The sequence below is a fragment of the Enterobacter cloacae genome (genome assembly GCF_011078175.1).
Lineage (GTDB): Bacteria > Pseudomonadota > Gammaproteobacteria > Enterobacterales > Enterobacteriaceae > Enterobacter > Enterobacter cloacae_Q.
Window position 1 is genome coordinate 1 of the sequence record NZ_JAALCJ010000013.1, and the last position, 55,363, is coordinate 55,363.

The 55,363-nt window shown below is 56.7% G+C and carries 52 protein-coding genes; 18 read left to right on the forward strand and 34 right to left on the reverse strand.

All coding sequences use genetic code 11. The annotated features are described in order from the left end of the window. The first annotated feature begins 464 nt into the window (after positions 1-464). The 3 genes from aphA (at position 465) to G6Q29_RS20190 (ending at position 2,063) form a co-directional block, all read left to right on the forward strand. Positions 465-1,178, forward strand: a complete 714-nt coding sequence (gene aphA / locus G6Q29_RS20180) for an acid phosphatase AphA (protein WP_003860292.1) — start codon at positions 465-467, stop codon at positions 1,176-1,178. A 112-nt stretch (positions 1,179-1,290) separates the two neighbouring features. Continuing rightward, on the forward strand, positions 1,291-1,707 hold the full coding sequence (locus tag G6Q29_RS20185) for a secondary thiamine-phosphate synthase enzyme YjbQ (RefSeq protein WP_022650227.1): 417 nt from the start codon (positions 1,291-1,293) through the stop codon (positions 1,705-1,707). A gap of 2 nt (positions 1,708-1,709) precedes the next feature. Further along, positions 1,710-2,063, forward strand: a complete 354-nt coding sequence (locus tag G6Q29_RS20190) for an MmcQ/YjbR family DNA-binding protein (RefSeq protein ID WP_165466892.1) — start codon at positions 1,710-1,712, stop codon at positions 2,061-2,063. Between the two features lie 3 nt (positions 2,064-2,066). On the opposite strand, the gene uvrA is transcribed toward G6Q29_RS20190, so the two are convergent. Continuing rightward, positions 2,067-4,889 carry an excinuclease ABC subunit UvrA gene (uvrA, locus tag G6Q29_RS20195; protein WP_003860287.1) on the reverse strand — a complete coding sequence of 941 codons (2,823 nt, stop codon included), beginning with the start codon at positions 4,887-4,889 and terminating at the stop codon, positions 2,067-2,069. Positions 4,890-5,140: 251 nt separating this feature from the next. Here uvrA and ssb1 point away from each other — a divergent pair, with 251 nt between their 5' ends. Then, positions 5,141-5,665: a single-stranded DNA-binding protein SSB1 gene (gene ssb1 / locus G6Q29_RS20200; RefSeq protein ID WP_003860284.1), complete on the forward strand. Its 525-nt coding sequence runs from the start codon at positions 5,141-5,143 to the stop codon at positions 5,663-5,665. A 62-nt stretch (positions 5,666-5,727) separates the two neighbouring features. Here the strand turns inward: ssb1 and G6Q29_RS20205 are convergent, their stop codons facing one another. Further along, entirely contained in the window at positions 5,728-6,009 is a 282-nt protein-coding gene (locus tag G6Q29_RS20205; RefSeq protein WP_165466893.1) for a YjcB family protein, read from the reverse strand. A gap of 658 nt (positions 6,010-6,667) precedes the next feature. On the opposite strand from G6Q29_RS20205, the gene G6Q29_RS20210 reads away from it, so the two are divergent. Further along, a complete protein-coding gene (locus G6Q29_RS20210) occupies positions 6,668-8,233 on the forward strand; it encodes an EAL domain-containing protein (protein ID WP_165466894.1) in 1,566 nt (521 codons plus the stop codon). A 6-nt stretch (positions 8,234-8,239) separates the two neighbouring features. Here the strand turns inward: G6Q29_RS20210 and soxS are convergent, their stop codons facing one another. Beyond that, a complete protein-coding gene (soxS, locus tag G6Q29_RS20215; RefSeq protein ID WP_165466895.1) occupies positions 8,240-8,566 on the reverse strand; it encodes a superoxide response transcriptional regulator SoxS in 327 nt (108 codons plus the stop codon). A 98-nt stretch (positions 8,567-8,664) separates the two neighbouring features. On the opposite strand from soxS, the gene soxR reads away from it, so the two are divergent. The 4 genes from soxR (at position 8,665) to G6Q29_RS20235 (ending at position 13,551) form a co-directional block, all read left to right on the forward strand. Further along, positions 8,665-9,123 (forward strand): redox-sensitive transcriptional activator SoxR, encoded by a 459-nt coding sequence (soxR, locus tag G6Q29_RS20220; protein ID WP_003860275.1) that lies wholly within the window; start codon positions 8,665-8,667, stop codon positions 9,121-9,123. A gap of 310 nt (positions 9,124-9,433) precedes the next feature. Further along, positions 9,434-10,105, forward strand: coding sequence for a glutathione S-transferase family protein (locus G6Q29_RS20225; protein ID WP_165466896.1), 672 nt, complete (start codon positions 9,434-9,436; stop codon positions 10,103-10,105). Between the two features lie 297 nt (positions 10,106-10,402). Further along, positions 10,403-11,752 carry a guanine/hypoxanthine transporter GhxP gene (gene ghxP / locus G6Q29_RS20230; RefSeq protein ID WP_006810466.1) on the forward strand — a complete coding sequence of 450 codons (1,350 nt, stop codon included), beginning with the start codon at positions 10,403-10,405 and terminating at the stop codon, positions 11,750-11,752. Between the two features lie 152 nt (positions 11,753-11,904). Then, positions 11,905-13,551, forward strand: a complete 1,647-nt coding sequence (locus tag G6Q29_RS20235) for a Na+/H+ antiporter (RefSeq protein WP_165466897.1) — start codon at positions 11,905-11,907, stop codon at positions 13,549-13,551. 77 nt (positions 13,552-13,628) lie between these two features. On the opposite strand, the gene G6Q29_RS20240 is transcribed toward G6Q29_RS20235, so the two are convergent. Beyond that, on the reverse strand, positions 13,629-14,516 hold the full coding sequence (locus tag G6Q29_RS20240) for a LysR family transcriptional regulator (RefSeq protein WP_165466898.1): 888 nt from the start codon (positions 14,514-14,516) through the stop codon (positions 13,629-13,631). A 102-nt stretch (positions 14,517-14,618) separates the two neighbouring features. On the opposite strand from G6Q29_RS20240, the gene G6Q29_RS20245 reads away from it, so the two are divergent. Together G6Q29_RS20245 and G6Q29_RS20250 are read left to right on the forward strand one after the other, a co-directional pair. Next, positions 14,619-15,029 carry a CidA/LrgA family protein gene (locus tag G6Q29_RS20245; protein ID WP_165466899.1) on the forward strand — a complete coding sequence of 137 codons (411 nt, stop codon included), beginning with the start codon at positions 14,619-14,621 and terminating at the stop codon, positions 15,027-15,029. Further along, the gene (locus tag G6Q29_RS20250) at positions 15,022-15,711 is read left to right on the forward strand and encodes an LrgB family protein (protein WP_165466900.1); all 690 of its coding nucleotides are present in this window, start codon (positions 15,022-15,024) and stop codon (positions 15,709-15,711) included. Before G6Q29_RS20245 ends, G6Q29_RS20250 begins: the two co-directional genes overlap by 8 nt. 32 nt (positions 15,712-15,743) lie before the next feature. Here the strand turns inward: G6Q29_RS20250 and actP are convergent, their stop codons facing one another. The 3 genes from actP to acs form a co-directional block, all read right to left on the reverse strand. Then, positions 15,744-17,393, reverse strand: a complete 1,650-nt coding sequence (gene actP / locus G6Q29_RS20255) for a cation/acetate symporter ActP (RefSeq protein ID WP_165466901.1) — start codon at positions 17,391-17,393, stop codon at positions 15,744-15,746. Beyond that, a complete protein-coding gene (locus G6Q29_RS20260) occupies positions 17,390-17,704 on the reverse strand; it encodes a DUF485 domain-containing protein (RefSeq protein ID WP_165466902.1) in 315 nt (104 codons plus the stop codon). Before G6Q29_RS20260 ends, actP begins: the two co-directional genes overlap by 4 nt. Positions 17,705-17,842: 138 nt before the next feature. Then, entirely contained in the window at positions 17,843-19,801 is a 1,959-nt protein-coding gene (gene acs / locus G6Q29_RS20265) for an acetate--CoA ligase (RefSeq protein ID WP_165466903.1), read from the reverse strand. Positions 19,802-20,224: 423 nt separating this feature from the next. On the opposite strand from acs, the gene gltP reads away from it, so the two are divergent. Beyond that, positions 20,225-21,538, forward strand: coding sequence for a glutamate/aspartate:proton symporter GltP (gltP, locus tag G6Q29_RS20270; protein WP_165466904.1), 1,314 nt, complete (start codon positions 20,225-20,227; stop codon positions 21,536-21,538). A gap of 80 nt (positions 21,539-21,618) precedes the next feature. On the opposite strand, the gene G6Q29_RS20275 is transcribed toward gltP, so the two are convergent. The 3 genes from G6Q29_RS20275 to fdhF form a co-directional block, all read right to left on the reverse strand. Further along, positions 21,619-22,293 (reverse strand): tetratricopeptide repeat protein, encoded by a 675-nt coding sequence (locus tag G6Q29_RS20275; protein ID WP_165466905.1) that lies wholly within the window; start codon positions 22,291-22,293, stop codon positions 21,619-21,621. A gap of 121 nt (positions 22,294-22,414) precedes the next feature. Then, on the reverse strand, positions 22,415-22,567 hold the full coding sequence (locus G6Q29_RS20280; protein ID WP_047726086.1) for a Hok/Gef family protein: 153 nt from the start codon (positions 22,565-22,567) through the stop codon (positions 22,415-22,417). 321 nt (positions 22,568-22,888) lie between these two features. Further along, positions 22,889-25,036, reverse strand: a complete 2,148-nt coding sequence (gene fdhF, locus G6Q29_RS20285; protein WP_165466906.1) for a formate dehydrogenase subunit alpha — start codon at positions 25,034-25,036, stop codon at positions 22,889-22,891. Positions 25,037-25,293: 257 nt separating this feature from the next. On the opposite strand from fdhF, the gene G6Q29_RS20290 reads away from it, so the two are divergent. Continuing rightward, on the forward strand, positions 25,294-26,025 hold the full coding sequence (locus G6Q29_RS20290; RefSeq protein WP_165466907.1) for a response regulator: 732 nt from the start codon (positions 25,294-25,296) through the stop codon (positions 26,023-26,025). Here the strand turns inward: G6Q29_RS20290 and G6Q29_RS20295 are convergent. From G6Q29_RS20295 to G6Q29_RS20320, 6 genes are all read right to left on the reverse strand, one after another. Next, a complete protein-coding gene (locus G6Q29_RS20295) occupies positions 26,007-27,026 on the reverse strand; it encodes a carbohydrate kinase family protein (RefSeq protein WP_165466908.1) in 1,020 nt (339 codons plus the stop codon). The two genes, G6Q29_RS20290 and G6Q29_RS20295, sit on opposite strands and share 19 nt — an antisense overlap. Further along, positions 27,026-27,886, reverse strand: coding sequence for a ketose 1,6-bisphosphate aldolase (locus tag G6Q29_RS20300; RefSeq protein WP_165466909.1), 861 nt, complete (start codon positions 27,884-27,886; stop codon positions 27,026-27,028). The genes G6Q29_RS20295 and G6Q29_RS20300 overlap by 1 nt, the downstream gene beginning before the upstream one ends. Before the next feature lie 10 nt (positions 27,887-27,896). Beyond that, the gene (locus G6Q29_RS20305) at positions 27,897-28,583 is read right to left on the reverse strand and encodes a D-lyxose/D-mannose family sugar isomerase (protein WP_165466910.1); all 687 of its coding nucleotides are present in this window, start codon (positions 28,581-28,583) and stop codon (positions 27,897-27,899) included. Between the two features lie 89 nt (positions 28,584-28,672). Beyond that, positions 28,673-29,614 (reverse strand): ABC transporter substrate-binding protein, encoded by a 942-nt coding sequence (locus G6Q29_RS20310; protein ID WP_165466911.1) that lies wholly within the window; start codon positions 29,612-29,614, stop codon positions 28,673-28,675. Positions 29,615-29,642: 28 nt separating this feature from the next. Further along, on the reverse strand, positions 29,643-30,638 hold the full coding sequence (locus tag G6Q29_RS20315) for an ABC transporter permease subunit (protein ID WP_165466912.1): 996 nt from the start codon (positions 30,636-30,638) through the stop codon (positions 29,643-29,645). A 2-nt stretch (positions 30,639-30,640) separates the two neighbouring features. Continuing rightward, positions 30,641-32,155, reverse strand: a complete 1,515-nt coding sequence (locus G6Q29_RS20320; protein ID WP_165466913.1) for a sugar ABC transporter ATP-binding protein — start codon at positions 32,153-32,155, stop codon at positions 30,641-30,643. Positions 32,156-32,336: 181 nt separating this feature from the next. Here G6Q29_RS20320 and G6Q29_RS20325 point away from each other — a divergent pair, with 181 nt between their 5' ends. Together G6Q29_RS20325 and yjdP are read left to right on the forward strand one after the other, a co-directional pair. Further along, the gene (locus tag G6Q29_RS20325; RefSeq protein WP_165466914.1) at positions 32,337-34,616 is read left to right on the forward strand and encodes an ATP-binding protein; all 2,280 of its coding nucleotides are present in this window, start codon (positions 32,337-32,339) and stop codon (positions 34,614-34,616) included. Positions 34,617-34,685: 69 nt separating this feature from the next. Further along, positions 34,686-35,003, forward strand: coding sequence for a DDRRRQL repeat protein YjdP (gene yjdP, locus G6Q29_RS20330; protein WP_165466915.1), 318 nt, complete (start codon positions 34,686-34,688; stop codon positions 35,001-35,003). A 57-nt stretch (positions 35,004-35,060) separates the two neighbouring features. On the opposite strand, the gene phnP is transcribed toward yjdP, so the two are convergent. From phnP to G6Q29_RS20410, 16 genes are all read right to left on the reverse strand, one after another. Continuing rightward, entirely contained in the window at positions 35,061-35,819 is a 759-nt protein-coding gene (gene phnP / locus G6Q29_RS20335) for a phosphonate metabolism protein PhnP (RefSeq protein WP_165466916.1), read from the reverse strand. A gap of 9 nt (positions 35,820-35,828) precedes the next feature. Next, complete coding sequence (gene phnO / locus G6Q29_RS20340) at positions 35,829-36,263, reverse strand: aminoalkylphosphonate N-acetyltransferase (RefSeq protein WP_165466917.1); 435 nt, start codon at positions 36,261-36,263, stop codon at positions 35,829-35,831. After that, positions 36,256-36,807: a ribose 1,5-bisphosphokinase gene (gene phnN / locus G6Q29_RS20345; protein ID WP_086531977.1), complete on the reverse strand. Its 552-nt coding sequence runs from the start codon at positions 36,805-36,807 to the stop codon at positions 36,256-36,258. Before phnN ends, phnO begins: the two co-directional genes overlap by 8 nt. Further along, positions 36,804-37,940 carry an alpha-D-ribose 1-methylphosphonate 5-triphosphate diphosphatase gene (gene phnM / locus G6Q29_RS20350; protein ID WP_165466918.1) on the reverse strand — a complete coding sequence of 379 codons (1,137 nt, stop codon included), beginning with the start codon at positions 37,938-37,940 and terminating at the stop codon, positions 36,804-36,806. The genes phnN and phnM overlap by 4 nt, the downstream gene beginning before the upstream one ends. Continuing rightward, entirely contained in the window at positions 37,937-38,617 is a 681-nt protein-coding gene (phnL, locus tag G6Q29_RS20355) for a phosphonate C-P lyase system protein PhnL (protein WP_165466919.1), read from the reverse strand. Before phnL ends, phnM begins: the two co-directional genes overlap by 4 nt. 107 nt (positions 38,618-38,724) lie before the next feature. Beyond that, entirely contained in the window at positions 38,725-39,480 is a 756-nt protein-coding gene (phnK, locus tag G6Q29_RS20360; protein WP_165466920.1) for a phosphonate C-P lyase system protein PhnK, read from the reverse strand. After that, the gene (gene phnJ / locus G6Q29_RS20365) at positions 39,477-40,322 is read right to left on the reverse strand and encodes an alpha-D-ribose 1-methylphosphonate 5-phosphate C-P-lyase PhnJ (RefSeq protein ID WP_165466921.1); all 846 of its coding nucleotides are present in this window, start codon (positions 40,320-40,322) and stop codon (positions 39,477-39,479) included. Before phnJ ends, phnK begins: the two co-directional genes overlap by 4 nt. Beyond that, positions 40,315-41,379: a carbon-phosphorus lyase complex subunit PhnI gene (locus G6Q29_RS20370; protein WP_165466922.1), complete on the reverse strand. Its 1,065-nt coding sequence runs from the start codon at positions 41,377-41,379 to the stop codon at positions 40,315-40,317. Before G6Q29_RS20370 ends, phnJ begins: the two co-directional genes overlap by 8 nt. After that, positions 41,379-41,963: a phosphonate C-P lyase system protein PhnH gene (phnH, locus tag G6Q29_RS20375; protein WP_165466923.1), complete on the reverse strand. Its 585-nt coding sequence runs from the start codon at positions 41,961-41,963 to the stop codon at positions 41,379-41,381. The genes G6Q29_RS20370 and phnH overlap by 1 nt, the downstream gene beginning before the upstream one ends. Further along, positions 41,960-42,412 carry a phosphonate C-P lyase system protein PhnG gene (phnG, locus tag G6Q29_RS20380; RefSeq protein WP_165466924.1) on the reverse strand — a complete coding sequence of 151 codons (453 nt, stop codon included), beginning with the start codon at positions 42,410-42,412 and terminating at the stop codon, positions 41,960-41,962. Before phnG ends, phnH begins: the two co-directional genes overlap by 4 nt. Then, positions 42,413-43,138: a phosphonate metabolism transcriptional regulator PhnF gene (gene phnF / locus G6Q29_RS20385; protein WP_165466925.1), complete on the reverse strand. Its 726-nt coding sequence runs from the start codon at positions 43,136-43,138 to the stop codon at positions 42,413-42,415. A gap of 20 nt (positions 43,139-43,158) precedes the next feature. After that, positions 43,159-43,938: a phosphonate ABC transporter, permease protein PhnE gene (gene phnE, locus G6Q29_RS20390; protein WP_045135405.1), complete on the reverse strand. Its 780-nt coding sequence runs from the start codon at positions 43,936-43,938 to the stop codon at positions 43,159-43,161. A gap of 112 nt (positions 43,939-44,050) precedes the next feature. After that, positions 44,051-45,067: a phosphonate ABC transporter substrate-binding protein gene (gene phnD, locus G6Q29_RS20395; protein ID WP_165466926.1), complete on the reverse strand. Its 1,017-nt coding sequence runs from the start codon at positions 45,065-45,067 to the stop codon at positions 44,051-44,053. A gap of 22 nt (positions 45,068-45,089) precedes the next feature. Next, complete coding sequence (gene phnC / locus G6Q29_RS20400; protein ID WP_165466927.1) at positions 45,090-45,878, reverse strand: phosphonate ABC transporter ATP-binding protein; 789 nt, start codon at positions 45,876-45,878, stop codon at positions 45,090-45,092. Positions 45,879-46,014: 136 nt separating this feature from the next. Next, positions 46,015-46,452, reverse strand: a complete 438-nt coding sequence (gene yjdN / locus G6Q29_RS20405; RefSeq protein ID WP_165466928.1) for a VOC family metalloprotein YjdN — start codon at positions 46,450-46,452, stop codon at positions 46,015-46,017. Positions 46,453-46,532: 80 nt separating this feature from the next. Next, positions 46,533-46,868, reverse strand: coding sequence for a zinc ribbon domain-containing protein YjdM (locus G6Q29_RS20410; RefSeq protein WP_165466929.1), 336 nt, complete (start codon positions 46,866-46,868; stop codon positions 46,533-46,535). A 592-nt stretch (positions 46,869-47,460) separates the two neighbouring features. On the opposite strand from G6Q29_RS20410, the gene crfC reads away from it, so the two are divergent. Together crfC and G6Q29_RS20420 are read left to right on the forward strand one after the other, a co-directional pair. After that, complete coding sequence (crfC, locus tag G6Q29_RS20415; protein ID WP_165466930.1) at positions 47,461-49,815, forward strand: clamp-binding protein CrfC; 2,355 nt, start codon at positions 47,461-47,463, stop codon at positions 49,813-49,815. Continuing rightward, entirely contained in the window at positions 49,812-50,690 is an 879-nt protein-coding gene (locus tag G6Q29_RS20420; protein WP_165466931.1) for a diguanylate cyclase regulator RdcB family protein, read from the forward strand. Before crfC ends, G6Q29_RS20420 begins: the two co-directional genes overlap by 4 nt. A gap of 33 nt (positions 50,691-50,723) precedes the next feature. Here G6Q29_RS20420 and kdgT read toward each other — a convergent pair whose 3' ends face one another. Continuing rightward, positions 50,724-51,716 carry a 2-keto-3-deoxygluconate transporter gene (kdgT, locus tag G6Q29_RS20425; protein ID WP_165466932.1) on the reverse strand — a complete coding sequence of 331 codons (993 nt, stop codon included), beginning with the start codon at positions 51,714-51,716 and terminating at the stop codon, positions 50,724-50,726. A 647-nt stretch (positions 51,717-52,363) separates the two neighbouring features. Between kdgT and proP the strand changes: the two genes are divergently transcribed. Beyond that, positions 52,364-53,866, forward strand: coding sequence for a glycine betaine/L-proline transporter ProP (proP, locus tag G6Q29_RS20430; RefSeq protein ID WP_165466933.1), 1,503 nt, complete (start codon positions 52,364-52,366; stop codon positions 53,864-53,866). Positions 53,867-53,899: 33 nt separating this feature from the next. Here proP and G6Q29_RS20435 read toward each other — a convergent pair whose 3' ends face one another. Further along, entirely contained in the window at positions 53,900-54,853 is a 954-nt protein-coding gene (locus tag G6Q29_RS20435) for a nickel/cobalt transporter (protein WP_165466934.1), read from the reverse strand. Between the last annotated feature and the right edge of the window lie 510 nt (positions 54,854-55,363).

Genomic DNA, 55,363 nt, shown 5'->3' on the forward strand with positions numbered 1-55,363 from the left:
ACGCTTACCGAGCCTACGGGCTGGTTGTTCTCCCTCTCCCTGTGGGAGAGGGCTGGGGTGAGGGCATCAGACCGCAGTAAATTTCGCCCGGTGGCGCTACGCTTACCGAGCCTACGGGCTGGTTGTTCTCCCTCTCCCTGTGGGAGAGGGCTGGGGTGAGGGCATCAGACCGCAGTAAATTTCGCCCGGTGGCGCTATGCTTACCGGACCTACGGGCTGGTTATTCTCCCTCTCCCTGTGGGAGAGGGCTGGGGTGAGGGCATCAGACCGCAGTAAATTTCGCCCGGTGGCGCTACGCTTACCGGACCTACATGTCCCATCCACGCTTTGTGATCGTCTTCTTTTTATTCAGCTCCATAAGTAAAAACTCCTTTCCTTCCCCTCCCGCTGGGGTTATGGTCGGATAGTTTTTTGACCATCCGCTCAAAATAAAAAGATAACAAACTGAATATTCAGGGGAAAATATGCGCAAGATCACACTGGCGCTCAGCGCCGCCTGCTTATTGTTCTCGCTTAATAGTACCGTTGTTGCGCGGGCTTCTGCACCCACGCCGCTTTACACCGGCACCACCGCCGCCATACTTGCCGAACAGGCCCCCATTCACTGGGTTTCAGTAGCACAAATCGAAAACAGCCTGACGGGTCGCCCGCCGATGGCCGTGGGCTTCGATATTGATGATACCGTTCTCTTCTCCAGCCCCGGTTTCTGGCGCGGCAAAAAAACGTACTCCCCGGACAGCGAAGCCTATCTGAAAAACCCAGAATTCTGGGAAAAGATGAACAACGGCTGGGATGAGTTCAGTATCCCGAAAGAGGTTGCCCGCGCGCTGATCGCCATGCACGTAAAGCGCGGCGACAGCATTTACTTCGTGACCGGACGTAGCCAGACCAAAACCGAAACCGTCTCGAAAACGCTACAGGATGATTTCCTGATCCCGGCGGCCAGCATGAATCCGGTCATTTTTGCCGGGGACCAGGAAGGGCAAAACACTAAAACTCAGTGGCTGGAAAAGAAAAATATCAAAGTGTTCTACGGTGATTCAGATAACGACATCACCGCGGCGCACGACGTGGGAGCCAGAGGCATCAGGGTGTTACGCGCCTCGAACTCCACCTACCGACCGCTGCCGATGGCCGGAAAATTTGGTGAAGAGGTGATTGTTAACTCCGAATACTGATGCATTTACGGCGGGGTGGATGCTTTTTTAATCAAATCTCGCCGCGCGGGTTTTACCTTTCGCTTTCTTGCTGCACACTTAGAAAGATTCACCTTTCATAATGGAGCAGCACATGTGGTATCAACAGACCCTGACCTTAAGCGCAAAGCCACGCGGATTTCACCTTGTGACGGACGAAGTCATCGGGCAAATCCGCGACCTCTCGCGCGTCAAAACGGGTTTGCTGCATCTGCTGCTTCAGCACACGTCTGCTTCTCTCACGCTCAATGAAAATTGCGATCCCACCGTCCGGTCTGACATGGAGCGGCATTTTCTGAAAACCGTCCCGGATAACGCCCCGTATGAGCATGATTACGAGGGGGCGGATGATATGCCCTCGCACATCAAATCCTCTTTGCTGGGCGTCTCGCTGATGCTGCCGGTCCACAACGGACGGCTACTGCTGGGTACGTGGCAGGGGATCTGGCTGGGAGAACATCGCATTCACGGTGGTTCGCGTAAAATTATCGCAACGCTACAAGGGGAATAAAGATGACAATTTCGGAGATACTTCAGTACTGCATGAGTAAGCCGGGTGCGGAACAAAGCGTTCACAGCGACTGGAAAGCCACGCAGATCAAAGTGGGGGATGTGCTGTTCGCGATGGTGAAAGAGGTGGATGCGCGACCTGCGGCATCACTGAAAACCAGTCCGGAACTGGCCGACTTACTGCGCCAGCAGCACCATGATGTCAGGCCAAGTAAGCATCTGAATAAAGCGCACTGGAGTACGGTGTTTCTCGACGGCTCGCTGCCAGATTCGCAAATCTACTACCTGGTGGACGCGTCGTATCAACAGGCGGTAGAACTGCTGCCGGAAACGATCCGACAGCAGCTCTCCGTGTGACGATTACAGCAACGGTTTGAGGAAGCGCGCGGTGTGCGAGGCTTCGCACTCTGCAACGGTCTCTGGGGTACCGGAGACGAGAATTTCACCGCCGCCGCTGCCGCCTTCCGGGCCGAGATCGACAATCCAGTCTGCGGTTTTAATCACGTCCAGGTTGTGCTCAATTACCACGATGGTGTTGCCCTGATCGCGCAGCTGGTGCAGCACGTCCAGCAGCTGCTGGATATCCGCAAAGTGCAGGCCGGTGGTCGGCTCATCCAGAATGTACAGCGTCTGACCGGTACCGCGTTTGGACAGCTCGCGAGCCAGCTTCACGCGCTGCGCTTCACCGCCGGACAACGTTGTCGCTGACTGCCCCAGACGAATATAGGTCAGACCCACGTCCATCAGGGTTTGCAGCTTACGCGCCAGCGCAGGGACGGCGTCAAAGAACTCGCGCGCCTCTTCGATGGTCATATCCAGCACTTCGTGGATGGTCTTGCCTTTGTACTTAATTTCCAGCGTTTCGCGGTTATAGCGCTTACCTTTGCACTGGTCGCACGGCACGTAGATATCCGGCAGGAAGTGCATCTCAACCTTGATCACGCCGTCGCCCTGGCACGCTTCACAGCGGCCTCCGCGCACGTTAAAGCTAAAACGTCCTGGCGTATACCCGCGCGAACGCGCTTCCGGCACGCCGGCAAAGAGTTCACGTACGGGCGTGAAGACGCCGGTATAGGTTGCCGGGTTGGAGCGCGGCGTACGGCCAATGGGACTCTGATCGATATCAATAACCTTATCGAAATGCTCCAGCCCCTGAATGTCGCGGTACGGTGCAGGTTCGGCCAGCGTTGCGCCGTTCAGCGCCGTCTGTGCAATCGGGAACAGCGTATCGTTGATCAGCGTCGATTTACCGGAACCGGACACGCCGGTGATGCAGGTAAACAGCCCGACAGGCAGCGTCAGGGTCACGTCTTTCAGGTTGTTGCCGCGCGCGCCGGTCAGCTTCAGCACTTTTTCCGGGTTCGCCGCCACGCGCTGTTTTGGCACTTCGATTTTGCGCTTGCCGCTCATGTACTGACCGGTCAGCGACTCGGGCACCGCCATAATGTCTTTCAGCGTGCCTTCTGCCACCACCTGTCCGCCGTGCACGCCAGCGCCCGGGCCGATGTCGATGACGTGGTCCGCGGCGCGGATTGCATCTTCGTCGTGCTCGACCACGATAACCGTGTTGCCGAGGTTACGCAGGTGAACCAGCGTGCCGAGCAGGCGTTCGTTGTCGCGCTGGTGCAGGCCGATAGACGGCTCATCCAGCACGTACATCACGCCGACCAGACCGGCACCAATCTGGCTCGCCAGACGAATACGCTGGGCTTCTCCGCCGGACAGCGTTTCAGCCGAGCGGGAAAGCGTCAGGTAGTTCAGGCCGACGTTCACGAGGAACTTGAGGCGATCGCCGATCTCTTTCAGCACTTTTTCAGCGATTTTCGCGCGCTGGCCGGAGAGCTTCAGGTTATTGAAGAAGTCCATCGCGTGACCAATGCTCATGTCTGAGATGGTCGGTAGCGCCGTGTTTTCCACAAACACGTGACGCGCTTCGCGACGCAAACGTGTCCCCTCACAGGTGGCGCAGGAGCGGTTGCTAATAAACTTAGCCAGCTCCTCGCGCACCGCGCTGGATTCGGTCTCTTTGTAGCGGCGCTCCATGTTGTGCAGCACCCCTTCGAACGGGTGTCGACGTACGGAGGTGTCACCGCGATCGTTCATGTACTTGAACTCAATGTTCTCTTTGCCGGAACCGAACAGGATCACTTTATGTACGTTCGCGCTCAGGCTGGCCCACGGGGCTTCAACGTCGAACTTATAGTGTTCTGCCAGCGATTTCAGCATCTGAAAGTAGTAAAAATTACGCTTATCCCAGCCGCGAATGGCGCCACCCGCCAGCGACAGCTCCGGGTTCTGGATGACGCGATCGGGGTCGAAATACTGCTGAACGCCAAGGCCGTCACAGGTCGGGCACGCGCCCGCCGGGTTGTTGAACGAGAACAGGCGCGGTTCCAGCTCGCGCATGCTGTAGCCGCAAATCGGGCAGGCGAAGTTAGCGGAGAAGAGCAACTCTTCCGCTTTCGCATCGTCCATGTCTGACACTACCGCCGTACCGCCCGACAGTTCCAGCGCCGTTTCAAAGGATTCCGCCAGACGCGTGGCCAGATCTTCACGTACCTTGAAGCGGTCAATCACCACTTCGATGGTGTGTTTCTTTTGCAGCTCCAGCTTTGGCGGATCGGAGAGGTCACACACTTCGCCGTCGATACGGGCGCGGATATAGCCCTGGCTTGCCAGGTTTTCCAGCGTTTTGGTGTGTTCGCCTTTACGCTCTTTAATAATGGGCGCCAGCAGCATCAGGCGTTTGCCTTCCGGCTGCGACAGCACGTTATCCACCATCTGGCTCACGGTCTGGGCCGCCAGTGGGACGTCGTGATCCGGGCAGCGCGGCTCGCCCACGCGCGCATACAGCAGGCGCAGGTAGTCATGAATTTCGGTAATGGTACCGACCGTTGAACGCGGGTTATGCGAGGTAGATTTTTGCTCAATAGAAATAGCCGGGGACAACCCTTCAATATGGTCGACATCCGGTTTTTCCATCAGCGACAGGAACTGACGTGCGTACGCTGAAAGTGATTCAACGTAACGACGCTGTCCTTCGGCATACAAGGTGTCGAAAGCCAGTGAGGATTTGCCAGACCCCGAAAGCCCGGTCACGACGATGAGTTTGTCGCGAGGGATTATGAGGTTGATATTCTTGAGATTGTGGGTGCGGGCGCCCCGAACTTCGATCTTATCCATTCACCTTTCCCGGTTGGAACACGGATTGCCTGATTTGTTTGAAGGACAAACGGCTGTCAGAAACGGCTAATTATGACACAAAATGACCTGTTTGAATATACAGTATTGGAATGCATTTTCTGATTCACTGTGTAACAATGTCGAGTTCGCGAGAGAAGTCTGGAACATGCTACGCAACTATCAAAGTGTCGTATGGAAATGGTACACTCGCGCGTTTACACTATTAAGAAACGTATTCAGGAGACACGAACATGGCCAGCAGAGGCGTAAACAAGGTGATTCTCGTCGGTAATCTGGGCCAGGACCCGGAAGTACGCTACATGCCGAGTGGTGGTGCAGTTGCCAACATTACGCTGGCTACTTCCGAATCCTGGCGTGATAAAGCGACCGGTGAAATGAAAGAGCAGACCGAATGGCACCGCGTTGTGCTGTTTGGCAAACTGGCTGAAGTGGCCGGTGAGTATCTGCGCAAAGGTTCTCAGGTCTATATCGAAGGCCAGCTGCGTACCCGCAAATGGACCGATCAATCCGGTCAGGAAAAATACACCACGGAAGTGGTGGTAAATGTTGGCGGCACCATGCAGATGCTGGGTGGTCGTCAGGGCGGTGGCGCACCAGCAGGTGGCGGCCAGCAGCAGGGCGGTTGGGGCCAGCCACAGCAGCCGCAGGGCGGCAACCAGTTCAGCGGCGGCGCGCAGTCTCGTCCGCAGCAGCAGTCTGCCCCGGCACCGTCTAACGAACCACCAATGGACTTCGACGACGATATTCCGTTCTGATATCCAGACGCGTAAATCAAAAAAAACCCAGACACCTGTCTGGGTTTTTTAATAACAGGCGATCAGGTAATCACCATCGGCCAGTCTGGCGGAGTGTGGCTCATGGCTTCAACCATCACCACTTTAATGTTTTCCCAGACGGCAGACATATCCATCAACGTAATGCCGAGCAACCCTGTCGCGAACCAGCATGCGGCTCCCAACCCTAACAGGGTACTAATCACCGCCAGACCCGCGTAGTCGGACTTTCGGAACTGAATGTTTAACGTGCTGGCCAAAAACATCAAAACCGCGCTCAACAACGGCCAGCGCAGGAGCACCATGCTGGTGGTAATGGTTGCCATAAAACCCATCCTCGACAAAACAGACGAACTGGAATGAAACAATGTTTCTCGTTACATAAGATGTGTGAACTATATCACATTTGATGTTTTATTAGCCAGTGTCACATTGAGGAAAAATGGGCGATTTATCACCCTGGAGAATATATCTTTGTCAGCGGGGCTGGGGCCTCAGCCCCGCGTCGGTGTGGGCATGTGCGCATACAGCAGATGAAAACGCGGCCCATGCAGGGAACGCGGCGCGTGAGTCGTTTTACGGGAAAATGGAAACGCTATTTGTCGGGCGTCGCAAAAAATAATGTGGTCGCATCTGATGATGAATAAATCAAATACCGAAACATCCACGAACAATTATCACGACGTTGCGGGTTCATCATGCATCTTTTTCAAGCGCTCAGACGTTTGGTTAAATCAACGATTCTCTATTGTGCTAACTTAAACCACCCGGATGTGCTGGATAATTATTTCCTTAATAGAAACTGAACGAATACTTTCAGTTTAGCTTACGGGAAAATATTATCGGCATCATGAATTTTAGGATTTTTAATACCAAAAGTCAGTTGCTAACTTCGCATGATTCATGCAACGTAATCACCTGTTTATCAAAGCAGCCGGCCTTCATTGCTACAGGCGTACAACATTCAGGGATACAGAGCGGGAAATGAATCGTAGCGCGCGGCGCAAGATGCTCAACGTGGTCGGGATTATCATGGTCGTTATGCTGCCGGTGATGCTTGCGCTATGGTTTGCCAAGCTTCGAGCCGTGTCAGAAATCAGCGCCGAGCTGCGCACCTTTGCTGAACTTGCTTTAAACAAAACTGAACGGGTAATTCAACAGGTTGATCTGGCTCGGGAAGAGGCGGAAAAATATCAGGGTAACATTTGTACGCCGGCGCATCGTCAATATATGTTGAACGTTGCCCGCGGTCGTCTTTTTGTTGCCGATTTAATTTATGCTGAAGGGCAGCGTTTTCGTTGCTCGACCCTTTTCACTCCGGACCATCCTTACATTATTCCCGCAGCCAATTACACACGTAAACCCGACGTTGCCATCTATTATTTTCGCGACACGCCATTTTTTTATGGTTATAAAATGATATATATGCAGCGCGGAAATTACGTCGTCGTGGTTAATCCGCTTTCGTACAGTGAGGTGATGTCAGACGATCGTTCCCTGTCGTGGGGAGTGTATGACACCGTCAGCAATGCATTCTTTTCTGTCAGCCAGAAAGCCAATATTCCTTTAATGCATTCGATGATTGGGCATCAGGAAACGACTTTTCAGAAAGGGGACCGTTTTTATACGATTGTAGAATCGGCGCAGCGACCCATTGCGGCGATAGTTTCAACGTCCAGTGCTCGTTTTTATAAAACGCTTTATCATCAGGCTACCCTGACGCTACCGCTGGGGATGATTTGCAGCATTATTATTCTGCTGGTGTGGTCGCGTACACACCGTGAATTGAATTCGCCTGGCCGTCGTCTGCACCGGGCGCTGAATACACGCCAGCTGTGCGTCCATTATCAGCCCATTATTGATATTAAAAATAACCAGTGCGTAGGGGCAGAGGCGTTGTTGCGCTGGCCGGGATTCAACGGGCAGGTTATGAGCCCCGCGGAATTTATTCCTCTGGCAGAAAAAGAGGGGATGATTGCGCGCATCACGGACTACGTCGTGGAGGCGGTGTTCAGCGATCTGGGGCATTTCCTTGCCGCTCATCCTCATCTGTATGTCTCAATAAACCTGTCGGCCTCGGATTTCCACTCCTCGCGTCTTATCGCCCTCATCTCCGACAAAGCCCGCTTTTACTCGGTCCGCGCGCAGCAAATCAAAATTGAGGTTACGGAACGTGGTTTTATTGATGTGCCTAAAACCACGCCGGTCATCCAGGCGTTTCGCCAGGCGGGCTATGAGGTGGCGATTGATGATTTTGGAACCGGCTACTCTAATTTGCATAACCTCTATTCGCTGAACGTCGATATCCTGAAAATCGACAAGTCCTTCATTGATACCTTAACCACCAACAGCACCAGTCACCTGATTGCCGAACACATCATTGAGATGGCGCAAAGCCTGCGGCTGAAAACCATTGCGGAAGGGGTCGAGACGGGGGAGCAGGTGAGCTGGCTGCTGAAACGTGGCGTGCAGTATTGTCAGGGATGGCATTTCGCGAAAGCGATGCCGCCGCAGGCATTTATGGCCTGGCAGCAGCAACCTTCGCGTTAATACGCATTAATTAAGCCGATGGCGATAGTCGCTCGGCGTACGGTCAAACTCGCGGCGGAAGACGCGGGAAAAGGTCTGCTGCGACACATAGCCCAGATCCATTGCGATATCAAAAATGGGCCGCTGCGTTGAGCGTAACGCCTGCGCTGCCAGCAGGAGCCTGCGCTGGCGAATATAGTCACCCAGCGTTTGATGCATTACGGTGCGGAACATTCGCTGTAAATACCATTTCGAATAGCCCGACTTTTTAGCGACCACATCAATGTTCAACGGCTGGTCGATATGTTCATCAATCCATTCAATAAGCGTCTGAATAATTTGCTGATGCGACATTAGGTTACCCCTCTGTGGAGACATCTGTCCTGGTTGATTCGTCGTTTTCTCTGCGGGGGAGTATAATTCCTCAAGTTAACTTGAGGTAAAGAGGTTTTATGGAAAAGAGATTACCGCGCATTAAAGCGCTGTTAACCCCTGGCGAAGTCGCGAAGCGAAGCGGCGTAGCGGTGTCGGCGCTTCATTTTTATGAAAGCAAAGGGTTAATAAAAAGTATCCGTAACGCCGGGAACCAGCGTCGCTACACCCGTGACGTGCTCCGCTACGTGGCGATTATCAAAATTGCGCAACGTATTGGCATCCCCCTGGCCACCATCGGTGACGCGTTCGGCGTTTTGCCGGAAGGGCACTCGTTGAGCGCGAAAGAGTGGAAGCAATTGTCATCCCAGTGGCGAGAGGAGCTGGACAGGCGCATCCACACGCTTGTTGCACTGCGCGATGAGCTGGACGGCTGTATTGGTTGCGGGTGTTTATCACGTAGTGATTGTCCGTTGCGAAACCCCGGCGACAGGCTGGGCGAGCAGGGGACGGGGGCGAGACTGCTGGAGGAGGATTGAGGTCTGTTTGCCAGTTAAGCGAAGCGCTGCACCGCAAAACAAGCATAAAGAACTAAAGCGCCACTAAGGGCGCTTTAGTTTTTTCCGGTCTTTGTCTTTCTCTCTATCCCGCTGGTTCTCGGGAGGGTTTCCCCCGACATCAGTACCCCTCGTGTCGAGCTTGTGGAGGAGGTTCCGGTTTGTACTGATACCTTAATTCTATGCCCGGCCGCCGTTTTTGCCACCGGAAAGGATGAGTTTTTAGCCGAATTTTTTTCGTGAAGTTGTTCAGTTTTCTATAGTTAAAAAGTATGAATCACCGGAGAACATCATGCTAACGGTCCACCACCTTAACCAGTCTCGTTCACATCGCGTCCTCTGGGCGCTGGAAGAGCTGGGTCTGACGTATGAGATTGTGCGCTACCAGCGCGAAAAAACCATGCTCGCGCCAGACGCGCTCAAAAAAGTCCATCCGCTGGGAAAATCCCCTGTCCTGGAAGATAACGGACTGGTTCTGGCCGAATCAGGCGCAATTCTTGAATATCTTCAGGAAACATACGATCCGGCCTCACAATTCAAACCGTTAGATCCTGCCCATAAAGTGCAGTATCGCTTCTGGCTGCATTACGCCGAAGGCTCTCTGATGCCGTTACTGTTAATGAAGCTGGTGTTCAACAGCCTCGGTAAACCACCCGTGCCGTTTGGCCTGCGCACGCTGGGTAAGGCGCTGGGGCAGGGAGTGCAAAAAGCGTATCTCAACCGCCAGCTGGAAACGCATGCACGCTTTATTAACGATCATCTCGCCGAAAATAGCTGGTTTGCCGGCGACACGCTGACCATGGCTGATATCCAGATGAGTTTTCCTGTCTTTGCCCTGCTGGCGAGAGGCGGCATCGACAATCTCGACCACATAGAGGCGTGGAAACAGAGGGTGGAGGCACGTCCGGGCTGGCAGACAACGCTTGCGAAAGGCGGCCCGCTGACGATCCCCGGCGAGGGCTGAAATGTAACGAAATTGCGCATGGACGATAACGTTTGCGCATCCTCTGCTTAATTCTTCATCGCCGTGAGGCTATTTTAGCGAAAAACGAGAAAGTTCAGTTGAAAAGGGCGGGTATTAGGCTAGATAATCGTTTGCCTACATTTGACCACCCGTTTTGTAAGCGCGGAGCTAAACGTTTGCTTTTTTTGTGACGCCCCTTTCGTCGCAAACGCAGCACAAGGATTTGACGTTTCGCTGGCAGTGGAGTCTCCACCACGCTTACGGACTTTCAATAAAAATTTTCAGGGGATGTTTTCTATGTCTACGCCATCTGCGCGTACCGGCGGTTCACTTGACGCCATGTTTAAAATTTCTGCTCGCGGCAGCACCGTGCGCCAGGAAGTGGTTGCCGGTCTGACCACGTTTCTGGCGATGGTGTACTCCGTCATTGTGGTGCCAGGCATGCTCGGCAAAGCCGGCTTCCCGCCAGCGGCGGTCTTCGTTGCCACCTGCCTGGTTGCGGGTGTGGGTTCGATTGTGATGGGCTTGTGGGCGAACCTGCCTCTGGCAATTGGTTGCGCCATCTCCCTGACCGCGTTTACCGCCTTCAGCCTGGTGCTGGGTCAGCATATCAGTGTCCCGGTAGCGCTCGGCGCGGTATTCCTGATGGGGGTACTGTTCACCGTGATCTCTGCTACCGGCATCCGTAGCTGGATTTTGCGCAACCTGCCGCAGGGCGTGGCGCACGGCACCGGTATCGGCATCGGCCTGTTCCTGCTGCTGATTGCCGCCAATGGCGTGGGTCTGGTCATCAAGAATCCGCTGGACGGCCTGCCGGTTGCGCTGGGTAACTTCGCGAGCTTCCCGGTGATCATGTCGCTGGTGGGGCTGGCGGTGATCATTGGCCTGGAAAAACTGAAAGTGCCGGGCGGCATTCTGCTGACCATTATCGGCGTGTCCATTGTCGGCCTGATCTTCGATCCGACCGTTCACTTCTCCGGTATTTTCGCCATGCCTTCGCTGAGCGATGACAAAGGCAACTCCCTGATTGGTAGCCTGGATATTGTCGGCGCGCTGAACCCGGTGATCCTGCCAAGTGTGCTGGCGCTGGTAATGACCGCGGTATTTGACGCCACCGGCACCATCCGCGCGGTGGCCGGTCAGGCGAACCTGCTGGATAAAGACGGCCAGATTATTGACGGCGGCAAAGCGCTGACCACCGACTCCCTGAGCAGCGTTTTCTCTGGTCTGGTGGGTGCGGCGCCTGCGGCTGTGTACATCGAATCCGCAGCGGGTACGGCGGCAGGCGGTAAAACCGGCCTGACGGCCATCACCGTTGGCGTGCTGTTCCTGCTGATCCTGTTCCTCTCTCCGCTCTCTTATCTGGTGCCAGCTTACGCGACCGCACCTGCGCTGATGTACGTCGGCCTGCTGATGCTGAGCAACGTGGCGAAAATCGACTTTGCTGACTTTGTTGATGCCATGTCTGGCCTGATCACTGCGGTATTCATCGTGCTGACCTGTAACATCGTGACCGGCATTATGATCGGGTTCGCCTCGCTGGTGATTGGCCGTCTGGTCTCCGGTGAGTGGCGCAAGCTGAACATCGGCACCGTGGTCATCGCCGTTGCGCTGGTGGCGTTCTACGCGGGCGGCTGGGCCATCTGAATTGACTTTTTATGCGAAAACGGGTGGCTCAGGCCGCCCGTTTTTATTTTCAGGACTCATCCCGTTGTCTTTTACGTTACTCTGGAGAGGATAGAATAAGAGGCACGACGCCTCAGGTTTGGCTTATAAGATACACAGCAAACAGGGAACGCATGGAAATTTTCTTCACAATACTCATCATGACCCTTGTGGTCTCATTATCCGGGGTGGTTACACGCGTACTGCCCTTCCAGGTCCCCCTGCCTTTAATGCAAATAGCTATCGGCGCGCTGCTGGCGTGGCCGACGTTCGGTCTGCACGTGGAGTTCGATCCGGAACTGTTCCTCGTGCTGTTTATCCCGCCGCTGCTGTTTGCCGATGGCTGGAAAACGCCGACGCGCGAATTTCTTGAGCACGGGCGAGAAATCTTCGGTCTGGCGCTGGCGCTGGTGGTGGTTACCGTCGTCGGGATTGGCTTCCTGATCTACTGGGCCGTACCGGGGATCCCGCTTATACCCGCCTTTGCGCTGGCCGCCGTGCTGTCGCCTACCGACGCCGTGGCGCTGTCCGGCATTGTGGGCGAAGGGCGCATTCCAAAGAAAATCATGGGCATTTTGCAGGGCGAGGCGCTGATGAACGACGCCTCTGGCCTGGTCGCCCTGAAGTTTGCCGTGGCGGTTGCCATGGGGACCATGGTCTTTACCGTCGGCGGCGCGACCCTGGAATTCTTCAAGGTGGCGATTGGCGGTATCCTCGCGGGCTTCGTAGTGAGCTGGCTGTACGGACGCTCGCTGCGCTTCCTCAGCCGCTGGGGCGGCGATGAGCCTGCCACCCAAATCGTGCTGCTGTTCCTGCTGCCGTTTGCCTCTTACCTGATTGCCGAACACATTGGCGTGTCGGGTATTCTGGCGGCGGTAGCCGCGGGGATGACCATCACCCGCTCCGGCGTTATGCGCCGCGCGCCGCTGGCGATGCGCCTGCGCGCGAACAGTACCTGGGCTATGCTCGAGTTTGTGTTTAACGGCATGGTGTTCCTGCTGTTGGGCCTGCAACTGCCGGGCATTATGGAATCCTCGCTGATTGCGGCGGAGGCGGATCCAAACGTTGAAGTCTGGATGCTGTTTACCGATATCGTGTTGATCTACATGGCGCTGATGCTGGTGCGTTTCGGCTGGCTGTGGACGATGAAAAAGTTCAGCGTTCGTTTCCTGACCAAAAAGCCGATGGAGTTTGGCTCCTGGACCACGCGCGAGCTGCTGATTGCCTCTTTCGCGGGCGTACGCGGGGCGATTACTCTCGCCGGTGTGCTCTCCATTCCGCTGCTGCTGCCGACGGGTGACGTCTTCCCGGCGCGCTACGAGCTGGTGTTCCTGGCGGCGGGCGTAATCCTCTTCTCGCTGTTTGTCGGCGTGATTATGCTGCCGATTCTGCTGCAACATATTGATGCGGGTGATTCCTCGCAACAGCATAAAGAGGAGCGGATTGCCCGCGCGGCAACGGCGGAAGTGGCGATTGTCGCCATCGAGAAGATGGAAGAGCGTCTGGCCGCCGATGCAGAAGAGAATATTGATAATCAGCTGCTGAAGGAAGTCAGTTCACGCGTGATCGGTAATTTGCGCCGCCGTGCTGACGGACGTAACGATGTGGAAAGTTCGTTGCAGGAAGAGAACCTCGAACGCCGTTTCCGCCTGGCGGCGCTGCGCTCCGAGCGTGCCGAGCTGTATCACCTGCGCGCGACGCGCCAGATCAGCAACGAGACGCTGCAAAAGCTACTACACGATCTGGATCTGCTGGAAGCGCTGTTGATAGAGAATCAGTAGCGCTGTAATTGCCCGGTGGCGCTGCGCTTACCGGGCCTCCGTGCTCGATCGGTTCCCTCTCCCCTATGGGGAGAGGGTTAGGGTGAGGGGGCCCAAAACCCCTCACAGCATTGCAGCCACGCCTGCGCGCTGTGCGACAGATAGACCCCTTCACGCCAAATCATCCCCAACTGCCAGTGCAGCTCGCTCTCCAGCGGGATCCAGCGCAGCGTGTTTTTATCCAGCCGCTCGCAAATCGGCTGCGGCAGAATGGCAATCCCCACGCCAGCCTGCACCATCGCGGCCAGAAAATCCCACTGACCGCTGCGCACCGCAATGCGTGGCTTCACATTATGTTGGTTAAACAGCGTCATCAGCTGGCGGCTTAAGGCGAAGTCTTCGTTGTAGATCAGCAACGGATGTTCGCCGAGCAGTTCGGGTTTCACCGAGTCAATTTTCAGCCAGTCACCGGAGCGCGGTACGAGTACGCACAGCGGATGGCTGAACAACGGCAGTGTTGCCAGACCGCTCTCTTCCTCTACGGGGAGGGCCGTCATCGCCACATCCAGCTCGCCGTTCATCACTGCCTGCTGGACGGTCAGGCCGCCAAATTCAGAAATTTTCAGCTCAACGCCGGGGTAGCGCTGACGAAACAGGCTAATCGGCCCGGCCATCATCATGCCGACCATCGGCGGAATACCGAGCCGCAGCAGCCCTTTAGTAAGGTGGTTGATATCCGCAAGTTCGGCCTCAAGCTGGCGGAACTCCGCCAGGATCGCCAGCCCGCGTTCGAACACCACGCGTCCGGTGTCGGTCAGCAACAGCTTGCGCCCGTCGCGGATCAGCAGGGTACAGTTCAGTTCATCTTCGAGGTTTTTCAGCATCTTGCTGATAGTCGGCTGGGTAACAAACAACTTCTCCGCTGCGCGGGTAAAACTTTGCTGGCGAACCACCTCGACAAAATAGCGCAGCGTTCTTATGTCCATGATTATTCCTCGAAACTATACCTTCGATGATTTTAATTCATTTCTGTCCCTGACGTGCGCTCACTATACTGACGCTTCGTCTCAATGTTGAGGAAAACCCCCATGGCCGTGGCGTTAAGTCGTGTTACGCCTGCCGTTGTGCAACGACTCCAGGTACCGGTTCAGGTACTGCTCTATGCCGGACTGTTCGTTTTTGCGGAATATCTTGTCGACTGGCTGCATCTGCCTCTGCCTGCCAACCTGGTAGGAATGGTGCTGATGTTGACGCTCATTCTGTGCCGCATTATCCCCCTCCGCTGGGTTCGCGCCGGCGCGCGCTGGCTGCTGGCGGAGATGCTGCTGTTTTTCGTGCCTGCCGTGGTGGCGGTGGTGAACTATGCTCAGCTGTTGACGATCGACGGCTGGCGCATCTTCGCGGTTATCGCCCTGAGCACGCTGATGGTATTGGGCGCCACTGCCTGGGTGGTGGATAACGTCTATCGCTTTGAAATCAGCAGGCAGAAGCATGACTAACGTCCAGATAAGCGTGCTGTGTCTGATTGCGACCATCGTAATCTACTTTGCCAACAAGCGCCTGTATCGCCGCTTTCGCGCGCTACCGCTCATGCCGCTGGTGTTCACCCCCATTTTGCTGGTGCTTATGCTGGTCTTCGGCCATATCTCCTGGCAGAACTACATTGGTGAATCCCACTGGCTGCTGTGGCTGCTCGGCCCGGCGACCATTGCCTTTGCCGTTCCCGTGTACGACAACCTGAATATTATTAAACGCCACTGGATGTCGCTCAGCGCAGGCGTTCTGACTGCCACGGTGGTAGCGGTGTGTAGCTCGGTCTGGCTGGCGCGGCTGTTTACCCTGTCGGATGAAATCCAGCGCAGCCTGGCGGTGCGTTCGGTGACGACGCCGTTCGCGCTGGCGGCCGCAAAACCGCTCGGCGGGCAGCCGGATCTGGTGGCGCTGTTTGTGGTGGTGACCGGCGTCTTCGGCATGGCAGTGGGGGACGTGCTGTTCCTGCGGCTCTCTATCCGCGAAGGGATGGCGAAAGGGGCGGGATTTGGCGCGGCGTCGCACGGCGCGGGTACGGCGCGATCGTATGAACTGGGGCAGCAGGAAGGCGTGGTGGCAAGCCTGGTGATGATGCTCTCGGGCGTGACGATGGTGCTAATTGCGCCGCTGGTGGCGTGGGCGATGTTTTAAGCTCCCCGGCCAGCGCGGCCGGGGAGAAAGGCTTAGTGTGCGCGGCCCTGCTCAACGCCAAGGCCGGTTTGTGAGCGAATAAACTGGGCGCGGAATTTCTCGCGCTCCAGGTTACCTTCCGGCGAGTTGTCGGTGGCCGAGAAGACCCAGATACCGATAAACGCCACGGCAATGGAGAACAGCGCCGGGTACTCATACGGGAAGATGGCGCTTTCGTGACCAAGGATCTGCACCCAAATGGTCGGGCCCAGAACCATCAGGATCACCGCCGTCAGCAGCCCCAGCCAGCCGCCAATCATCGCCCCACGGGTGGTCAGTTTTGACCAGTACATGGAGAGCAGGATGATCGGGAAGTTACAGCTTGCCGCGATCGAGAAGGCCAGCCCCACCATAAAGGCGATGTTCTGCTTCTCGAACAGAATACCGAGCAAAATGGCGACCACGCCCAGTACCAGCACGGTGATCTTAGAGACTTTCAGCTCATCGCGCTCGCTCGCGCCTTTACGGAAGACGTTGGCGTAGAGGTCGTGCGAGACCGCAGAGGCACCGGCCAGCGTCAGCCCAGCGACCACCGCGAGAATGGTGGCAAAGGCCACGGCAGAGATAAAGCCGAGGAACAGGTTGCCGCCCACCGCGTCGGCCAGATGCACCGCCGCCATGTTGTTACCACCAATCAGCGCACCCGCCGCGTCTTTAAACGCCGGGTTCGCACCCACCAGCATGATCGCGCCGAAGCCGATGATGAAGGTCAGTATGTAGAAGTACCCCATAAACCCGGTGGCGTAGAACACGCTTTTACGCGCTTCACGCGCATCGCTCACGGTGAAGAAACGCATCAGGATATGCGGCAGGCCAGCGGTACCGAACATCAGGCCGAGACCGAGCGAGAGCGCGGATATCGGATCTTTCACCAGTCCGCCCGGGCTCATGATGGCTTCCCCTTTCGGATGGACCGCCATCGCTTCGGTAAACAGGTTATTGAAGCTGAACCCGACGTGCTTCATCACCATAAAGGCCATAAAGCTGGCGCCGAACAGCAGCAGGACCGCTTTGATAATCTGTACCCAGGTGGTCGCCAGCATGCCGCCGAACAGGACGTACATCACCATCAGCACGCCGACCAGCACCACGGCGATGTGGTAGTTCAGGCCGAACAGCAGTTCGATCAGTTTTCCCGCGCCGACCATCTGGGCAATCAGATAGAGCGCCACCACCACCAGCGAACCGCAGGCGGAGAGGGTACGAATCGGCCCCTGCTTCAGGCGATAGGAGGCGACGTCAGCAAAGGTATAGCGCCCCAGGTTACGCAGGCGCTCGGCAATCAGGAACAGAATGATCGGCCAGCCGACGAGGAATCCGAGGGAGTAGATCAGGCCGTCATACCCTGAGGTATAGACCAGCGCGGAGATCCCGAGGAAGGAGGCGGCGGACATAAAGTCCCCCGCGATCGCCAGACCGTTCTGAAAGCCGGTAATGTTGCCGCCCGCGGTGTAATAATCGTTACGGGAACGCACGCGTTTCGACGCCCAGTAAGTGATGTACAGCGTCAACACCACGAAAATCAGGAACATGATAATCGCCTGCCAGTTCGTTGGCTGGCGCTGGACTTCGCCGGTAATGGCATCTGCCGCGTGGGCGGCAAAAGGAAGTGTGGCGGCTAGCGCCGTCAGGATCCGCTTCATGATGCTTTTACCTCACGCAGAACTTCTTTATTAAGACGATCGAATTCACCGTTGGCGCGCCAGACGTACACACCGGTGAGCACAAACGAAATGATGATAACGCCAATCCCAATCGGAATACCGCGCGTGACGCTGGTACCCTCGTGCAGCGGGGTGCCCAGCCAGTGCGGCGCAAAGGCGATCAGCAGAATAAAGCCGACGTAGATAATCAGCATGATGATGGAAAGAATGAAGGCAAACCGTTGCCGTTTTTCGACGAGCTCCCTGTAGTGCGCACTATTCTCTATCTGCTGACAAATATGGTCATTCATCACAGAGTCTCCAGAGGTTTATAGGGTAGGTGTTTGTAGTTATTCCCTCTCCCTGTGGGAGAGGGTTAGGGTGAGGGGAGAAGGTGCGATCGGATGCCCTCACCCCGGCCCTCTCCCACAGGGAGAGGAAGAAAACATTTACGAAGGCATTGCGATGGCCTGCTTCTCTTCGAGCAGTTTGTCCACCACGCCAGGATCCGCGAGCGTTGAGGTATCGCCGAGGTTGCTGGTGTCACCCGCCGCGATTTTGCGCAGAATACGACGCATAATCTTGCCGGAACGGGTTTTCGGCAGCGAGTCGGTCCAGTGCAACACGTCCGGCGTGGCAAGCGGGCCGATCTCTTTACGTACCCAGTTGCGCACCTCGGTATACAGCTCTGGCGACGGCTCTTCGCCGTGGTTCAGGGTGACGTAGGCGTAGATCGCCTGGCCCTTTATGTTGTGCGGAATGCCGACAACCGCCGCTTCGGCAATCTTCGGATGCGACACCAGCGCGGACTCAATCTCCGCCGTGCCCAGACGGTGGCCGGAGACGTTCAGTACGTCATCCACGCGCCCGGTGATCCAGTAATACCCGTCTTCGTCCCGGCGCGCGCCGTCGCCGCTGAAGTACATGTTTTTAAAGGTCGAGAAGTAGGTCTGCTCGAAGCGTTCATGGTCGCCGAACAGGGTGCGCGCCTGGCCCGGCCAGGAATCCACAATCACCAGGTTACCCTCGGTGGCTCCTTCCTGCGGGTTGCCTTCGTTATCCACCAGCGCAGGCTGCACGCCGAAGAACGGACGGGTGGCCGAACCGGCCTTCAGCTGCGTGGCGCCAGGCATTGGGGTGATCATAAAGCCGCCGGTTTCGGTCTGCCACCAGGTATCCATCACCGGGCACTTCTCGTTGCCGATTTTCTTCCAGTACCACTCCCAGGCTTCCGGGTTGATGGGCTCGCCCACGGAACCGAGGATGCGCAATGAAGAGCGGTCAGTGCCTTCGATAGCTTTATCGCCTTCCGCCATCAGCGCACGGATTGCCGTTGGCGCGGTGTAGAGAATGTTGACCTGATGCTTATCGACCACCTGACACATACGCGCCGGCGTGGGCCAGTTCGGTACGCCTTCAAACATCAGCGTCGTTGCGCCGCAGGCCAGCGGACCGTACAGCAGGTAGCTGTGACCTGTGACCCAGCCCACGTCGGCGGTACACCAGTAAATGTCGCCCGGATGGTAGTCGAAAACGTATTTAAAGGTCGTGGCCGCGTAAACCAGATAGCCGCCGGTGGTGTGCAGTACCCCCTTCGGCTTACCGGTGGAGCCGGAGGTATAAAGGATAAACAGCGGATCTTCCGCGTTCATCTCTTCCGGCTGGTGTTGGTCTCTTGCGTTCTCAATCAGATCGCTCCACCACAGATCACGTCCCTCGTTCCAGTCGATTTTGCCGCCCGTGCGTTTGAAGACAATGACGTTGTTGATGGATTTCACGTTCGGATTCTTCAGTGCTTCATCGACGTTTTTCTTCAGCGGAATGCCACGCCCGGCGCGTACGCCCTCGTCAGCGGTGATCACCAGCTTCGAGTTCGAGTCAACGATGCGCCCGGCAACCGCTTCAGGGGAGAAGCCGCCAAAGATAACGGAGTGGATCGCGCCGATGCGCGCGCAGGCCAGCATAGCCACCGCGGCTTCCGGCACCATCGGCATATAGATCGCCACCACATCGCCTTTTTTGATGCCCTGGGCCAGCAGCACGTTGGCGAAGCGACAGACGTCGCGATGCAGCTCTTTATAGGAGATGTGTTTGCTCTGGGAGGCGTCGTCGCCTTCCCAGATAATGGCCGTTTCGTTGCCGCGTCCCGCAAGATGACGGTCCAGGCAGTTCGCCGCCAGGTTCAGCGTGCCATCTTCATACCATTTAATGGAGACGTTGCCTGGCGCGAAAGAAGTGTTCTTGACCTTCTGATAAGGTTTGATCCAGTCGAGGATGTGGCCCTGTTCACCCCAGAATGCGTCAGGGCTGGAAATGGATTGCTGATACTTCTCCTGGTACTGCTCCGGGCTTATCAGGCAACGGTCCGCAATGTTTGCGGGAATGTCGTGTTTGTGTATTTGGCTCATGGCTTTTTTTCTCCTTGTAAGATGTTAATAATATGTCGCAAAAACGTTAATAGTAGGGGCTTTACAAGCTTTGTTTAGTATTTGGGCGACAGATCACGCATTGTCTGAAGAGTATGAAAATTGAGCGAATGAAACTTTGAAGGTGAATAATTAACCAGAAGGATTATTCACTTTTTTGAGGTGAAAATATTTTGTATAACAAATGGTTATTTATGCGAATTGCTATAAATTACCGACATTGACCTTTTTTGCAGTGAAATGCCTCGTTCTTTAACGCTTGCGCAGCATGCGGTGCAAATGATACTCATACGCCGCGTTAAAAAATTCCATAAACCAACGCAACACAATTCATACCCTTTCAGTATGTCTCCATATTCATGCAGTCTGGATGGTGCGGAGATTTCATTGAGGAAGTCAGTTTTTATGAAAAATTTGAAAGTCAGCCTGGCCTGGCAGATCCTGCTGGCCCTTGTGCTGGGCATTTTGCTGGGCAGTTACCTCCATTATCATAGCGACAGCCGCGAGTGGCTGATTGCGAATCTGCTCTCTCCTGCGGGAGATATCTTTATTCATCTGATCAAGATGATTGTGGTGCCAATTGTGATCTCGACGCTGGTGGTCGGTATTGCGGGCGTCGGCGATGCGAAGCAGTTAGGCCGCATCGGTGCGAAAACCATTATCTATTTCGAAGTGATCACTACGGTTGCCATCATTCTTGGCATCACCCTGGCAAACGTGTTCCAGCCAGGTTCCGGGATCGATATGTCGCAGCTGGCAACGGTGGACATTTCGAAATATCAAAGCACTACCGCTGACGTGCAGAGCCATTCGCACGGTCTGATGGGGACTATCCTGTCACTGGTGCCGACCAACATTATCGCGTCCATGGCGAAGGGCGAGATGCTGCCGATCATCTTCTTCTCGGTACTCTTTGGTCTGGGACTTTCTTCCCTGCCCGCGACGCACCGTGAACCACTGGTGACCGTGTTCCGCTCTATTTCCGAAACCATGTTCAAAGTCACCCACATGGTGATGCGCTATGCGCCGGTCGGGGTATTCGCGCTGATTGCGGTGACCGTAGCGAACTTCGGCTTTGCCTCTCTGTGGCCGCTGGCGAAGCTGGTGATTCTGGTGCACTTCGCGATTCTGTTCTTCGCGCTGGTGGTGCTGGGCATTGTGGCGCGCCTGTGCGGACTGAGTATCTGGATCCTGATCCGCATCCTGAAAGATGAGCTGATTCTGGCGTACTCCACGGCAAGCTCCGAGAGCGTGCTGCCGCGTATCATTGAGAAGATGGAGGCCTACGGTGCGCCGGCGTCCATTACCAGCTTCGTGGTGCCAACGGGTTACTCCTTTAACCTGGATGGTTCGACGCTGTATCAGAGCATTGCGGCGATCTTTATCGCGCAGCTGTATGGTATTGACCTGTCGCTGTGGCAGGAGATCGTGCTGGTTCTGACGCTGATGGTGACTTCCAAAGGCATCGCAGGCGTGCCGGGCGTCTCCTTTGTGGTGCTGCTGGCGACGCTGGGCAGCGTCGGTATTCCGCTGGAAGGACTGGCGTTTATTGCCGGTGTGGACCGAATCCTCGACATGGCGCGTACCGCGCTGAACGTGGTGGGTAATGCGCTGGCGGTGCTGGTAATCTCCAAGTGGGAACACAAGTTCGACCGTAAAAAAGCGCTGGCGTATGAACGCGAGGTGCTGGGTCGTTTTGATAAAACGGCTGACCAGTAACATCCAAAGCCCGGTGGCGCTGCGCTTACCGGGTCTACGGGTTTTGTAGGCCGGGTAAGGCGAAGCCGCCACCCGGCACGTTATTCTCCGCTTAACGCATCAAACTCTTCACACCCGGTATCAAACCCTTCGGTACAGCTCAGGTTTAACCAGTAAAGTGCTTTCTGTTTATTCGGTGTGATAAAGCCTTCCTCACCCTGCCTGAACAGCATTCCTGCCCAGTACTCCGCATAGCCCGTCCGGGACAGAGCCGAACTCCGCTTGAACCACGACGCGGCCTGCACGTCATCCTGGGGGACTTCAACGCCGTTGGCATAGATCAGCCCCAGCAGCTGTTGCGCGTCTACCGCCGAGTCGCTATCAATGTCTTCGGTCGCCGATTGCAGCAGTGCGATGGCCTGCGGGTAGTCGGTTTTGCCCGCCTGCGTGTTCACCAGCACCCGCGCCAGCATGATCGCGCCGCGTTTGCTGCCCGCAATGTTTGCCTGCTGGGCCAGGGCTTTGGCCTGAGCATAGTCGCCCTGCGAAAAGTGGATTTGCGACAGCAGCGCCATGGCGTCGACGTCACCGCCTTTTGCCGCTTTTTCCGCCCACTGCGCCGCCTGCGCGCTGTCGCCGGAACTAAACCAGGTATCGGCAAGATAATACTGCGCGCGCGCATCGCCCGCTTCAGCCTGCTTTTTATACTGGCTGCCTATCTCATCGGCCTGGGCAAACGCGGTTAAAAATAACAACATCAGAAAAAGGGTTTTCATGGATTCTTATCATCTGGGTACACGCCGCGCAGTATAATCGCGGTGACAGAAGAAAAAAACGGGTGCGTTAAGACCTCAGCTTCCTACAAGCCGGGCGGAACAGCGGTTCCGCCCGAAGAGGTTAGCCTGCGTTACAGGCTAATTTCGCCGCCACCTCCTGATGTTCACTCTTTATTGAAAACTCACATAACTTATCGCGAGTAATAAAGGTAAAGATCACTATCGTCAGGCAAATAATAAAGACGATGCCTAACGCAGTTTTTAATGGCGTCATGCCTTTTACTCCTTGCTTACAAAAGAATAAGAGGCTACTCTCAACCTGATGGTTGTTGAGGTGTAGCCTCGGGTAAATGTAAATTTCCCGGGGCTTTCCACTTTCTGTCCCTCAACAATGCTCAAGACAGAAAGTCTTAAGCACCCGCCGCATATCTTATCCCTCTGAATTAAAATGCAAAGATGTAATTAATTGTCGCGCAAATTACATGTTTTCTGCGAGATGCTTTCAGAAATATATATAGATGTAATTAATAAAGATGCCAGAAATAATAATGGGGTGAATATTTCACCCCATTGAGTCAGCGATTAATTAACGGTTTCATCCCATTGCGCTTTCACGCAGGCGGGCCTTCAGCTTGTTATATTCGTCAATCACATACTGTTCCGCAGCGTGTTGATCCGCTATTGGTTCCACGTTTACGGCGCAGTATTTATACTCCGGCGTTTTGGTTATCGGGCTTAAGTTCTCCGTCACCAGCTCGTTACAGGCGCCAATCCACCACTGGTAGGTCATATAGACCGCACCTTTGTTCGGACGGTCACTGACCTGCGCGCGGGTAATGATGCGGCCTTTACGCGAGTTCACCCACACCAGCGCTTCATCTTCAATACCGAGCCGTTCGGCATCGGCGGTGTTGATCTGCGCGTAGCCCGGTTCATCGGCCAGCGCCGCCAGCGCGGCGCAGTTGCCGGTCATGGAACGGCAGGAGTAGTGGCCCACTTCACGCACGGTGGAGAGCACCATCGGATACTCGTCGGTGAGCTTATCGATCGGCGCGACCCAGTCGCAGGTGAAGAACTGCGCCAGCCCGTTCGGGGTGTCGAACTTCTCTTTAAAGAGGTATGACGTCCCCTGATCGGATTCTGACTCATCCCGGCACGGCCACTGGATGTAGCCCAGCTCACCCATTTTTTCATAGGTTGCCCCATAAAAGTCCGGGCACAGATGCCGCAACTCGTCCCAGATCTCCTGGGTGTTGTTGTAGTGCATCGGGTAGCCCATGCGGGTGGCGATTTCGCTGATGATCTGCCAGTCCGTTTTCAGATCCCACTTCGGCTCGACGGCCTTGAAAAAGCGCTGGAAGCCGCGGTCTGCCGCCGTATAGACACCTTCATGCTCGCCCCAGGAGGTCGACGGCAGAATCACATCCGCCGCCGCCGCGGTTTTGGTCATAAAGATATCCTGGACAATCACCAGCTCCAGATCCTCAAAGCCTTTGCGCACCGCAGACAGCTCGGCGTCGGTTTGAAGCGGATCTTCACCCATGATGTAGGCCGCACGCACTTCGCCGTGCGCCGCGCGGTGCGGCAGCTCGCTGATGCGGTATCCGGTGTGTGCCGGCAGGCTCTCCACGCCCCAGGCTTTCGCGAATTTCTCGCGGTTCTCCGGGAATTTGACGTACTGGTAGCCCGGATAGGTGTCCGGCAGCGCGCCCATATCACACGCACCCTGCACGTTATTCTGACCACGTACCGGGTTCACGCCCACATGCGCTTTACCCAGATTGCCGGTCAGCATGGCGAGGCTGGTGAGCGAGCGCACGGTTTCCACGCCCTGGTAGAACTGGGTCACGCCCATGCCCCACAGAATGGCGGCGGTTTTCGCCCCGGCGTACATTCGCGCCGCCTGGCGAATCTCCTGCGCGCTGACGCCGGTTATCGCCTCCACCGACTCCGGCGTATAGCCTTCGACAATCTTGCGATACTCTTCAAACCCTTCCGTACGGCTCGCGACAAACGCCTGGTCGTAGAGGTTCTCCTCAATAATGACGTGCCCCATCGCATTCAACAGCGCGATGTTCGAGCCGTTTTTCAGTGCGATGTGCATATCCGCAATGCGCGCGGTTTCAATTTTGCGCGGATCGCAGACGATGATTTTCGCCCCATTCTGTTTGGCGCGAATAACGTGATTCGCGACAATGGGGTGAGAATCCGCCGGGTTATAGCCGAAAATGAACACCAGATCGGTGTTATCTATCTCGTTGATGGCATTACTCATTGCGCCGTTACCGACCGACTGGTGCAGACCTGCAACCGATGGGCCGTGTCAGACGCGCGCGCAGCAGTCGACGTTATTGGTACCAATAACGGCGCGCGCGAATTTTTGCATCACATAGTTGGTTTCATTCCCGGTTCCGCGTGAGGAGCCGGTGGTCTGAATCGCATCCGGGCCATACTTGGCCTTGATGGCGCTAAGTCGCGTGGCGACGTAATCCAGCGCTTCATTCCAGGAGACGGCTTCCAGCTTGCCGCCGCGCTCGCGGCGGATCATAGGGCTTTTCAGGCGCGGGGTGAGGATTTGGGTATCGTTAATAAAATCCCAGCCGTAGTACCCTTTCAGGCACAGCGTGCCCTGGTTGGTTTTACCCTGCGCCGCTTCCGCCCTGACGATTTTGCCGTTATCGACCACCAGGTGGATCTTGCAACCTGAGGCACAATAAGGGCAAACCGTGACGACTTTTTTCATCACTTTGCTCCAGTTAAACAGTTCTTACCTGCCCAATATGCAGCTTCTATGCCATGTTTTTACTATGGGTATTTACCTGACTTTACGACCCTTTGCAGGGCAAAACCCTGACGAAAAACAGCCAATCGTCAAAATTGACGTGTCGAAAGGGCAGGGGATGTGACATGGATTGAATTTCCGTCACGTAAAAAACAATTCGGCTGGAGCCGGCGGCAGAATGGTTCAGACTTAACATAATTCCCTGACGGAAGCATGCGATGAAACCGGCGATTCTGGTGGTTGATGATGATGTCGCAGTTTGCGAACTGCTACAGGACGTGCTCAGCGAGCACGTCTTTACCGTGCTGACGTGTCACACCGGTCAGGACGCGGTGAACCGTGTCCAGCAGGACCCCGGCATTGCGCTGGTTCTGCTGGACATGATGCTGCCGGATATCAACGGATTACAGGTTTTACTGCAACTGCAAAAGCGGCGACCATCGCTACCGGTGGTGATGCTGACGGGGCTGGGAAGTGAATCGGATGTGGTCGTCGGGCTGGAAATGGGCGCAGATGATTACATCGGAAAACCGTTCAATCCGCGCGTGGTGGTCGCCCGCGTTAAGGCGGTACTGCGTCGTACCGGCGCGCTGGACGCGGAGCCTGCCGCGCCGCGCGTTGAAGGTATTGCCTTTAACGGCTGGACGCTGGACACCACCCGCTGCGAGCTGAGCGATCCGCAGCGTAATACCGTGCCGTTAACCCAGGGCGAATACGGCCTGCTGCTGGCATTAACGCAAAACGCCCGCCGGGTACTGAGCCGTGAACAGCTGCTGGAGCTGACCCACAGCGAAAGCGCCGAGGTCTTTGACCGCACTATCGACGTGTTGATCATGCGGCTGCGGCGAAAAATTGAGGTCAATCCGCACCAGCCTTTGCTGATCAAAACCATTCGCGGTCTGGGCTATGTTTTTGCCACGGACGTTTCCCATCATGAGAAAGCCGCCTGACCGTTCTCCTGAATAAACGCCTGAAGCTCGGCCAGCGTTTTCGCGCCGTCAATCGCATTGGCCGCCAGCAGGCTGGCCCGCGCGCAGGCGTGCGCCAGATAAATACTCTCCGTCAGCGGAAGGGATTCATGACAGCCGTATAAAAAGCCCGCGCAAAACGCGTCGCCCGCGCCGACGCTGCCGATAATCTCGTCCTGCGTCAGCTTCCACGACGGAACCCATTGCCCTTCTTCACCCGGCGCTTCACCCCATGCCCCTTCCGGACAGTGGATCACCACCCGCTGCCGCACGCCTGCCGCCAGCAGCTGTGCGGCAGCGTCGGCGATATGGGCCATGTGAAGCGCACCATGGTCGTCGCGGATCTCAAGCCCGCTAAACTCCCCGGCTTCCAGTTCGTTGATCACCAGATAATCAAGATGACGCAGGGCAGGGAGAACCAGCGGCTGATAGCGCGGGTCGCCCTTGCGGGAAACCAGATCGAGCGAGGTTTCATACCCCTGATCGCGCATCTGCGCCAGTAACCGCGCGCTGCGGGTGCCAAACTCGTCGTCCGGCATGTCCAGGCTGTCAAGCAGCAGCAGGTAGCCGAGATGGAAGATCTTCAGCGATCCGTCGAGGTGATCGAAGGCGGGAAGATCCAGCAGGCGATTGGCGCCCGGCGAGTGGAAAAAGGTGCGCTGTCCACTGGGGTCGGTCATCACCTGCGACATAGACGTCGGGGCGGACGTCGTGCGCTGAACCCGCTGGCGGTTGACGTGATACTGGTCGAGCATCGCCAGAATATAATCTCCGTCGCTGTCTTCTCCAGTCAGCCCCACCGCCTGTAACGGCAGGCCGACGTGCATTTTCGCCAGCGTCAGCAGAACGTTGAGCGGCGCACCGCCGGTTGAGCGTTCGCTGTGGGTGATTTCCGCCAGCCAGCCGCGCTCCGGCCACTGCACGATCTGGTGAACGTGATCCACCAGCATGTTGCCTGCGGCAATAATCCCTTTGCGTTCCATTATGCCTGCCCCGCGCTGCCGAAGATGCGCATCTGCTCCGCGACCGTATCGGTAATCGCCTCTTCAATGCCCAGCAGCAGTTCGGCAAACTCATCGTACAGCGGCTGGCGGTTGGCCATGCGTTGCTCAACGGCGCCGAGCGCGGCCTGCGACATACCGGTATAGAAGTTGATTTTATGAATGCCCAGCTCGATGGCGCGGCGGAAATCAGCATCGCTTATGCCAGAGCCGCCGTGTAAAACCAGCGGCAGGCCCGTCTGCTGGCGAATGGCGTCCAGACGCGGGAAATCAAGCTTCGGCTCGCCCTTGTATTTGCCGTGCGCGTTACCGATGGCGACCGCCAGCGCATCGATGCCGGTTGAATCAACAAATTCGCGCGCCAGCAGCGGGTCGGTAAAGAAGGCTTCATCCGCATGACCGTACAGCGCGCCGCCTTCATCCCCGCCGACTGCGCCCAGCTCCGCCTCCACCGAGACGCCCACCGCGTGGCACATTTTCACGACTTCCCGGGTCTGACGGATATTCTCTTCATAGCTCAGCGTGGAGCCGTCGAACATCACCGAGCTGAACCCTAAGCGCAAGGCGCGCACCACGGCCTCGAAATGTAGCCCGTGATCGAGATTCAGCACCACGGGAATGTCATGGCGGGCGGCTTCGAATTTCACCGCTTCCACCAGTGACTCCAGCGATACGTACTTAAAATGCACTTCCGCGATGTTGATGATAAACGGCGACCGTTCCTGCTTCGCTGCGGCAAAAAGCGCGCGCAGAAAATGGGAGTCGAGCACGTTGAACGCGCCCAGGGCGTAGCGGTGTTCCCTGGCATGCGTCAGACCGTCGGCAAGAGAAATCAATGACATCGTTCACTCCTTATATCCGAAAGAGGGTGTACTCGTTGCACAGCACCAGCACCGCCGGTTCGTCTTCTTCGATGGTGTTGTAGCGGTCAATGGGCTGTAAAAAGTGGTTGTCGTGCTCATCGTCATTCACCGACGACACTTCGCCCACCAGTACATCACCAAAGCCGCGCTCGCCCCAGAAACTGTGATACAGGCCGGGCGTCAGGCAGATGCTCTCCCCTGGCGTGAGGCGCAGCTGGCTGCCGGGCGCGTGCGTCTGCCGACAGCCATCTATCGTGACGGTCACGTCGGTGTTTTCGGTCTCTTCATGCGCGCCCGCATTCCATAACTCAATAATCAGATTCCCGCCGCCGCGGTTAATGATGTCTTCCCGCTTGCGCCAGTGGAAATGCATCGGCGTCACCTGGCCGTCGCGGACGTGCATGATTTTTTCGGCATAGCACTTTTCATAAGGCACGCCGTTGGGGGAGCCGTTGCGCAGGGTAAACAGCGTCAGGCCCTGGGTGGCAAAGCTGTTGCCGCCGAACGCGGTCACGTCCCAGCCGAGCCTGAGGTCAAAGACTTCCTGCCATGCGGCCTGGTCAAGCTGCTGCCATTTTGTCGGCGGAAAGCTGGCAAACGGGGGGAGATGCACGTCGTGCAGGGAGAAGAATTGCCGCGTGTGGCCGAGGATTTCATTGATGTCGGAGCGTTTCATGGGGACTCCTTGAGTTTTTTGCCGCCCCCTCACCCCGACCCTCTCCCGGTGGGAGAGGGTTAGGGTGAGGGCATCAGGCCGCACCGGGGTTACTTAACCGTCCATCCCTTATACGTGCCGACGTTCTTTTTATCGATCAACGTCACCGGGATCAGCACAGGCTCTTTCGGCGCGGGTTTGCCCTGAAGAATGTCATAGCCGATCTCCACCGCCTTCGCCGCCATCACCTGCGGATCCTGCGCCGGCGTCGCCACAAACAGGGAGTTTTCGCGCTTCAGGGCTTCTTCACCGTCCGGGCTGCCATCCACGCCAACGATAAAGAATTCATTGCGTTGCGCCTGTTTCGCCGCCAGATCTGCGCCGATCGCCGTCGGATCGTTAATCGCGAATACGCCGTCGATCTTCGGATTCGCCGCCAGCAGAGAGGTCATCACCTCCAGCCCACCTTCACGGCTGCCTTTGGCGTTCTGGTTATCCGAGAGCACCTTGATGTCAGGATGACGCTTGAACTCGGTCTGGCAGCCTTCGACGCGGTTTTGTACCGCAGAGACCGGCGGTCCGTTGATGATCACCACGTTGCCTTTACCTTTCAGACGGTCGGTTATGTACTTACAGGCCATTTCCCCCGCCTGGGTGTTATCGGAGGTGATGGTCGCATCGGCCCCTTCCGCCGCCACGTCAACCGCCACGACTACGATCCCCGCCTCTTTGGCGCGTTTTACCGCCGGGCCGATCCCTTTGGAATCCGCGGCATTGAGGATGATCATGTCCACTTTCGCCGCAATGAAGTTATCGATCTGCGCCACCTGCTGGCCCAGATCGTACCCGCTGGAAACCAGCGTTACCTTGACGTTATCCCCCGCCAGCTTGCGCGCTTCCAGCTCGGCACCTTTGGTGATCTGCACGAAGAACGGGTTAGCCAGGTCGCCCACCGTCACGCCGATGGACTTCAGATCTTTTGCCTGCGCAAACGGGGTTGCGGCCAGCAGCGCGCCAGCACAGAGCGCGGTCACTAAGGGCTTCAATCTCATGCTGTATTCCTCACGTAGGGTATTGTTGTTATGCACTTTGATGGTGTCGGGTACGGTATTTGTCGATCAGTACCGCAATGATGATCACCGCACCTTTGATCACCAGTTGCCAGAAGTAGGAGACGCCCATCAGCGTCATGCCGTTGTTAAGGGTGGCGATGATCAAGGCCCCCACCAGCGTGCCGGTGATCGTACCAATCCCGCCAACGAAGCTGGTGCCGCCGAGGATCACCGCCGCAATCGCATCCAGCTCGTATCCCGTGCCGAGGTTGCCGTTGGCGCTGTAGAGACGCGAGGCGCTCATCACCCCGCCTAAACCCGAGAGCAGGCCGCTCATGCCGTAGACAAACAGTAGCACCAGCCAGACCTTGATACCGGTTAAGCGTGCCGCCTGCATATTGCCGCCGACCGCATAGATGTGAACGCCGAGGGTTGTGCGACGCAGAATAAACCAGCACACCACAATCACCGCCAGGGCGATCGCTACCAGCCAGGGTACGGGACCAAGATAGTTATTGCCGATCCACTCGAAGCTGATGTTGGAGTTAATGACCGTGGTGCCGTCCGCCAGCAGATAGGCCACACCGCGCAGCGCCGTATAGGTGCCGAGCGTGACGATAAACGGCGGCAGCCCGGCAAAGGCCACCAGCGCGCCGTTAAATAGCCCCAGCACCATACCGAGCATCAGCGCCGCCGGAATGGAGAGCATCGCAAATTCAGGGATGAGCGAGACCACCATCGCCGCCACCGCCGTGGTGCCCAGAATCGAGCCCACGGAGAGGTCAATCCCGCCGGTCAGGATGATGAAGGTCATCCCGGCCGCCAGAACAATGTTGATCGACGCCTGCCGGGTAATGTTGAGCAGGTTACTTTCGGTGAAGAAATTAGGGGCGATAAAGCCAAATACCGCCACAATCAGGATTAAAATCGGCAAAATGCCGATCGTTTGCATCAGATCGCTCATCAGCATTTTTTTTGCGGAGGCGGATTTCGCCACCTGCTGCGGATGGGTTGGAGTTGTCATAATTACACCGCCTGATGATGTGTGTCGTTCACGCCGGTTGCCAGCGTCATAATGTTTTCCTGAGAGATATCGCGTCCGTGGAGTTCACCCGCGATGCTGCCTTCCCGCATCACGTACACGCGGTCGCTCATGCCCACCACTTCCGGCAGCTCGCTGGAGATCATCAGAATCGCCACCCCTTTGCGCGCCATCTGGTTCATGATGCGGTAGATCTCGCTTTTCGCGCCGACGTCCACGCCGCGCGTGGGTTCGTCCAGAATCAAAATGCGCGGGCCTATCGCCACCCAGCGGGAGATGAGCAATTTTTGCTGGTTGCCGCCGGAGAGCCCGCCCGCGCGTACCTGAGAATGGGGCACGCGGATATTGAGCAGGGCGATGGCGTCTTCGGAAATAGACTGCGCTTTTTTGCGGTTCAGCCAGCCGAAGGTGGCGTCGCGCTCCAGCGTCGCCATGGTGATGTTCTCCTGCGCCGCCAGCTCGAGAAACAGCCCCTGCTCCTTGCGGTTCTCGGTAAGAAAACCGATGCCGTTCTCAATGGCCGCGCGCGGGGAATGGATCACCACCGGTTCGCCGTCGACCTCGATCATGCCGCCGGTGGCTTTGCGCACGCCGAAGATCAGCTGCGCCAGCTCGGAGCGTCCGGCGCCGACCAGCCCCGCTAGCCCGACGATTTCTCCGGAGCGCACCTGCAAACTGCACGGTTGCACTTTTTTGCCATCCGTGAGGTGGTGCACGTTAAGTCGCGGGCTGCCGAGGGGAATATCGCGCTCTTTATTAAACAGATCGCTTAACGGACGGCCCACCATCATGCGCACCAGTTCGGACGCGTTGAGCTTGTCGCGCGTCAGGCTGCCGACGTACTGTCCGTCGCGCAGCACGCTGACGCGGTCAGAAAGTTCATACACTTCCGCCATGCGGTGGCTGATATAGATAATCGCCATCCCTTCATCGCGCAGGCGCAAAATCAGTTCGAACAGGCGGTGGGTTTCGCGCGAGGAGAGGGCTGCGGTAGGTTCGTCCATCACCAGAATGCGGCTGTTGCGGTGCAGGGCGCGGGCGATCTCCACCTGCTGCTGTTCGGCGATGGTCAGCTTCATGACCAGGTCGGTGGCGCTGAACTGCGCGCCGAGACGGTCAATGACCGCCTGCGCCTGGGCGGCCATCTCTTTGCGCTGGACCAGCCCGCCGCGCGACAGCTCGCTGCCGAGAAAAATGTTTTCCGCCACGGTCAGGTTAGGAGCAAGCTGCATCTCCTGGTAAATCAGGGTAATGCCTGCGGCCAGCGCATCCTTCGGACCTTTAATGTGAAACGGCTGACCGTCGATGAGGATGTCGCCGCTGCTGGCGGTATAGGCGCCTGCGAGGATCTTCATCAGCGTGCTCTTCCCGGCGCCGTTTTCCCCCATCAGCGCGTGGATCTCACCGGGGAAAACCGTCAAATCCACACCCTTGAGCGCGTGGAAATTGCCAAAGGTTTTGGCAATGTGGCGCATCTCTAAAACTGGGGTTCTGCTCATGGCGGATCTCCTGTGAATGTCGATATCTGCACTTCATCACAGGCGCGTAAATGCAAAATGTCAGAAGCTGTTCATATTTGTCATAGTTATGAATAGCTAACCGCCGTCACATTTCTCTTTTCCCTCTCCCCGTGGGTGAGGGCCAGGGTGAGGGCATCAGACCGCTAAGGAGCCTAAAGAGATGTCATCACGCCCCCCGTTCTTCACCAGCGCCCGCGGTCGCCTGCTGATATTTAATCTGCTGGTGGTGGCGGTAACGCTGATGGTCAGCGGCGTGGCGGTGCTCGGCTTTCGTCACGCCAGCCAGATCCAGGAGCAGGTGCAGCAGCAAACGCTGGATGACATGACCGGCAGCATGAACCTCGCTCGCGATACGGCTAACGTGGCCACGGCGGCGGTGCGGCTGTCGCAGGTGGTCGGTGCACTGGAGTACAAAGGCGAAGCCGAACGGCTGAAACAGACGCAGATGGCGCTGCGCCACTCGCTGGAGCAGCTTGCCGATGCGCCGCTGGCGCAGCAGGAGCCGGCGCTGGTGGCGCGTATTATTCGCAGAAGTAATGAGTTACAGCAGAGCGTGACGGGCATGCTGGAACGCGGGCAAAAACGGCATCTGGAGCGTAACGCGCTGCTCAGCGCGCTGTATCAAAGCCAAAGCTACCTGCGTCATTTGCAGGATATCAACCGCCGTTACGCGAGCAATGTGCCAGACCCCCGTCAGCTCGCAGAGATGGACAGGCTGATCGTTGCCGCGATCGATACCCCTTCACCACGCGCCACGGTGCAGCAGCTGGATGCATTAACCGCGGGGTTGCCCGCGAGCGCCCTGCAACCGGCGGCCAACCTGGTGCTTCCGGATTTTAATGATGAACTGCGCACGCTCGCGCCACTGTCGAAGCAGCTGGAGGAGAGCGATCTGTCCATCAGCTGGTACATGTTCCACATCAAGGCGCTGGTGGCGATATTAAATCGCGACATTAATCAGTACGTTGAACAGGTGGCACAAGCCTCCCGACTACGTACCGACCAAAGCCACCAGGAGCTGCGGTCCATCAGCGTGTTTATCAGCATTTTCGCGGTGCTGGCTCTGATCATCACCGGCTGTGCCTGCTGGTATATCTACCGTAATCTGGGCTCCAACCTGACGGCTATCTCAAGGGCAATGTCGCGTCTCGCGCACGGAGAGCAGGATGTGTCGGTGCCCGCGCTACAGCGCCGCGATGAGCTGGGGGAACTGGCGCGCGCCTTTAACGTTTTTGCCCGCAATACCGCTTCGCTTGAACACACCACGCGCCTGCTGAAACAGAAAACCACGCAGATGGAGATCGACCGCATCGAACGTCAGGGGCTGGAGGAGGCGCTGCTGCACAGCCAAAAAATGAAGGCGGTCGGGCAACTGACGGGCGGGCTGGCGCATGATTTTAATAACCTGCTGGCGGTGATTATCGGCAGTCTGGAGCTGACCGATTCAGCGTCACTGGACGCGCCGCGCATCACTCGTGCGCTCAAAGCCGCGGAACGCGGAGCTATGCTCACTCAACGTCTGCTGGCTTTCTCGCGCAAGCAGTCCCTGCATCCACATGCGGTAGAGATGAAGCCCCTGCTGGAGAACCTGAGCGAGCTGATGCGGCACTCGCTTCCCGCCACGCTGACGCTGGATATTGAAGCGCAAACCCCGGCCTGGCCCGCATGGATTGACGTCAGCCAGCTGGAAAACGCCATTATCAACCTGGTGATGAACGCGCGTGATGCAATGGAGGGGCAAAACGGTGTGATCAAAATCCGCACCTGGAACCAGCGTGTGACCCGCAGCGACGGGCGCAGGCAGGATATGGTCGCGCTGGAGGTGATTGACCACGGCTGCGGGATGTCCCAAGAGGTGAAATCGCAGGTCTTTGAACCGTTCTTCACTACCAAACAGACCGGCAGCGGCAGCGGATTAGGGTTGTCGATGGTGTACGGCTTTGTGCGCCAGTCGGGTGGTCGCGTTGAGATCGAAAGCGCGCCGGGGCAGGGAACCACCGTGCGGCTCCAGCTGCCGCGCTCGACGCTGCCCGCCTTCTCCGATGATGCCGCGCTGACGACCACTGCTCCGGCGGAAAGTGAGCTGCTTGTACTGGTCCTGGAAGATGAGGCGGGTGTGCGTCAGACCCTGTGCGAGCAACTGCACCAGCTTGGCTACCTGACGCTTGAAGCCGAAAACGGCGAGCAGGCGCTGAACATGCTGGACGCGTCACCGGATATCGGCATATTTATCAGCGACCTGATGTTGCCGGGCGGCCTGAGCGGTGCTGAGGTGATCGGCCATGTACGCAGCCACTATCCGCAGTTGCCGGTTCTGCTGATCAGCGGGCAGGATTTACGCCCGGCGCATAACCCGCAGCTGCCGGACGTTCAGTTACTGCGTAAGCCGTTTACGCGGGTGCAGCTGGCACAGGCGTTGCGCAAGGTGATGGTAATTTGAGATTCCTCCGCTACTCCGGCACAGTGCCGTTGATTACCTTAACGCCAGTCCACCTGTGAGTCTGGCCTTATGAAACGTTACTGTTCCGCTCTGATATTGGGTCTGCTGTCACTCACCAGCCAGCTGGCCCACGCCGACGTGATTGATGATGCCATTGGCAACATTCAGCAGGCGATCAACGATGCTTATAACCCCGACAGCAGCCGTAATGACGACGACGATCGCTACGATCGCAGCCGTCAAAGCGACAGCCGTCAGTACGACGATCGCCGTCGACAGCTTGAAGACAGACGCCGCCGTTTAGACGAGCGTCAGCGTCAGTTAGATGACGACAGGCGTCGACTGGAAGAGGATGAACGGCGTTTAGAAGACGATTACGATCGTTGAGTTTGTGCAGTCTGATGCCCTCACCCTGGCCCTCTCCCACTGGGAGAGGGGAAAAACCTAATCCAGCACCAGCACCATCCCGTCATACCCCGCTTCAATGCCGGACGGCAGCGGGTTATCCATCATCCACACGTCAAACTGATGGCTGATATGCGTCAGGATCACCTGCGGACAGCCAATCACCTTATTCAGCGCAACCACCGTATTCAAATCACAATGGTTGCGCGGCGTCTCCGGGCGCGGTTCATGGCTACAGTCGATAATCATCGCCTGCGGCTGATTGTTGAGCAGAAACGTCACCGTTTTATCCGGCAGTCCGGCGGTATCAGACAGCCACGCTACGCGGCTGTGGGCGGATTCCAGCAGATAGCCGAAGGTCAGTTTTGAATGGTTGAGGGGCAGCGGCGTCACCCGCAGCCCCTGTAGCTCAAATACCACAAACGGCTCGACCGTGTGGCTGAAATCCAGAAGGCCCGGATGTTTGAACAGGTCGTCACAGCCTGCGTCGTCTGGCGGACCGTAAACCGGGATGTTCGCCCCTACGCCCCAGCGCAGGGGGAACAGTCCCTGAACGTGATCCATATGGTAATGGGTGAGTAAAAACTGCCTGAAACTCCCCGCGGGCCAGTCGTCCATCAGGTGGGGAATACCCGCGTCCAGCAAGGTGACCGCATCGTTGAATTTGACCGCTGCGCTACAGGGGCGGCGGCGATAATTTTCCTGCAAACGTGCCCGTCGGCACGCCGCGCAGTCGCAGCCATACACCGGCACCAGCTGGGCACCACCGGTTCCTGTCAGCGTGATCGTCAGACTCATAACGCACCTCTACAGCGGTTTGGTGAAGCGAAAATGGCTCTGCGTATACCCTTCACGCACATAAAAACGGTGTGCGTCCACGCGCTTCACGCTGGTGGAAAGCTCGGTCAGCTCGGCACCTGCCTGACGCGCGATCTCCTCTGCCCAGGCCAGCAGCTGGCTGCCCACTTTCAATCCGCGCGCCTGCGGCATCACCACCAGCTCCTGGATCTCGCCGATCCAGCGGGCGTGGTGCAGGTGAAACTGCATATGCAGGCCGATCATGCCGATGACTTCCCCGTTCAGCTCGGCTAGCTGGTAGCGCATATTGTGATCCTGCAAGTTGGCCAGATATCCGGCGTGAAACGCCTGATGATCGAACTCGGCCTGCTTAAGTTCGCAGATCAGAGCGTAAACGATCGTCGCATCGTCGGCGGTGGCGGGGCGAAGCTGGCAGTCAGGCATGCTGTTTCTCCTTCTGGCGGATAAGCGATAAAAAGGTCTCGACTGACTGTAGCAAACTTCCGTCGTTATTGAGGAGATGGCAACCCGACGGGGTGTAGCGCGCCGCACGTTCCAGCCGCTGGTCGATCTCGCGCGCGTTTTCGCGTCCCCGCTTTTGCAGCCTGCTGCGCAGAACGTCCGGGGAAACCTGCAAACAGACCGGGAGCAACGCCGCTTCGTACCGGGCGCGAGCCTGCGGGAGATGCGCCCGTGAGCCGTTAACCAGCACGTCGAACCCCGCGTGCAGCCAGAGGTCGATCTCAATGCCGACGCCATAGTAGTAACCGTTGGCATGCCAGCTCAGCGCCAGCAGGTTTTGCCCGGCGCGGGTGAAAAACTCCTGTTCGCTCAGGGCAATGTGGTTTTCACTGCCGGCGTTCGCCGCGCGGGTGATGTAGCGGTGCGCCACCAGCAGCTGTGAATGTTCCCGCTGCCGCAGAGCAGAAAGCAGGCTGTCCTTACCGGAGCCGGACGGCCCCATCAACCAGATAAGTCTTCCCATCAGAACACCCTTTTTCCCTGACGCCAGACGTGGTCGATATGAATATGCTCGCCTTTGCGGTGGGCCAGCACCAGATCTGCGCGTTTTCCTTCGGCAATCTCACCGCGATCCTGAAGATTTAGCGCGGTGGCCGGGTTTTTCGTCACCAGGCGAATCGCCTGCGGCAGCGTAAAACGGTTCTCCTCGTCGTCTGCCACACGGAATGCCGCGTCCAGCAGGCTGGCGGGGTAATAGTCAGATGAGAGGATATCCAGCAGGCCGAGCGAGGCGAGCCTGCTTGCCGCCACGTTGCCGGAATGCGACCCGCCGCGCACGATGTTCGGCGCGCCCATCAGCACATTCATCCCGTGCTGACGCGACGCCTCTGCTGCTTCGAACGTAGTGGGAAATTCGGCGATCACGCTGCCAAGCTGATGGGATTCACGCACATGATCGTGCGTGGCATCGTCATGGCTTGCCAGCGCAATGTTGCGGTCACGGCACATCGCGGCAATGGAGAGTCGATTCGGCTGCGACCACCGCGCCGCAAGCTGAAGCTGTTCCTCCTCGTAGCGCGCCATCTCGGCATCGTTGAGCGAATATTTGCCCTGATAGTATTCGCGATACTTCTCGATGTTGGCGAACTGGCGCTGCCCCGGCGAGTGGTCCATCAGGGAGACCAGCGAGACAGGTTCGCGGCCCACCAGCTTTTCAAACAGCGGCAGGGTGGTGTGGTGCGGCAGTTCACACCGCAGGTGCAGGCGGTGCTCGGCACGGTTAAGGCCACGCTTTTGCGTCTCTTCCACGGCGTTAATCATCTTCTCCAGGTTTTCAAGCCTGTCGCCGCCGTCGCGCACGTCGCCGATCGCCACCGCGTCCAGCACCGTGGTAATGCCGCTGGCGACCATCAGCGCGTCGTGGCTGCTCATCGCCGAATGGGCGGGCCAGTCCACCTTCGGGCGCGGGGTGAAGAATTTGTCCAGATTGTCGGTATGCAGCTCAATCAGTCCCGGCAGCAGCCAGCCACCTCCACCGTCCATCGCTTCAGGCGCGCGGCTCCGGGTTTCGGCAAACGCGCGGATGACGCCGTCCTGGATTTCAACCGAGCCGTTCACCACCTCGTTTTCCAGCACCAGCCTGACGTTATTGATAATCATACGTTTGTCCCCATCGGGTGCAGTCTGTCCGCCACGCGATGGCGTACGGCATCGTCGTGGAAGATCCCGACGATCGCTGCGCCGCGCGCTTTGGCCTGTTCGATCAGTTCCATCACCGCTGCGCTGTTTTTACCGTCGAGCGAGGCGGTGGGTTCATCCAGAAGTAAAATCGGGTAATCGACGATAAAGCCGCGGGCGATGTTGACGCGCTGCTGCTCGCCGCCGGAAAAGGTCGACGGGGCGAGGTGCCACAGACGCTCCGGTACGTTGAGACGCGTCAGCAGGCTGGCGGCTTTAGCGGCGCAGGTTTCGCGCGGCACGCCGAGATCCAGCAGAGGCTGCATGACCACGTCCAGGGCGGAGATCCGCGGGATCACCCGCAGGAACTGGCTGACCCAGCCGATCGTCGAGCGGCGTACTTCCAGCACTTTGCGCGCGGGAGCCTGGACCAGATCGACCCATTCATTGTTATGGCGAATATGGATATGGCCTTCGTCCGGCAGATAATTGGCGTACAGGGAGCGCAGTAGAGTGGATTTTCCGCTGCCGGAATGGCCATGCAGCACCACGCATTCGCCGTTGCTGACCTCTAACGAAGCGTTTTGCAGTACCGGCAGGCGGACGCCGTTTTGCTGGTGGAGCACAAAGGTTTTACTGACGTTTTGTACGTGGATCATGTTGGCCTCGTGGCATTTTCTTGCCGGGTGGCGCTTCGCTTACCCGGCCTATAAAGAGTGCAGTCCGTAGGCCGGGTAAGGCGTAGCCGCCACCCGGCAACACAACCTCAATTCTGCAATACGGATGACACCAGCAGCTGGGTGTACGGATGATGGGGATCGTCGAGTACGCGGTCGGTTAGCCCACTTTCCACCACCCGGCCCTGCTTCATTACCAGCAGACGGTCCGCCAGCAGGCGCGCAACGCCTAAATCATGGGTGACAATCACCACCGCCAGGTTCAGCTCCACCACCAGGCCGCGCAGCAGGTCGAGCAGGCGTGCCTGCACGGAGACGTCCAGCCCGCCAGTCGGTTCGTCCATAAACACCAGCTTCGGATGGGTAACGAGATTGCGGGCAATCTGTAAACGCTGCTGCATGCCGCCGGAGAAGGTGGTCGGCAGGTCGTCGATGCGCGAGGCGGGAATTTCAACTTCTTCCAGCCAGTGCTGCGCGGTGGTGCGGATGTTGCCGTAGTGGCGCGCGCCGGTGGCCATCAGCCGCTCGCCGATATTGCCTCCCGCTGAGACGTGGCGGCGCAGGCCGTCCATGGGGTGCTGGTGCACCACGCCCCACTCGGTGCGCAGCAGGCGGCGGCGCTCGGCTTCACTCATGCCATATAGCGACATGCCCTCATACAAAATGTCGCCGTTCTGCGGCGTCAGGCGCGCGGAGATGGATTTCAGCAGGGTGGTTTTACCGGAGCCGGACTCGCCGACAATGCCCAGCACTTCGCCTGGCCACAGCTCGAACGACACGTCGCTGAAGCCTTTGCCCGGCGCGTAAAGGTGAGTCAGATTGTTAACCGAAAGCAGCGGTTTCATTGGCTGTTCGCCTCGCTCTGTTGGCGGCAGTAATCAGTGTCGGAGCAGACAAACATCCGTTTGCCCGAGTCGTCCAGCACCACTTCATCCAGATAGCTATGTTTCGAGCCGCAGATGGCGCACGGCTCGTCCCACTCCTGTACCGTAAACGGGTGATCGTCGAAATCCAGGCTCTCCACACGGGTATACGGCGGAACGGCGTAGATGCGTTTTTCCCGTCCGGCACCAAAGAGTTGCAGCGCGGGCATCATGTCCATTTTCGGGTTATCAAATTTCGGGATCGGCGACGGATCCATCACGTAGCGGCCGTTCACTTTCACCGGGTAGGCGTAGGTGGTGGCGATATGGCCGAAGCGGGCGATGTCCTCATACAGTTTGACCTGCATGATCCCGTACTCTTCGAGGGCGTGCATGGTGCGGGTTTCGGTTTCCCGCGGCTCGATAAAGCGCAGCGGCTCCGGGATCGGCACCTGGAAAATCAAAATCTGATCTTCAGTCAGCGGGGTCTCCGGAATGCGGTGACGGGTCTGGATCAGCGTCGCGTCTTCGGTTTTTTCAGTGGTGTTGACGCCGGTTACGCGCTTAAAAAAGTTGCGGATCGACACGGCGTTGGTGGTGTCGTCCGCCCCCTGGTCGATGACCTTCAGCACGTCTGCTTCGCCAATCACGCTGGCGGTGAGCTGAATGCCGCCGGTGCCCCAGCCGTAGGGCATCGGCATTTCACGACCACCGAACGGCACCTGATAGCCGGGGATCGCCACAGCCTTAAGGATGGCACGGCGGATCATGCGTTTCGTTTGCTCATCCAGATAGGCAAAGTTGTAGCCGCTTAAGTTAGCCATTGGCGCGCTCCCGTTGCAGGCGTTTCAGCAGTTCCAGTTCGGCCTGGAAATCGACGTAGTGCGGCAGCTTGAGGTGCGAGACAAAGCCGGCGGCCTCAACGTTATCCGCGTGGGCCAGCACGAACTCTTCGTCCTGTGCCGGGCCGGAGACTGGCTCGCCGTAGTCCGGTGCCTGGAGCGCACGGTCAACCAGCGCCATCGCCATCGCCTTTCGCTCGCTCAGGCCGTACACCAGCCCATAGCCTCGGGTAAAGTGCGGGTCTTCATTCTCTGGCGCGACAAAACCGTTGACCATTTCACACTCTGTCATCAGCATTTCGCCGACGTTCACCGCAAAGCCCAGCTCTTCCGGCACGATTTCGATGTCGAGATAACCGCTGCGGATCTCTGCCGCGAATGGGTGGTTACGCCCATAGCCGCGCTGCGTGGAGTAGGCCAGCGCCAGCAGATACCCTTCGTCGCCGCGCATAAGCTGTTGCAGGCGGGATGAACGCGAACAGGGATAGACTGGCGGCGTGCGGGTGATGTCATCCGGAGTGCTGCCGGTGTCCTCTTCCGCCTTTGCCAGCCCCTGGTTTGCCAGCAGGCTAAAGACGTGCGGAGAGGCGTCTTGTTCAGCGTCAGAGGCGCTGAGCTGGGGTGTTTCACCGTTCGCCAGCAGCGTAAAGTCCAGCAGGCGATGGGTGTAGTCGTAGGTCGGACCAAGCAGCTGGCCCCCAGGAATATCTTTGTACACCGCAGAAATACGGCGCTCTAATCGCATTTCCGCCGTATTCATCGGCTCGCTTACCGCCAGCTTCGCAAGCGTAGTGCGGTAAGCGCGCAGCAGGAAGATGGCCTCCACGTTATCGCCGCTGGCCTGTTTCAGCGCCAGCGCCGCCAGCTCGCGATCCGCGATGCCGCCTTCGGTCATCACGCGGTCGACGGCCAGGTTTAACTGCTGTTCAATCTGGGCGACGCTTAGCTCGGGAAGCGCTTCTTCACCCCGGCGTCTGTGCTCCTGCAAGGCATGGGCAGCGGCGATCGCCTTCTCGCCCCCTTTAACGGCAACGTACATCAGCACACCTCCACGTGAGTGGTTCGCGGGATCGCCAGCAGGCGTTCGCCACAGGTCAGGATCAGGTCGATACCGAGCGGGAAAGGGTGCGGGCGCTCGGTCAGCTCGTGAATGATGCATTCCGGCAACTGGGGCGCGACCATCCGTTCGTCGGCGATGCCTGCGCCCGTCAGGCGAAGCATGCGGCCGCCGCTCAGGCTGGAGACCTGCAAAATCAGAGTAGCGCTGGTTTCCGGTGCGACGGCGCTGCCTTCGCTCAGAGCGTTAAGCTGCTCGTGGCTGATCTGTTCGTCGGCCACGGCGAAGACCGCCTGTCGAGGTTGCTCAACCAGCGGGGCACCGGTGTGAAAACGCAGGTTCTGGCTGGCGATATCGTTCAGCAATGTGCCTGACAGCCACACCGGGGTGTCGTTGTCCGCCAGCGTCAGCAGCACGCTGGTAGAGGCGAGGTTCAGCGGCAGCCAGCCCTGTGAAAGCTGATGCAGGGAGACAATCACGCCCGGCTCGCTCATGGCTTTCAGCAGGCGACGGAAACTCTGTTGGGCATCCTGGACGGCCAGGGTAAAAGCAGGTTGAAGCGTCATGCGTTGTCTCCGCGAACGAGCGTAAAGAAGTCGACCCGGCTGGTATTCACTTCGGCCTGACGCGCGGCAAGGCGTGCGGCGCGGTCAGCTTCCAGCGGGGCAATAAGGGTTTCCATTAACGTCTGAAAATGAGGCTGTTCCTGTAAAAGCGCGTCGATCGCTGCGCAGCGCTCGGCGTGCGTTTTGTTGCGCCCAAGTACGTAGCCGTAGCCCAGCGTGCCGCTTTTCAGGCGGATCACCGCGCGGGTGAGGGTGGCATCGCCGGCGAAGAAGCGCTCGCCGGTGCCGCCCATGCGTGCCTGGATCTGCACCAGGCCGATCTCCGGCGCGCGGATCGTGTCGTAGTCCGGCGTCAGGCCGAGCGCGTTCATGCGGGCAGCCAGCGCATCAGGCTGGCTTTGGGCCAGCACGCGCATCCAGCGCTGACGAGTGGAGGTGTCGAAGTGCATTCAGTGCTCCATGGTAAATTCAATCATGTCGGCGCGGGTCAGGCTGACGGAGTATTCCGTTGCGTTGACGTCGCCGTCACGGTGGTTGAGGGTGCGCACGCAGAGCAGCGGGGCCATGTTGGGGATCTCCAGCACCTTGCTCTCTTTCGCCTGTGCGCGGCGGGCGCTGATGCGCGTCTGGGTGCGTTTGAGCGCGATACCCGTCGCGTCCACAAGAAAATCATGCAGGGAACCGCTGGCGAAATGTTGCAGCACGGGCCAGAGGGCGAGGTCCGCGAAGTAGTGGTCGATCTGACAGACCGCCACGCCGTTCACCCGGCGCAACGTGCGCAGGTGAACGACGTTGTCGCCCTCCTGAATCCCCAGCGCGTCCGCCACGTGGCGGGAGGCCGGGCGCAGGACAGACAGCAGCTTTTCGCTGGTGGGATGGCTGCCCTGATCCAGCAGGTTTTGACTAAAGCGCGCCTGGGCATTGAGCGGATAGTCGAACGGGCGCATCAGCACCAGCACGCCCACGCCCTGACGGCGCTGCACCCAGCCGCGCTCGACCAGCTGGTCTATGGCGCGGCGCAGGGTGTGGCGATTCACTTCATAGCGATCTGCAAGCTGTTGCTCGGCGGGCAGGTAGTCTCCGCAGCGGTAGTGCGTGCGCAGCTCCACTTCGAGCTTTGCCGCAATCTCTTGCCAGCGGGTCGGGTAACTGGTCGGATGTCTGGATAAGTGCATACAAATTAAAGCCTCGCTTCTCATATGAAGTGCTTACGCAAACGTTGAGAGAGGAAATCCAGCAGGCTGACGGTGATGATGATAAGCACCATCAGCGCGCAGGTTTGCTGGAACTGGAAACCGCGAATCGCTTCCCACAGGGTGACGCCGATCCCGCCTGCACCGACCATGCCGACGACGGTGGCGGAGCGAACGTTGGACTCAAAGCGGTAAAGCGAGTAGGAGATCAGCAGCGGCATGACCTGCGGCAGGACGCCGTAGAGGATCTCTTCGATTTTGTTGGCGCCGGTGGCGCGGATACCTTCCACCGGGCCGGGTTCAATGGCTTCGACCGCTTCCGAAAGCAGCTTGGAGAGCACCCCGGTGGTGTGGATGAACAGCGCCATGACGCCCGCGAACGGACCCAGACCCACGGCCACCACGAACAGCATCGCAAAGACCATTTCGTTGATGGCGCGGCAGGCATCCATCAGGCGGCGCATCGGCTGGTAAACCCACCACGGCACGATGTTTTCCGCGCTCATCAGGCCAAACGGAATGGAGAGAATGACGGCAAGGGCGGTGCCCCAGACGGCAATTTGCAGGGTAATGGCCATTTCGCTGAGATAGTCCTGCCACTGGCTGAAATCCGGTGGGAAGAAGTCGGCAGCGAAGGTGGCCATGTTGCCGGAATCTTTGAAGAGCAGCAGCGGATCCATTTCCGCGCCCTTCCAGGAGATAACCAGCACCGCCAGCAGGATGGCCCAGCTGATGAGCGAGAACCAGCTGCGCTTCGGCGGCGGGAGGGTGATGGTTTGCATGTTGGCTCCTTTGATTTTAATTCCCTCTCCCTTGAGGGAGAGGGTGAGGGGGTAATGTGCGCGCTGATGCCCTCACCCCGGCCCTCTCCCACGGGGAGAGGGGGAAAAGAAACTACTGCACCGCTTTATTCACGCTGGTCATGGCGCCGAGCGCGGCGGTCAGGCGGTCGAGATCGTCCAGCTGCGCCTGAATTTCCGACACTTTGCTGGTTTTCTCTTCTTCCTTCAGACCCTTGTTGTTCTTCACGCCCTGCATCTGCTTGAACAGCGCCAGCTGGCGAATCGGTACCAGCTGCAAATCGCTGGACGCGCGGAACGGTGCCCAGCCCAGTTTCTCCAGAACCGCTTTCTCTTCCGGCGTTTTGCCGTAGTTCATGAAGAAGTCGTACACCTTGTCTTTGGTGCTCTCGGAGAGGTTTTTACGCCAGACGATTGGATCGCCCGGGATCAGCGGCGATTTCCAGATCACCTTCAGTTCTTTCAGCTTGTCCGGCGCGGACGTTTTCAGCTTGTCGAGGTTTTCGGTGTTGTTGGTGGCAACATCCACCTGCTTGTTCGCCACGGCCAGGGCGTTGGTTTCATGGCTGGCGTTGACCGTGCGTTTGAAGTCGCTGGCGGAGGCGTTGTTTTTCGCGAAGACGTAGTAGCCAGGGACGAGGAAGCCGGAGGTGGAGTTCGGGTCGCCGTTACCAAAGGTCAGATCTTTGCGTTTGGCGAGCATGTCGTTGAGGTTGTTGATCGGACTGTCTTTGTTGACGATCAGCACGCTCCAGTAGCCCGGGGAGCCGTCTGCCGCAACGGTCTGTGCAAACACCTGACCGTTGGCACGATCCACTGCTTCCATCGCAGAGAGATTGCCATACCATGCGATATCCACTTTGTTGAAGCGCATTCCCTGGATGATGCCCGCGTAGTCCGGGGCGAAGAACGCATTCACTTTGATCCCCAGTTTGGTCTCCATATCTTTCAGGAACGGTTCCCACTGCGGCTTCAGGTTTTGCTGTGATTCCGTCGAAATAATGCCGAAGTTCAGCGCTTTTTCCTGCTCTTCCGCATACGCCGGGCTTAACAGGGTGCTGATGCTGAACATGCTGGTAAAGGCCAGCGCGGCAACGGCTTTGTAGTTCATTTCCATTCCTCGTTATGGGGAGTTATGCAGCCTGCGCGCGCTCTTCGACGCGGTTTACGCTGCGGTAGAGATGATCGAAACGTTCGTTATCAAACTGGTGGCTTGCGCCGTCGAAGAACACATGGCCCTGACGCAGGGCAACAATGCGCTCGCAGTAGCGCAGGGCGTAATCCACCTGATGCAGCGTCACCACCACGGTAATGCCGTCGTTCTGATTAATGTCGCGCAGGGTTTCCATCACGATGCGGGCGGATTCCGGATCCAGCGAGGCGATAGGTTCATCGGCCAGAATGATTTTGGCTTTCTGCATCAGGGCGCGGGCGATGGCGACGCGCTGCTGCTGTCCGCCGGAGAGCGTGGAGACGCGCTGGTGGGCGAAATGCGCCATGCCGACGCGGGTCAGCGCCTGTAAGGCTTCTTGCTTTTGGGATGGGGAGAACCAGCGCAGGCAGGTGCGCCAGAACGGGGTACTGCCGAGCGCGCCAATCAGTACGTTCTCGAGCACGGTCAGGCGGTTCACCAGGTTGAACTGCTGAAAGATATAACCCGTCTGGGCACGGCTTTTGCGAATATCGCTCGCCAGACGCCCCGCATGTTGCACGGTGTTACCCAGCAGTTCGACGCGGCTTTCCGGCGTTTTGTCACAGGTAATCAGGCCGCTCAAGTGACGAAGAAGGGTGGATTTACCTGAACCAGACGGCCCCAGCAGCGCCACCATTTCGCCCTGCTGGACGGTCAGATCAACGGCATGCAGCGCCTTGTTGTGATGGAAGGTTTTGCTCAGTTTCTCGACGCGAATGACAGTGTGCATGTGCTGGGCCTCACGATAAATGTGGCCTCATGCTGGCGCATCAATATGACATTCAGGTTAAGAGTAGGTTGCGGGAGTTTGAAGAGTTGAGGGGGATTTGATGACAGGCGGAGGCGAACCGCCCACCGCCCAAAAATTAGTGCTGCTGCTTAACGACGTTAATCATCCACGGCACACCGTATTTGTCGGTAACTTTACCGAATCCGTGCGCCCAGAAAGTCTCCTGCCAGGCCATTTCGACATTGCCGCCATCAGAGAGGTTGTCGAACCAGCGTTTGCCTTCATCTACGTCCTGCGTGTCGAGCACCAGCGTGAAGCCCGCGTACTGCGCGCTGCTGCCGGGTGGCAGACCGTCGCTCATCATGATATCGCTGCCAGCAATGCGGACGTTAGCGTGGGCAATGGCGGAATCCGGGAAGTTCATGCCTGACGGACAGCCTTCTTCGCTGTTTTCGTCTTTTGGCATTTCGCCGAAGGTGATTTTGTAGAGGAGTTCTGCGCCGACGGCCTGCTGATAGAAGGCCGTAGCCTCTGCACAGTTGCCGGCGAAAGAGATGTAGGGACTTAACGGCATAATCTTTACCTCACGTAAGAAAAGCCCGTTAAGTGTAGTTCCCGAACGCCCGGTAAGCGAAGCGTCACCGGGCGGGTCAATCAGTTCTTTTTCACGAACTCAGATTTCAGTTTCATCGGACCGAAGCCGTCTATTTTGCAGTCGATATTATGATCGCCTTCAACCAGACGGATATTTTTGACTTTTGTGCCGATCTTCAGCATGGAGGAGCTGCCTTTTACCTTCAGGTCTTTCACAACGGTAACGCTGTCGCCGTCTGCCAGCAGGTTGCCGTTGGCGTCTTTCACGATCGGCGTATCGCTGTCCTGCGCAGGCTCCGCATCGTTCCATTCATGGGCGCATTCCGGGCAAATGAACATGCCATTGTCTTCATAAGTATATTCAGAATTGCATTTCGGGCAGTGGGGAAGTTGCATGTTGGTATCCTCAAAAGTGTTAACACGCTGGAAAACGCCAGCTAAATGACGGCAGTGTGCCGAAAAAGGCAGCGAGTATACCGCAAATCCACACTGTTGTCGGTGAGATTGTTTTATAAACATAGCGCATAAATGCGCAAGCAATGACACAAACTGTCAGTGAATTAAGGGGGGCGCATGTCCGGATCGACAGAGATCGTAATCATGCTAAATGTATCGAATATTTTATTACGGCAAATTGCTACGATGTGCCATTTCGGATAAGGTGAAGGAACAAGCCGTTATTTATCTATCCTCTCTGACGACATACATCTTTTGATGCCAGGGAATACCTCTCTTTTTTGGTGGGGTAAATAACGATGATATATCCTGTTGTTTCCTGAAAATGCGTTTTGCCTATTCACTTTTGGCTTTCTGGCCAGGGTGTGTTTTACGCGTATTTCGAGAGTGGTTTTTTAAATTCTTATAATCTTCAGTTAGTTGTATTAAATGAACATGTTTTCCATACGTGATCATATAAGCCTGAAAAGTATAATTAAAACATCGTGGCTTAATAAAAGTAATAAATTTGCGTTAGGGGAAGGCTTTTATCATGCACACACAGACCATCTTTGAATTAAGCCAGGAAGCTGAACGTTTGTTACAGCTCGCACTGAACAATCTTGATTCCTTAAAATCGATGCCGATTGCAAAGCTGGATAGCACAGCCGCTGCCATAAGCGGCGTTAATAACAACGTTTTGCCATTACATTTTAGCGCGCGGGGTGTTGATGCTCAGCAGGCGATGCTGAATAACGAATTACGCAAAATAACCCGGCTCGAAATGGTACTGGCGATTGTGGGTACCATGAAAGCGGGAAAATCGACCACCATTAATGCGATTGTGGGCACTGAAGTGCTGCCGAACCGCAATCGTCCGATGACGGCGCTCCCCACGCTGATCCGCCATACGCCGGGCCAGAAGGAGCCGGTGCTGCATTTTTTGCACGTTGCGCCCATTGATACCCTGATTGCCCAATTGCAGAAAAAACTGGGCGAAAAAGATCGCGGCAAGCTGGCGCGGCGTCTGGAAATAGATAAGGACATGAATACGCTGCTGGAGCGTATCGAAAGGGGTGAGGCGTTTGAAAAACATCACCTGGGCGCGGAACCTATCTTTCATTGTCTGAAAAGCCTGAACGATCTGGTGCGGCTTTCTCAGGCGCTGGGCGTGGAGTTTCCGTTCTCTGAGTATGCCGCGATTGAACATATTCCGGTGATTGAGGTGGAGTTTGTGCATCTCGCCGGTCTGGACGCGCACCTGGGTCAACTGACGTTGCTCGACACGCCGGGGCCGAACGAGGCCGGCCAGCCGCACCTGCAAAAAATGCTCAGCGAGCAGCTGGCGCGCGCCTCCGCCGTGCTGGCGGTGATGGACTATACCCAGCTTAAATCTATTTCTGATGCTGAGGTTCGTCAGGCAATTTCGGCAGCGGGGAAATCCGTGCCGCTTTATGCCCTGGTCAATAAATTCGACCAGAAAGATCGTAACAGCGACGATGAAGAGCAGGTGCGGGCGATGATTTCCGGCACGCTGATGAAAGGGAATATTTCTCCGGGGCAAATTTATCCGGTTTCTTCCATGTGGGCTTATCTTGCAAACCGCGCCCGCTACGAGATGGACGTTCATGGCCGCCTTCCCGATCATCAGGATCAGCGTTGGGTTCAAGATTTTGCCGAGGCTGCGCTGGGCCGCCGCTGGCGAACGGCCGACCTCGACGATATTGACCATATTCGCCATGCGGCGGATCTGCTGTGGGAGGATTCGCTTTTCGAACAGCCCATTCGCAAACTGATTTACGCGGCTTACGCCAACGCCTCGCTGTTCGCTCTGCGGTCGGCATCACATAAGCTGCTGAACTATGCGCAAAATGCCAGAGAATACCTGGATTTTCGCCATCAGGGACTGACGGTCGCTTTTGATGAGCTGGAGCTGAATATTGCGCGCCTGGAAGAAGATATGACGATGCTGCGTCAGCGGCAGAGCGTGGTGAGCGATGAGGTCCAGCATGAAGTTGAAGAGGCGCTCAACGCAACGGACGCATTCCTGCTTCGCCAGAAAGGTGAACTTCACCAGGCGCTGGGCGACATTTTTAGCCGCCCGTTTCTTCTTGATATAGCAGGGCACGAGCCATCCAGTTTACGTGCAGACGACGCGGATGAAATCCAGCAGCTGGTGCTTAACGATGAAGGGCAGGCGCAGATTGTCCTGAGCAAGCTCCGATCATCATGCGAACAAATTTTGCTGAATGCGCAGAGCAGAATTGGCCGGGAGCTGGCGTTACGCTTCGATCAACTGGAGTCTACGCTTGCCCGATCGTTGAATGAGGCGATGCGCCCCATCGAGACGCGAATTAAGGAACAGCTCAGTCATGCCGGATTTCAGGCGCGGATTAGCTTCCCGGCGTTCCAGGCAAACCAGCTTAATTTCAATACGCGCGGCTTATTTAATGATGCCATTGTGCAGGACACCCCTCCTGCCAGTCAGCCAGCAGGAACGGGCAGCGTACGTGATACCGTCTCGCGCTGGCTCAATAATCCCGGCTGGGGCTGGGAAGAGTACGTAGTGAAGCGCACACGCTATGTTATCGACATCGCGCAGCTTCATGGCAAATTTACGCAACATACCGATCAGTTTTGCGATCAAATTCGTAAAGCTTTGGCCGCGCAGGTCGATGTCTCTGTTACGGCAGGTATGGCAACGTTTTTTGCAGAGTTTTCGTTGTGCCTGACCGGTTTACAGGAAAGCTTGCGTGATAGCCTTGCCGTGCGGCAGCAGAATGCGCATTCAACCCGGGCGCTCAGCCAGTTGTTGAAGCAAAGTATGACCACTGCGGCGTGGATTCAGGAAGATACCCGACTGTTACGCGATGATATTCAAACCTTATTCGCGGCAGAGCAACCATGACAACACAGCTACTGGACGGTCCCGGGCGGACGCTGGAGTGTATTCATCCAAAATTTATGGTCGACCTGGTTCAGGGGGCAGATGCTGCACGACACTCCCTCCAGGGGCCACAACAACTGCAATTTCGTGAGCGTTTGACGCAGGAGATCATTACGCAGACCCGGCTGCGGCCGTGGGCCATGGCGGGAATGCTCAACGAAAATGCAGCTCTACGGCTGGGTCTGGCGGAGAAACTGGCCGGGATGCTTGACCCTGGACACCTTGCGCTGACGCGTATGGCCGACAAGCTGGTAGCCCTGCGCCAGCAGGTTAATCCACGCATCCCTCAACCTCCAGGATTGTTGCAACAGTATGAAGCGCTCTCCGCTCATTTCAACCAGCGTGCCGCTTATAAAGAGAAAGCGCTCGCTCAGCGCGGGCTTACGGTTCAGGCAGGGGAGCACAGCGAGCAAATTTTTACCCGCTGGCGAGCCGGGCAGTATGACGGCTGGTCGCTGGCTGGACGCTGCTTTATCGTGCTGGAAGAGTTGCGCTGGGGGGCGTTTGGCGATGCCTGTCGTCTGGCGAATAGCGATGTGGCGGCCATGTTGAAAGATAATCTGCGCAGCATGGCCGCAAACTATCTGGCACAGGGGATTAATGCTTCTCCCACCACCCGGCATTTTTACCATCAGTGGCTGACGGCGCCCGCTTCTCCCGGTCTGATTGATTATAAAGATATGCTGGGCTGGCTGGGGGACTGGTGTCAGGCGGATAAGCATCCAGTGAGCTGGTCAGTGACGCAGAGCTGGCAAACGGTCGCGCTGGGGATGCCGAGACTCTGTTCGGCAAAACGGCTGGTGGATGGCATGGTAGAAGAGATGTTTGGTGCGTGATTGCCCCCTCTTTTTAAGGAGGGGGCGAACAGGTTAATGGTGCATTTCTACCGCTTCAGGTTCTGTCCGTGGCTCAGGCACATGCCCAAAGCGTCTGGCGTACAGTGCCGTGATGATGGGGACCAGAATTGCCGTCACAATCACGCTGGCGGCAACCAGAGCCGTGGCGGAAGCGGCCACGGGTTCAAAGGCCGGGTTAATTTGGGCGATAATCACAGGATTGGCTACCGCAGCGCCTGCGGCCGAAGAAGCGGCTACACCTGCGGTTCCGTTGCCGCCCCCGATGACGCGGTCTGCAATAATCAGCGGAATACCCGTAATGACGATGACGGCAACACCCAGAACGATACCCAGCAGGCCGGTTTCCAGAATCACGTTAAGGTTGATGGTATTGCCCAACGCGAAGCCGAAAAACGGGATCAGTACCGGGGTGGCTTTGCTGAAGAAATCGCGCAGATCGTGATCGAGATTGCCCAGCGCAAAACCAATCAGGAACGGCAGGATCGCCCCGACAAAGTGGTGAGGTTCAAAGGAGGCGAGGCCGGCAGAACCCAGAATCAACATGGTCATCAGCGGACCCGACTCCAGAGACATCAGCACGAACGCGCCCGATTCTTCTTTGGTGCCATATTGATTCATCAGGCTGGCATAGAGACCGCCGTTGGTCATATCCATTGCTGAGACAATGGCCAGAACGGATAATCCGGCGAAGAAACCGGTCTGAATTCCATTCTCCGGAATGAACATCGCGCAGATCATGGCAACAACCCAGGCGACCGCAATTTTAGTAATGACCAGCGTCCCTGATTTACGTAATACCGTACCTGTTGCACGCAAGTTAATAGACGCGCCGATGCAAAAGAACCAGACGGCCAGAATGGGTACCGTTCCGGTAATCATACCTTTCGTAAAACCGCCAAAATAAGCTCCGGTATTCGGAGCCAGCGTATTTAATATTGCACCTAGCACCAGCGGGACCAGCATCATCCCGCCAGGGATGCGTTCTATTGTAGCTTTAATTTTCATCATTAACCCTCACATCTCGCCCGCGTGGCTGGCGGAAATCTCAAGAATTAGATCCGCAAATTCAATGGATTGTCTTTTTGCGGAACTAATCGATTCGTTACTTATGCTGTAAAGCGAAATTTAGACGTTCAGTCTTCTTTCATTTGAAAGCCGCTTGGATATCGTGTTCGGATTTATCATGCGATCTTTGGAATTGCGATTCAATGAAAATAAAACAGTGTTTTAGTTATCTTCGTCACATATTGAATGCAAACAAGATTTTTCACTGTAAATAATTAAATTTTGTGTAAATTTGGTGTGAAGAAATGTGACTGTTTTTTGTTTTCAGGGGAATGATAACGGGCGTTAAAATCAGCAAGGAAAGGGGTATTGAGAATGACCTTATTTATCAGGAATTGACAAAAGTTGAAGGCAACTTACGAACAGGGAAATATATGTGAAGTTGATCACATATATAAACGCTGGTAGGGTAAAAAGGTCTTTAACTGCCCAGACAGGCGTCAACAGGTTCGGTTGTATTGAGATAAAACGTCAATGTAAGTAAACCTGCTACGCTTGAATAAGGAGATTCGCATGGAGCGAATTTCTGGTTCACAGCCTGCAAACTGCGCTGTGAAACGGACGGGGCTGAGTCTATGAGGAAAGCTATGCTTAGAAGGAAAAAAGTTAAACCCATCACGCTGCGCGATGTCACCATTATTGATGACGCGAAACTGCGCAAAGCGATAACAGCGGCCTCGCTCGGTAATGCGATGGAGTGGTTCGATTTTGGTGTTTACGGCTTTGTGGCCTATGCACTTGGTAAAGTGTTCTTCCCCGGTGCCGATCCCAGCTTGCAGATGATTGCCGCGCTGGGTACGTTCTCCGTTCCCTTCCTGATTCGCCCTCTCGGTGGTCTTTTCTTCGGCATGCTGGGTGATAAATATGGCCGCCAGAAGATACTGGCTATTACCATTGTCATCATGTCGATAAGTACATTCTGTATCGGCCTTATTCCATCCTATGCGACCATTGGTATATGGGCGCCGATTCTGCTGTTAATCTGTAAGATGGCGCAGGGCTTCTCGGTTGGCGGTGAATATACCGGCGCATCGATTTTTGTTGCCGAATATTCTCCGGACCGTAAACGCGGCTTCATGGGCAGCTGGCTGGACTTTGGCTCGATTGCCGGATTCGTCATGGGCGCGGGGGTTGTAGTTCTGATCTCAACCGTAGTAGGTGAAGAGAATTTCCTTGACTGGGGCTGGCGTATTCCGTTCTTCCTGGCGCTGCCGCTGGGCATCATTGGTCTTTACCTGCGTCACGCCCTGGAAGAGACGCCTGCGTTCCAGCAGCACGTTGATAAGCTCGAGCAGGGTGACCGCGAAGGGTTACAGGATGGCCCGAAAGTGTCGTTCAAGGAGATTGCGACCAAACACTGGCGCAGCCTGCTGACCTGTATTGGTCTGGTGATTTCCACCAACGTCACCTATTACATGCTGTTGACCTACATGCCGAGCTACCTGTCGCATAACCTGCACTACTCGGAAGACCACGGCGTGCTGATTATTATCGCCATCATGGTTGGTATGTTGTTTGTGCAGCCGATTATGGGGCTGCTGAGCGACCGCTTTGGCCGTAAGCCATTCATTATTCTCGGCAGCGTTGCCCTGTTCGCACTGGCCATCCCGGCCTTTATTCTGATTAACAGCAATGTGCTGGGGCTGATTTTCGCCGGTCTGCTGATGCTGGCGGTGATCCTCAACTGCTTCATCGGGGTGATGGCTTCTACGCTGCCGGCAATGTTCCCAACGCATATTCGCTACAGTGCGCTGGCGGCAGCCTTTAATATCTCCGTTCTGATTGCGGGCCTGACGCCGACGCTTGCTGCCTCTCTGGTGGAGAGCACGCAGAACCTGATGATGCCTGCTTACTATCTGATGGTCATTGCGGTGGTCGGCCTGATTACCGGTATTACCATGAAGGAGACGGCGAATCGTCCCCTGAAAGGGGCAACGCCTGCGGCGTCTGATATTCAGGAAGCGAAAGAGATCCTGCGGGAGCACTACGATAATGTAGAGCAGAAGATTGAAGATATTGACGCAGAGATTGAGGCGCTCCAGAAAAAACGTTCTCGCCTTGTTGATCAGCATCCACGAATTAACGAATGATAATAAAACCCGCCGCTGGCGGGTTTATTTTTATTAGCATCCTGCGGCGATATAGTCGCCGCCAGCGCTGACGGGGATCACCGTCAGGAACAGAATAGTTGCAAACACTATCAGAACAACCCCTCCGGCAATTTTGACCATCGGCATTACCCAGTTCAGGGAAGTGCCGCCGCCAAACCAGGCTACTGTGCGTTCACGCGCGTGACGTACTGCCAGCGACAGCCCCATAATCGACAGCGCCGTGCCCAGCGACATTATCATCACAGCAGCCATCCCCCAGCTAATAATGCCGAGCGCATTCGAGAACATCAGGATCATAATTGCCCCGCTGCACGGGCGTGCGCCAATGGCCAGCACCACGCCCAGACGGGTTTTCCAGTCGCTTTTAGTCAGATCCACCCCTACGCCGTGATGGCCGCAGCCACAATGTTCATTATGCGGGTGAAGTGGCTTGATGGCGCTAATCGCCATTTTGCGTGGACGCAGGCTGCTGAGCGCCTGATAAATGATAAACGCACCGAAGGCGGCAATCAGTAGGGCGCTGATTTTCTCGACGTACCAACGGCTGGTGCTGATATCCCCTGACGCGAGGTTCAATCCAACCGCCAGGATAAAGACAAAGACGATCGCGCTGATGCCCTGCATCAGGCTACCGATAAACGGTACGACGCGCGCCGCGAGCTGGCTCTCTTTATTGGTGGTGAGATACGTGGTGACGATGAATTTGCCGTGCCCAGGACCAACAGCATGGAGTACACCATAAAGAAACGCACCGGTTAACAACCACAGCCCACCGCTGTACTGATGATTATTAAGTTGCAGCAGATACATCACCAGATATCGGTGCAGGGTGATCTGGGTGGCGAGGCACCACTGAATAAAAGCATTCCAGTGCGCATGCAGTGCAAAACCTGCCATAAGTAACACCAGCACGGCGAGCCCGGCGGTTGGAAGACGCCAGTCACGTTGAAGTCGTTGTGTCGTCATGAGGTTGACCCGCGAGAGAAATATTTGCCGCTAGTATAGTGTTCAAATCGCTGGATCACACCGGGATCGTCAATGAATTGTGGATAAGTCTGTGCGTAAAAAGGTATAAAGCGGGGTTTTGCTGGGGAATACAGCAGTCAGTCATTTTTTTGCAACTTTTCTGTTGCGGTCGCTCGGGAACTCCCTATAATGCGCCTCCATCGACACGGCGGATGTGAATCACTTCACAAACAACCCGGTCGGTTGAAGAGAAAAATCCTGAAAATCAGGGTTGACTCTGAAAGAGGAAAGCGTAATATACGCCACCTCGCGACAGAGCGCTGAAGCGCGTCGCAACTGCTCTTTAACAATTTATCAGACAATCTGTGTGGGCACTCAAAGTGACATGGATTCTTAACGTCCTCGGACGAAAAATGAATACCAAGTCTCAACGAGTGAACACGTAATTCATTACGAAGTTTAATTCATTGAGCATCAAACTTTTAAATTGAAGAGTTTGATCATGGCTCA

What these genes read in the sequence shown, in the direction of transcription:
- gltP (WP_165466904.1), top strand. Translation starts at nt 20,225, where the DNA reads ATGAAAAATTTGAAAGTCAGCCTGGCCTGGCAGATCCTGCTGGCCCTT.
- G6Q29_RS20290 (WP_165466907.1), top strand. Translation starts at nt 25,294, where the DNA reads ATGAAACCGGCGATTCTGGTGGTTGATGATGATGTCGCAGTTTGCGAA.
- acs (WP_165466903.1), bottom strand. Translation starts at nt 19,801, where the DNA reads ATGAGCCAAATACACAAACACGACATTCCCGCAAACATTGCGGACCGT.
- soxR (WP_003860275.1), top strand. Translation starts at nt 8,665, where the DNA reads ATGGAAAAGAGATTACCGCGCATTAAAGCGCTGTTAACCCCTGGCGAA.
- kdgT (WP_165466932.1), bottom strand. Translation starts at nt 51,716, where the DNA reads ATGAAAATTAAAGCTACAATAGAACGCATCCCTGGCGGGATGATGCTG.
- uvrA (WP_003860287.1), bottom strand. Translation starts at nt 4,889, where the DNA reads ATGGATAAGATCGAAGTTCGGGGCGCCCGCACCCACAATCTCAAGAAT.
- G6Q29_RS20240 (WP_165466898.1), bottom strand. Translation starts at nt 14,516, where the DNA reads ATGGACATAAGAACGCTGCGCTATTTTGTCGAGGTGGTTCGCCAGCAA.
- phnE (WP_045135405.1), bottom strand. Translation starts at nt 43,938, where the DNA reads ATGCAAACCATCACCCTCCCGCCGCCGAAGCGCAGCTGGTTCTCGCTC.
- phnG (WP_165466924.1), bottom strand. Translation starts at nt 42,412, where the DNA reads ATGCACTTCGACACCTCCACTCGTCAGCGCTGGATGCGCGTGCTGGCC.
- phnO (WP_165466917.1), bottom strand. Translation starts at nt 36,263, where the DNA reads ATGCCTGACTGCCAGCTTCGCCCCGCCACCGCCGACGATGCGACGATC.
- phnK (WP_165466920.1), bottom strand. Translation starts at nt 39,480, where the DNA reads ATGAAACCGCTGCTTTCGGTTAACAATCTGACTCACCTTTACGCGCCG.
- G6Q29_RS20210 (WP_165466894.1), top strand. Translation starts at nt 6,668, where the DNA reads ATGAATCGTAGCGCGCGGCGCAAGATGCTCAACGTGGTCGGGATTATC.
- phnJ (WP_165466921.1), bottom strand. Translation starts at nt 40,322, where the DNA reads ATGGCTAACTTAAGCGGCTACAACTTTGCCTATCTGGATGAGCAAACG.
- G6Q29_RS20185 (WP_022650227.1), top strand. Translation starts at nt 1,291, where the DNA reads ATGTGGTATCAACAGACCCTGACCTTAAGCGCAAAGCCACGCGGATTT.
- G6Q29_RS20295 (WP_165466908.1), bottom strand. Translation starts at nt 27,026, where the DNA reads ATGGAACGCAAAGGGATTATTGCCGCAGGCAACATGCTGGTGGATCAC.
- G6Q29_RS20310 (WP_165466911.1), bottom strand. Translation starts at nt 29,614, where the DNA reads ATGAGATTGAAGCCCTTAGTGACCGCGCTCTGTGCTGGCGCGCTGCTG.
- G6Q29_RS20300 (WP_165466909.1), bottom strand. Translation starts at nt 27,886, where the DNA reads ATGTCATTGATTTCTCTTGCCGACGGTCTGACGCATGCCAGGGAACAC.
- G6Q29_RS20275 (WP_165466905.1), bottom strand. Translation starts at nt 22,293, where the DNA reads ATGAAAACCCTTTTTCTGATGTTGTTATTTTTAACCGCGTTTGCCCAG.
- actP (WP_165466901.1), bottom strand. Translation starts at nt 17,393, where the DNA reads ATGAAGCGGATCCTGACGGCGCTAGCCGCCACACTTCCTTTTGCCGCC.
- phnL (WP_165466919.1), bottom strand. Translation starts at nt 38,617, where the DNA reads ATGATCCACGTACAAAACGTCAGTAAAACCTTTGTGCTCCACCAGCAA.
- phnD (WP_165466926.1), bottom strand. Translation starts at nt 45,067, where the DNA reads ATGAACTACAAAGCCGTTGCCGCGCTGGCCTTTACCAGCATGTTCAGC.
- phnC (WP_165466927.1), bottom strand. Translation starts at nt 45,878, where the DNA reads ATGCACACTGTCATTCGCGTCGAGAAACTGAGCAAAACCTTCCATCAC.
- G6Q29_RS20420 (WP_165466931.1), top strand. Translation starts at nt 49,812, where the DNA reads ATGACAACACAGCTACTGGACGGTCCCGGGCGGACGCTGGAGTGTATT.
- phnF (WP_165466925.1), bottom strand. Translation starts at nt 43,138, where the DNA reads ATGCACTTATCCAGACATCCGACCAGTTACCCGACCCGCTGGCAAGAG.
- crfC (WP_165466930.1), top strand. Translation starts at nt 47,461, where the DNA reads ATGCACACACAGACCATCTTTGAATTAAGCCAGGAAGCTGAACGTTTG.
- G6Q29_RS20190 (WP_165466892.1), top strand. Translation starts at nt 1,710, where the DNA reads ATGACAATTTCGGAGATACTTCAGTACTGCATGAGTAAGCCGGGTGCG.
- G6Q29_RS20435 (WP_165466934.1), bottom strand. Translation starts at nt 54,853, where the DNA reads ATGACGACACAACGACTTCAACGTGACTGGCGTCTTCCAACCGCCGGG.
- G6Q29_RS20260 (WP_165466902.1), bottom strand. Translation starts at nt 17,704, where the DNA reads ATGAATGACCATATTTGTCAGCAGATAGAGAATAGTGCGCACTACAGG.
- G6Q29_RS20315 (WP_165466912.1), bottom strand. Translation starts at nt 30,638, where the DNA reads ATGACAACTCCAACCCATCCGCAGCAGGTGGCGAAATCCGCCTCCGCA.
- G6Q29_RS20225 (WP_165466896.1), top strand. Translation starts at nt 9,434, where the DNA reads ATGCTAACGGTCCACCACCTTAACCAGTCTCGTTCACATCGCGTCCTC.
- soxS (WP_165466895.1), bottom strand. Translation starts at nt 8,566, where the DNA reads ATGTCGCATCAGCAAATTATTCAGACGCTTATTGAATGGATTGATGAA.
- G6Q29_RS20325 (WP_165466914.1), top strand. Translation starts at nt 32,337, where the DNA reads ATGTCATCACGCCCCCCGTTCTTCACCAGCGCCCGCGGTCGCCTGCTG.
- yjdN (WP_165466928.1), bottom strand. Translation starts at nt 46,452, where the DNA reads ATGCCGTTAAGTCCCTACATCTCTTTCGCCGGCAACTGTGCAGAGGCT.
- G6Q29_RS20245 (WP_165466899.1), top strand. Translation starts at nt 14,619, where the DNA reads ATGGCCGTGGCGTTAAGTCGTGTTACGCCTGCCGTTGTGCAACGACTC.
- phnP (WP_165466916.1), bottom strand. Translation starts at nt 35,819, where the DNA reads ATGAGTCTGACGATCACGCTGACAGGAACCGGTGGTGCCCAGCTGGTG.
- G6Q29_RS20305 (WP_165466910.1), bottom strand. Translation starts at nt 28,583, where the DNA reads ATGAAACGCTCCGACATCAATGAAATCCTCGGCCACACGCGGCAATTC.
- phnH (WP_165466923.1), bottom strand. Translation starts at nt 41,963, where the DNA reads ATGACGCTTCAACCTGCTTTTACCCTGGCCGTCCAGGATGCCCAACAG.
- G6Q29_RS20320 (WP_165466913.1), bottom strand. Translation starts at nt 32,155, where the DNA reads ATGAGCAGAACCCCAGTTTTAGAGATGCGCCACATTGCCAAAACCTTT.
- yjdP (WP_165466915.1), top strand. Translation starts at nt 34,686, where the DNA reads ATGAAACGTTACTGTTCCGCTCTGATATTGGGTCTGCTGTCACTCACC.
- G6Q29_RS20410 (WP_165466929.1), bottom strand. Translation starts at nt 46,868, where the DNA reads ATGCAACTTCCCCACTGCCCGAAATGCAATTCTGAATATACTTATGAA.
- ssb1 (WP_003860284.1), top strand. Translation starts at nt 5,141, where the DNA reads ATGGCCAGCAGAGGCGTAAACAAGGTGATTCTCGTCGGTAATCTGGGC.
- proP (WP_165466933.1), top strand. Translation starts at nt 52,364, where the DNA reads ATGCTTAGAAGGAAAAAAGTTAAACCCATCACGCTGCGCGATGTCACC.
- G6Q29_RS20370 (WP_165466922.1), bottom strand. Translation starts at nt 41,379, where the DNA reads ATGTACGTTGCCGTTAAAGGGGGCGAGAAGGCGATCGCCGCTGCCCAT.
- phnM (WP_165466918.1), bottom strand. Translation starts at nt 37,940, where the DNA reads ATGATTATCAATAACGTCAGGCTGGTGCTGGAAAACGAGGTGGTGAAC.
- G6Q29_RS20250 (WP_165466900.1), top strand. Translation starts at nt 15,022, where the DNA reads ATGACTAACGTCCAGATAAGCGTGCTGTGTCTGATTGCGACCATCGTA.
- ghxP (WP_006810466.1), top strand. Translation starts at nt 10,403, where the DNA reads ATGTCTACGCCATCTGCGCGTACCGGCGGTTCACTTGACGCCATGTTT.
- aphA (WP_003860292.1), top strand. Translation starts at nt 465, where the DNA reads ATGCGCAAGATCACACTGGCGCTCAGCGCCGCCTGCTTATTGTTCTCG.
- G6Q29_RS20280 (WP_047726086.1), bottom strand. Translation starts at nt 22,567, where the DNA reads ATGACGCCATTAAAAACTGCGTTAGGCATCGTCTTTATTATTTGCCTG.
- G6Q29_RS20235 (WP_165466897.1), top strand. Translation starts at nt 11,905, where the DNA reads ATGGAAATTTTCTTCACAATACTCATCATGACCCTTGTGGTCTCATTA.
- G6Q29_RS20205 (WP_165466893.1), bottom strand. Translation starts at nt 6,009, where the DNA reads ATGGCAACCATTACCACCAGCATGGTGCTCCTGCGCTGGCCGTTGTTG.